The organism is Ruegeria sp. AA6 (assembly GCF_056542865.1).
Genome location: NZ_JBQGAN010000017.1, coordinates 1 through 56,743, shown reverse-complemented (window position 1 = coordinate 56,743; position 56,743 = coordinate 1). Strand labels below are relative to the sequence as shown.

Sequence of the window (56,743 nt, the reverse complement as noted above, 5' to 3'; positions counted from 1 at the left end):
GCTTCCGCCTCGCGCGTAGGTATCCTTCCGGTCATGTTCGCGGTCGTTCTGGGTCTGGGTATCATCACCCTGACTGGTCACGTACAGGCCGCGGCGCTGCACGACGCGGCCCATGACGTACGTCACGCGACCGGCTTCCCCTGCCACTAACCCCATGTTCAGTCGAATACTGACCAGCGCGTTGTTCGCTGGTGCTGCAGCGGGGCTGATTGCCGCCTTGCTGCAGTTGGTCTTTGTGCAGCCTGTTTTGCTGCATGCTGAATTGTATGAATCCGGTGAGTTGGTGCATTTCGGGGCCGAGGCCGTTTCGGCGCATCCCGAACTGCCGGGCATGTTCTCGGAACTGACCCGCGACGCGCTAAGCGTCATCTTCACCATGCTGACCTATACCGGCTATGCGCTGGTGATGGTTGCGCTGATGTCGGTGGCCGAAGGTAACGGTCACACAATTGACGGTCGCACAGGTGTTCTGTGGGGACTGGCAGGGTTCATCGCGTTCCATTTGGCACCCGGCTTCACGCTTGCGCCCGAGGTTCCGGGCGTGGCAGCGGCTGATGTCTATGCCCGTCAGGTCTGGTGGTTTGCCACAGTTGGCGCGGCTCTGGTTGCGATGTGGTTGATTGCCTTTGGCGGCACCTTGATCAGCTATGTGGTCGCAGCGGCCCTGCTGCTGACGCCGCATCTGATTGGCGCGCCTGAACCGGATGTATTCACTGGCCCGGTTCCAACCGAGATCGGCGCCCTGTTCGCTGCGCGTGCCTTTGGGATTGGTCTTGTCGCTTGGGTTCTGGTTGGAGCCTTCGCAGGCTATTTCTGGCAGAGCGAAGGCAGACGCGCCGAAGCAACCGCCTGATCGCCCGGCATCCACACGCGCCGGGGTTCGACCCGGCGCGTTTCTTTTTGTTTTCAAGGAAAGAAGATGGCTCGCTCACTTGCCCTTTTTGCAATCGGTCTGGTGTTCGGCGGTGGCGCAGGGTTTGTTCTGGCTGCAGCCAACGGCGTCACTTTTGACGGTCACGACCATGGCGACCCGGCCCATCATGGCGGTTCAACTGCCGAGGCAATGGCCCATGACCATTCGGCGGCCATTAACCTGCCTGCAGGCCCCAACGCACCCAGCGTTGCAATCGCGCTGACGCAAGACCCAATGGCTGGGTGGAACCTGCACGTCATGCCGCAGAACTTCCGGTTCTCGCATGAGAATGCCTCGGCCGCTGACAAGGATGGCGAAGGCCATGCACATGTCTACATCAACGGCGAAAAACTGGCTCGGCTCTACGGCACATGGATGCATATCCCCGATCTGCCAAAGGGAGAGGTTGAGGTTTCGGTCTCGTTAAACGCCAACAGCCACAGCCCTCTTATGGTCGAAGACGCGCCAGTTAGCGCCGCTGTGACGGTGCAGGTCGACTAAAGCGCCGGAACACGCGCGCGCAAACACATCCGAAGCCGCCCACACGGTCGGGCGTCTTCGATCCATCCCGCAGGGCTGTCCAGATAGGTTTTGCAGGTTGCGGCGATATCTTCAGCATCCGCAGCGATATTTACCCCCGAAAACACATAGGATGCCCGACCGGCAGATTGCAGCGCCAGCGCGGTCGGTTCACTGCACCCGCTGAAACAGGCATGTTCGCCGATCTCGACATGATCCACTAACCCGGCGCGGGTCAAGGCAGATTCCACAGCCAGCCCCTCGGCCTTTTGGTCGCGCGTACCAGCACAACTGCTGCAGATCAAAAGGCGTATCTGGTCCACGCGTGGCCTCATCAAATGTGGTTCGCGTGTTTCTGGAGTTTAATCGCAGTAAGCGCAATCCCGAATGCGCGCAGGATTGTGCGTGCGCTGTCACCGGAATTCTGGCATCACTCGAACAAACATGTCTAAGGAGACATCACCATGCGCGTGTTTTGGGCTGTGTTCTGCCTTCTGGCCCTGCCTGTTTTTGCGCAGGAGCCTTTGTCCGGTTGGGCCGTGTATCCGACCAACAAAAGTTATGATGCGCTGGTCGCGGACACCAAGGCCGCAGTGAAGGAAAACGGTTTGATCGTGGTCACTCAGGCTGGGCCGACTAAAGCCGCCGCCGCCCGAGGCATCACCATTCCCGGCAATCTGGTTATCGGAGCCTTCAACAACGACTACGCCGTGCGCGTTCTGGAAACCTCGGTCAGCGCCATGATCGAGGCGCCGATCCGTTTCTACGTGACCGAGAACGAGGACGGCACCGCCACCCTGTCCTACAAAACGCCCAGCTTCGTTTTTGCGCCTTATGTTTATGAGGGTGGCGAGCCCCTGCGCGATATTGCCCTAGAACTTGACACAAAGTTTCAGGCAGTGGCGGAATCCGCCTTCAAATAGTCACACTGACGTGAACCTGCTTGCGTCCGGGCGCGTCCTCCGCAATCTCCTGTGCAACAATAATTTCGGAGCATGACTGATGCAGGACCTCTCTCCCCGCGCGGCCGACCTGTTGGCACAAAGACTTTACGAGGCCGGGTGCCGTCACGCATTTGGTATGCCGGGCGGTGAGGTTCTGACACTGGTGGATGCACTGGAACAGGCTGGGATCACATTCCACCTGACCAAGCATGAGAACGCTGCAGGGTTCATGGCCGAAGCCGTGCATCACCGCGACGGAGCGCCTGCGATTCTGGTCGCGACGCTTGGCCCCGGCGCAATGAACGGCATCAACGTTGTTGCCAACGCGTTGCAGGACCGTGTGCCGATGATCGTGCTGACCGGCTGCGTCGACGCGGATGAGGCGCTGACCTACACCCATCAGGTCATGGATCATGCGCAGGTTTACCGTTCGATCACAAAGGGAACGTTTACTCTGACGGCGCAAGGGGCAGATATCGTCGCCGACAAGGCTGTGAACCTTGCTAACCAACCGCGCCCCGGTCCGGTTCATATCGACGTGCCGATCTCGGTCGCGGATACGCGCGTGTCTGGTGTCAAACGCCGCCGTCTGACCAAACCCGCCGCTGTCGCGCCCGAAGGGAATTGCGTCGAAAAGGCCCGCCGTTGGGTGGCCGCAGCCGAACGGCCCATCGCGATTGTGGGTCTGGACGTGCTCTACGACGACTCGCGGAACGTTGTGCAGGCGTTTCTGGAGCATTTCAATATCCCCTTCGTCACTACCTACAAGGCCAAGGGCGTGGTGCCCGAGGATCATCCCTTGTGTCTGGGCGGCGCGGGGCTGTCTCCGCTGGCCGACAAACATCTGGTGCCGCTGGTTGAACAAGCTGATCTGGTGCTGTGTCTGGGCTATGACCCGATCGAGATGCGCCCCGGCTGGCGCGAGATCTGGGACCCCGAAGAAAAGCGCGTCATCGACATCTCGGCTGTGGTCAATGACCACTATATGCATCAGGCGGGGCTGAATTTGGTTGCCCATACCGGCGCAACGCTGGAAGCCATCGCCAAGGGTAACCCTGCCCGTGCGACCTGGCCGGGCGGTGAACCCGCCAAGGTCAAAGCCACACTGGCCAAGGCTTTCCCGAACGACGACGAATGGGGGCCGGCAGCTATCATCGCCGAAACCCGCGCCGCCCTGCCCGCTGAAACGCTGGCGACTGCAGACAGCGGTGCGCATCGCATTCTGCTGAGCCAGATGTGGGATTGCCATGAAGAACGTGGGCTGATCCAGTCCTCGGCGCTCTGCACCATGGGATGCGCGGTGCCTATGGCCATCGGCTTGAAACTGGCCGAACCTGACCGACCTGTCATCAGCTTCTCGGGCGATGCCGGGTTCCTGATGGTCGCCGGAGAGCTGTCGACCGCCGCCGAAATGGGTGGCAACCCGATCTTCTTGGTCTTCGTCGATGCCAGCCTTGCCCTGATCGAGCTGAAACAGCGTCAGCGTCAGATGGGCAACAAGGGTGTCGACTTCGACCGTCACGACTTTGCCGCCATGGGGCAAGCCTTTGGAGGCTATGGACATACTGTTCGCAACCGCGCAGAACTGCGGTCGGCGCTGGAACAGGCGGTCAAGGCCGACCGCTTTACCGTCATCGCCGCAGAAATCGAGCGTGGAGGATATGATGGCCGCATCTGAGGGACCGCTGAAGGGCGTCAAAGTTCTGGACCTGTCGCGCATTCTGGCCGGACCTACCTGCACGCAGCTGTTGGGTGATCTGGGGGCTACCGTCATCAAGATCGAAAACCCCGCGACCGGCGGTGACGACACGCGCCAATGGGGTCCTCCTTACGTTGAAGACGCCGAAGGCAACCGATCAGATCTGAGCGCCTATTTCATGTCGGCCAACCGCAACAAGAAATCCGTGGCCATCGACATTGCCTCGCCCGAAGGACAGGCGCAGATCAAACGGTTGGCCGCACACGCCGATATCCTGATCGAGAACTTTAAACCCGGCGGGCTGGCAAAGTACGGGCTGGACTACGCGACCCTGTCGCAAGAGTTCCCCAGCCTCGTCTATTGCTCGATTTCAGGTTACGGCCAGACCGGGCCAAATTCGTCGAAACCCGGCTATGACCTGATGGCGCAGGGCTATGGCGGGATCATGTCGCTGATCGGCGAACCCGAGGGCCAACCGATGAAGGTGGCCGTGGGCATCTCGGATGTGATGTGCGGCATGTACGCCACCGTTGGCATTCTGGCCGCCCTGCGCCACCGCGATCAGACCGGTGAGGGGCAGCAGATTGATCTGGCGCTGGTTGACACACAGGTATCTTGGCTAATCAATGAGGGCGTAAACTATCTGACGTCGGGCGAAGTTCCGCAACGTCGCGGCAATGCGCACCCCAACATCGTGCCCTACGAAGTCTATGACACCGCCGATGGCCACGTCATTCTGGCGGTCGGCAACGATGGTCAGTTCCGCCGTTTTTGCGAGTTTATCGGCCACCCAGAGCTGGCGGACGACCCGCGATACACCACAAACCCGGCCCGTCTGGAGAACCGCGAAGCCCTGAACGCAATCCTGCGCCCAGCGCTGCAATCCTATGACACCGCCACCGTGATCGCCGAGCTTGAAGCCCGCAAAGTGCCCGTCGGTCCGGTGCGAACTCTGGATCAGGTTTTTGCCTCGGATCAGGTCGCCGCACGGCAGATGCAGGTATCCATGCAGGCCGGTCCGGGCGAGGTAAATCTGATCGGAAACCCGCTTAAATTGTCGCGCACGCCTGTCACCTACCGCAACGCTCCACCGGAATTCGGGGCGGACACTCAGGCCGTCCTGAACGCCAAAAACCCCTTCGAAGATTGAAACACAATGCCTAATTCGGCGGCATGTTGCTGAAACATGCCGTTGAATCGGCGGTTTTTTTCAAGTTTTCCACACACAGCCTTTCACCAATTCGAGAGCAGCGGCGATACTGATACGACGCCGATAAAGTCTCTGCTAAGTCAATTATTGTAGAAATTCATAATCGGATCGGACCAAACGCATGAAACAAGATGTTTTCGGACAGATGAACACCCTCAGCCATCCGGCAAGTGTCGAGGCGTGGAACGGTGTCCTGCTTGGGTTCATGGCGCATTCGGTCAGCACCCCGCAACATCTGGGCAAAGTGCTGGAGCTTGAGCCCGATTTTGCGCTGGGTCACGCGATCAAAGGTCTGTTCATGGTTCTGCTGGGTCGGCGTGAGATGACAGCCGTCGCGGTCGACGCTTTGGCCGCAGCCAACACGGCGATGGAACGCCAGCCGGTCTCGGCGCGCGAAAAGCTTTATGTGCAAGCGCTGGAAATGTATCTGGCCGACTTGCCCTCGCAGGCCATCCAAAAGTTCGAAGAGATTCTGCGCAGCCATCCCGAAGATACGCTCGCGATGAAACTCAGCCATGCGACGCGGTTCGTGCTGGGTGACGCCGCCGGTATGCGCCGGTCCATTGAACGCGTGATGCCCGCCTACGCTCCCGATCATGCCGGGCGCGGATATCTATTGGGCTGCCACTCGTTCGCGTTGGAGGAAACTGGTGCCTATGAAAAAGCCGAGATTGCCGGACGTCAGGCATTGTGGATGGTGTCGGACGACGCGTGGGGCTTGCATGCCGTTGCCCACGTGCATGAGATGACAGGCAATGCGCAACTGGGTCTGGACTGGCTGGCCGGGCGCGAAGCGGCTTGGACCCATTGTAACAATTTCCGCTATCACGTCTGGTGGCACAAGGCGCTGATGCATCTTGATCTGGGTCAGGTCGATCAGGTGATGGAGCTGTATGACAATTACATCCGCCAGGACAAAACCGATGATTATCGCGACATCTCGAACGCAACCTCGTTGCTGTCGCGGCTTGAGCTGGAAGGCATCGACGTCGGCAACCGCTGGGAAGAACTGGCTGATCTCAGCGCCGCCCGGACCGAGGATGGGTGCCTGATTTTCGCCGACCTTCACTATCTGCTGGCGCTGACAGGGGACAACCGCACCGAAGCGACGGCAACAATGTTGCAGCGCATCCAAAAGGACGCGCAACGCAATCAAGGCGATACCCCGATCCGCATGTCCGATCCGGGTGTTGCAGCGGCCAAGGGTCTTGAGGCCTTTGGCGAAGGCCTCTACGGTGCCGCATTCGACTTTTTGTCGAACGCGCGCAATGGGATGCAGCTTGCAGGTGGCAGCCACGCCCAACGTGATGTATTCGAGCGCATCACAATCGATTCCGGTCTGCGCGCGGGCCGTCTGGATGCAGTCGAGCGCATCCTGGATGATCGCCGCGCCAAACGTGCCGGGGGCGAGGACAATTATGCTCTGGCGCGCCGCGCATTGATCGACGCGGCCCGTGACAACGGAGACGCACAAAGCGTTCCGGCTGAATAACAAAACAAAAAAGACCAAAGAAGGACAGAACACGTATGGCGACAGCATCGCCCGCTTCTGATTTTGCGCCCGTGGCGGCCTCGGCAGCCGCCCCTGTGCGCGTGCGTGACCCGCGATTGGATTTCTATCGCGGCATTGCGATGTTTATCATCCTGATCGCCCACATCCCCAACGATCCCTGGGCCAAGTGGATTCCTGCGCGGTTTGGGTTCTCGGACGCAACTGAAATCTTCGTGTTCTGTTCGGGTATGGCTTCCGCCATCGCGTTTGGCGGGACCTTCCTGCGTAAGGGCTGGTGGATGGGTACGGCCCGCGTCGCCTTCCGCATCTGGCAGGTTTATTGGGCGCATATCGGTCTGTTCTTCTTTGTCGCTATGACGATGGCAGCGCTGGACCAAACAGGTTTGTTCGAGAAAACGTACATTTCCTCACTGAACCTGCAGCATTTCTTCAAGGATCCAGCCTCTCAGATCGTCGGGTTGTTCACCCTGACCTATGTACCGAACTACTTTGACATCCTTCCGATGTATCTGGTGGTACTGGCGATGATGCCTTTGTTCATAGGCCTGTCGCGGATCGGCTTCTGGGCGGTTGCTTTGACCTCGGTCCTGATCTGGCTTGTGGCCCAATTTGACTATCTGGACCTTCCGGCCGAGCCTTGGTCGGATCGTCAGTGGTTCTTCAACCCCTTCGGCTGGCAATTGCTTTTCTTCACTGGTTTTGCCTTCATGCGCGGCTGGATACCGGCTCCTCCGGTTTCGAAAACCCTAATCTGGGCTGCGGCGCTGTTCCTGATCTTTTCGATGCCGTTCGGGTCGTGGAAAGTGTTCACATGGATAAATGCTGTAGCCCCTGATCTGGCAGATGAAATCCGCAAAGTCTGGCCTGTCACCAAGGAACTCCGCGACAAAACCGATTTCGGCCTGTTCCGCTACTTGCACTTCCTGTCGCTGGCTTATCTAGGTTGGGTTGCTGCAGGTGAACATGGCCACCGCCTGATCGCAACGGGTCAAAGTGCGGCGGCCAAAGTCTGGCAGTTCCTGCTGACCGTGATCACCAAAGTCGGGCAGCAATCGTTGGCAGTGTTCGTATTTTCCATGGCAGCAGCGCGGCTTATCGGCGTCGGGCTGGACCTCAGTGGGCGAGATGTTGCCAGTGTTTTCGTCGCAAACATGATTGGCTTTGCGATGATCATCGGCGTGGCTTACATGGCCGCTTGGTTTAAGTTGCAACCCTGGAAGTCAAAGAAATGAATTTTACACGCCGCGCATTTCTGGCCTCGACCTCGGCGCTTGCTTTTGCGCCAGCCACCTTTGCCACCGGCGGGGAAACCCCGTTTGACCGCAACGACGTGATCGCTTTGGCCCGCGATCTGGCCAGCCGCCCCTATGCGGAACGCGAGATGGTGCCGCAGGAATGGCAGGACCTGACCTACCAACAGTACCGCTCGATCCGGTTCCGTCTGGACCGCGCGCTTTGGTTTGAGACCGAAACGCCATTCAACGTCGATTTCTTTACGCCGGGATTGTACTTCCCGCGCACTGTGAAAGTGGCCACCGTCGAGAATGGTATGGCCACGCCGGTCGCCTTTGATCTGTCTATGTTCGACAAATCCGAAGACGTACCACAACTGCCCATCGACGAGACTCTGGGCTTCTCGGGTCTGCGTCTGCGCACTGAAATGCACCGCCCCGGCAAAACCGACGAGTTTTGCGTTTGGCAAGGTGCCAGCTATTTCCGCGCCATCGGTCTGCACGAGGTCTACGGCTTGTCCGCACGTGGTCTGGCCCTGAAAACCGGCGACCCGGATGGGGAAGAATTCCCTGAATTCATCCGTTTCTGGCTGGAACGCCCCAAACCCGGCCAGCGCAACATGGTCGTCCACGCGCTGATGGACAGCCCCAGCGTGACCGGCGCCTATCGATTTAATGTCTCCGCTGGCGCGGACTGCGTGATGGATGTCGAAGCCACCCTGTTCCCGCGCGAAGAACTGCCGCACGTGGGCATCGCGCCCGGCACTTCGATGTTCCTGTTCGACCAGACCAACCACAGCCGGTTCGATGATTTCCGCCCCGCCGTGCACGACAGTGACGGGTTGCTGATCCGCAACGGGGCCGGAGAAGTGCTGTGGCGGCCTCTGGCGAACCCGACACGGTTGCAGATTTCGTCCTTCGTCGACATGAACCCGCGCGGGTTTGGCCTGATGCAGCGGAAACGCGAGTTCTCGGACTATGCCGATCTTGAGGCGAACTATCACAAACGCCCCGGTCTGTGGGTCGAACCGAATGGCGACTGGGGCAAAGGCACTGTCACTCTGGTCGAAATTCCCGCCGATCAGGAAATCTATGACAACATCGTCGCTTATTGGCGCCCGGCAGAGCCTTATGCCGCCGGCAGTCAGGTGGACCTGTCCTATCGCCTGATCTGGGGTGAGGAACCGCAACGAACACCGATGCCGCGCGTCATCAATACGGCGATGGGCGACAACACCTTCGGCGAAGGCCGTCTGGCCGTCATCGACTTTGAGGAGAGCGAGTTGTTCGACGACCCCGAGGCGCTGACGATCTTTGTAGATTCTCCCCATGCCGAAACGTCAGGGGGCGTGCTGCAACGCAACCCGGATACCGGCGGCCTGCGGCTGGCGTTCTCGTTCCAACCGGGCGAGCGCAACCACGTAGAACTGCGCGCGCAGTTGCTGAAAGACAAACAGCCGGCCTCTGAGGTCTGGCTCTACCGTTGGACCTCATGACCCAAGACCTGCATATCATGCCCCCCGAGGCGCCTCTGGCCATGCCCGCGCAGGATTTCACCGCGGGTTTCCGGGATGCGCAGGTACCGGATGGCCAGCGTCACTCGGTCGGATTCTGGCGCGCTTTGGCCTTCTCGCCCGCCATGGCGGCAACGCTTGGCCTGCTATGGGTCATGACCGATTGGTTCGGGTCCGAGGGGATCAACTTGATCGAGGCCATCCTACTGGCACTGATCTCGTTCAACTTCTTCTGGATTTCCTTCACGGTCTGCACGGTACTGCTGGGCATGATCTCGCTGTCGCGGCAGGAACAACCCAAACGTGAGGGCCGACCGCAACCCCTGCGCGTCGCGCTGCTGATGCCGGTTTACAACGAGGTGCCGTGGAATGTGCTGGGCAACGCCCGCACGATGCTCGAGGATTTGCAGGCGCGGGGTGGTCAGCACCACTATGCGATGTTCATCCTGTCCGACACCCGCGACCCTGAGATCGCGGCACAGGAACAGGCCAGTATTGAGGCACTGCGGACAACTCTCGCCCCCGGTCTGGAACTGTACTACCGCCGTCGTGAGGAAAACACGGATCGTAAGGTCGGGAATATCGCCGATTGGGTCAGCCGTTGGGGCGCAGATTGGGACGCGATGCTGGTGCTGGATGCCGACAGCCTGATGACTGGCCGTGCCATCACACGCCTGACGGATTCGTTGGCGCGTGATCCTGGTGCGGGTTTGATCCAAAGCTACCCGCAACTGATTGGCGCACAGTCAGTTTTTGCCCGGATGCAGCAGTTTGCCAACGGTGTCTACGGCATCGCATTTGCCGAAGGTCTGGCGCGCTGGTGTGGTCAGGAAGGCAACTATTGGGGGCATAACGCCATCATCCGCACACGGGCTTTTGCCTCAAGCGCTGGCCTGCCAAAGCTGCGCGCCTTCAACGGTCAGGAAAAGCTGATCATGAGCCACGATTTCGTTGAAGCTGGCCTGCTGCGCCGCGCCGGATGGGGCGTGCGGTTCCTGCCGCGTATTCGTGGCTCGTATGAGGAAACACCGCCTACACTGATCGACCACGCGCTGCGGGATCGCCGCTGGTGTCAAGGCAACCTGCAACACCTGAAGCTTCTGGGTTCTGCCGGGTTCCGCGCCGTGTCGCGCTTCCATATGTTCCATGGCGCGATCGGCTATTTGATGTCGCCGCTATGGTTCGCCCTGCTGGTGATGTGGGCGTTGATCGGTCAGGGCGAAGAAGCCTCGGTCCTGCATTATTTCAGCCCCGACAACCCACTATTCCCGCAATGGCCCGAGATGACGGAAACCCGCCACGTGCTGATCATTCTGGTGATGTATGCGATGCTGCTGGCTCCGAAAGTTCTGGGTGTTCTTGCTCTACCCCTCAGCGGCGTGCGCTATGCGGATTTCGGCGGTGGAACCAAGTTCCTGACTTCTTTCTTGGCCGAAGTTGTTTTGTCGATCCTCTATGCCCCGATCCTGATGGTGCAGCAGATGATCGCTGTGTTCCGCACCGCTTTGGGCTTGCAAAAAGGCTGGTCCCCACAAGCGCGGGATGGCGGCAGCTATAGCCTTCGCACGCTGATTCTGTGCCATACATTGGAAACCATCAGCGGCATCGCGCTGAGTGTTGGTATTCTGTCGGGGTTGGTGTCGATCTGGTTGGCTCCGATTGCCATCAGCCTTGCGCTGGCGATCCCCCTATCCGCGCTCAGCGGCGTTTCAGCCGGAGCCGCGCGACGCATGGTCGGAATGAAAGAAGACATCCACGAACCCGCGATCACCCGTTCTGCCCGCCGTCACCGGAACGAACTGAAGCGTTTGATCGAAGGCAAAGGTGTCATGACCCCTGCCGAGTGATTAGCCGCCCGGCAGGCCCTCGTACCAGTCCACCATCATATCCGCCCAGCCCTGCGGCACGTTGTGACCGCCGGGAAACAGCGCGAACTCTAGCATGCTGCCCTCGGCGCACCCGGTCCAATAGCGGCGCATGAATTGGCCTGTAGTGGAGAACCCGCTGGGCTTGGTGTCGGCACATTCATTGGCGACACGCCAGATTTCCAGACCGGCGAAAATATCCCCCTGATGGAAGCGGCCTCCGCCCAGAATGCGCCCTTCCAAAGGCACCACGTTGTCGGTCCATCCATGGGTATGGAACATACGCACCGGGCCTTCGCACGCCTCGGGGTGCGGACGCCAGAACCCGCCGGACACAGGCACATAGGCCGAGAAGGTATCGGGCGCAGCGCAGGCCAGATAGTAGACCATGAACGCACCGGCCGAGAACCCGCCCAGCACCACACGATCCGTATCTACGCCGAACCGATGCCGGGCATCCTGCACCACTTCGGTCAGAAAGGCCGTTTCGTCCCGTCCCTCCCATCCAGGAAAGAAGTTCCAGCTTTGGCGGCCGTTCCGCTCAGACCCTTCTGGCGCCATCACCGCATAGCCGCGCGCCAGTAGCGGCTCGACCATGCTGCGGTTTTTCAACGTGCCGGTCGCCGATCCGCCATAGCCATGCAGGAAAACCACCAACGGCGGGTTTTCGGCCTGTGGCAACTCGATGTGATAACCACCCGACGCGGTTTCGCACACGCCTTCCTGATCAGCGCAAGCGGCCAGCCCGGCCTGCCCCACCAACGCCAGTCCGGTTGCCAAAGTGAATGCCCGGATCATCCTGTCTCTCCTGTATTTTGTTGAACCGGCAACCCGGCACGCACCCAACCTGGCCCCGCGGCCGAGCCCAGCATGCCCTCGGGCACGTCGATTACATTTGTGAAGCCGGCCTCGGTCAACCGGTTGCTCAGGCGGGCCGATCGAACCCCGCGCGCGCAGATCAGCGCGACCGGAGTTGTGTGATCTCCGCCAGCTAGTTGAGAAAGCGCCTGCACGAAATCCTCGCGGCGCATGTCCAGCGGGTGCGCGCCTTGGCCAATCCCAGTAGTCTGCCATTCGCGCGGCGTACGAATATCCACCAGCAAAATATCGCCAGACAACGCCTGCCGATGTGCGTCAGCGACGCTTAGTTTACCGCCAGTATAGTTTGGAGGGATCAGGCGATATTCGCGAATGACGAAACCGCCAAGAATAGCGGCACCGCCACCCAGCAAAACCCATCTTCGGGTCCTGTTCATCCTGTCCGCCATCCGACAATCTCCACGATCTGACAGGACGGTTTTATCATAACGCGATGGCCGGCGCTGTGCGGAAATCCGTCCCCGAGATCAAGTTCGCGTCAATATTACGCATCTAATATGCACCCAATATGTAGGTTTATTGACGCAGGGGAACCTTGCATTTTCTGAACAGTCATTAAATTATCCCTACTAAATCTGTCAAATTGACCGCTCAGACCGGAGTATCGCACTTGTCCCTATTCCTCATCGCGGCCCTTCCCTTCCTCGGAGCTGTCTTTCCAGCCCTCCTGATACGGGCAGGACGAAACGCAGCAGCCTCGGCCGCGGGGCTGACCACCTTTCTGGCCTTGATGGGGCTGCTGATCCACATCCCCTCGGTCATGCGCGGAGACGTCGTGACCGCACGGTTCGAGTGGATACCGGCACTTGGGCTGAACGCGAACTTCATGCTGGACGGTCTTGGGTTCCTGTTTGCGCTGCTGATCCTTGGGATCGGACTGCTGATCATACTCTACGCACGTTTCTACCTGAAGCGTGAGGACCCGATGGGGCAGTTTTATACCTATCTGCTGCTGTTTCAAGGCGCGATGGTCGGGATTGTCCTGTCGGACAACATCCTTCTTTTGCTTATTTTCTGGGAACTTACGTCGCTAAGCTCATTCCTTCTGATCGGCTATTGGAAACACCTGCCGGAAGGGCGGCAAGGCGCACGGATGGCGCTGGCAGTGACCGGCGGCGGCGGTTTGGCAATGATCGCTGGCATGCTGATCCTTGGCAATATCGTGGGCTCCTATGACCTGAGCGTCATCCTGCAAAACAAAGAGCTGATCCAGGCTTCGCCCTATTACTTGCCTGCCCTGATCCTGATTTTGCTGGGCGCTTTCACCAAATCGGCGCAGTTCCCGTTCCATTTCTGGTTGCCGCATGCGATGGCCGCGCCGACGCCCGTTTCGGCCTATTTGCACTCGGCGACGATGGTGAAGGCCGGTCTGTTCCTGATGGCACGCATGTGGCCGGTTTTGGCAGGAACCGATGCGTGGTTTTATATCGTGGCAACCACCGGACTGGTGACAATGCTGATCGGCGCGTGCATTGCGCTGTTCAAGGATGACCTCAAGGCGCTGCTGGCGTTTTCGACCGTGTCGCATCTGGGTCTGGTGACGATGCTGCTTGGCTTTGGCACCAAATTCGCCGCCGTTGCCGCCGTGTTCCACATCATCAACCACGCAACCTTCAAGGCCGCGCTGTTCATGACCGCCGGGATCGTAGATCACGAGACCGGAACCCGCGACATCAAACGCCTGGGCGGGTTGCGCCACCTGATGCCGATCACCTTTACCATCGGTATCATTGCCGCCCTGTCCATGGCTGGCCTGCCTCCGCTGAACGGTTTCCTGTCCAAGGAAATGATGCTGGAAGAAACCGTCCACACCACTTGGCTGAACTCGCACTATCTGGTGCCCGGTTTGGCCCTGCTGGCTGCGCTGTTCTCGGCTGCCTATTCCTTCCGCTTTGTCAGCCATGTCTTTCTTGGTCCGCAGCGCGACGATTATCCGCACCATCCGCATGACCCACCTGTGGGTCTGTGGCTGGCCCCGGCATTCCTTGTGGTGCTGGTCGTCTTGATCGGGCTGTATTCTGCGGCAATCGTTGGACCATTGGTCGCGGTCGTCTCAAGCGCTGTGATTGGCAGCGAGAAACTGCCCTACTATTCGCTGAAACTGTGGCACGGCTTCGCCCCCGCGCTTTACATGTCTGTTGTGGCCACGCTGGGCGGTCTGGTCCTGCTGGCCCTGCACCGCCGGGGTGAACAGCTTTGGAACGCCCTGCCCCGCCCAGAGGCCAAGGTGATCTTCGAGGCCGTCATCGGTGCGCTGACCGCGCTGAGCCGCTGGATCACCGACACGCTGCATAACGGAGTGATCAGCCGCTATGCGATCATCCTTGTCGCGTTTACCGTGGGGCTTGGCTACTACGCCTTCACGACCGGCTCGATTGGTCCTGTAACGCGTGAACCTCTGCCCATTCAAATCATCCCGTTCATCGGCTGGATTTGTTTGGTTGGTGCGACGCTGGCGATCATGTGGTTCCACCGCAACCGTTTGTTGTCGCTGGTGTTGATCGGCGTGGTCGGGTTGATCGTCTCGATGGCGTTTAACTATCTGTCGGCTCCGGATCTGGCGCTGACGCAGATCTCGGTCGAGGTGGTGACGATGATCCTGTTGCTGCTGTCGCTGAACTTCCTGCCCACCGATACCCCGTGGGACAGCAGCGCCGCGCGGCGCTGGCGCGATGCGGCGATCTCGGTCGTGGCGGGAATTGGTAGTGGTGCGTTGATTTATGCGCTGATGCTGCGGGACTTTGCTTTCCCGACGATTTCCGAGTTCCATCTGGCGAACTCGTATAAAGGCGGTGGCGGCACCAACGTCGTAAACGTGATCCTCGTTGACTTCAGGGGTTTTGATACCTTTGGTGAGATCATTGTTTTGGGCATCGCCGCCCTGATCATCTTTGCCCTGACCGAGTCCGTTCTGGGCACCAACGTTCGCGCCTATTTGCTGAACCGCAAGCCGCATTGGCCACAATCGGGGGATTCGCATCCTCTGATGATGGTCGTTGCCACCCGAGTGATGATGCCGATTGCGCTGATGGTCGGCGCCTACATCTTCTTCCGCGGTCACAACCAACCGGGCGGTGGCTTTATCGCGGGTCTGGTCGTCGCGATTGCGTTCCTGATGCAATATATGGCCAGCGGTTATACTTGGGCCATCGAACGGCAAAGGTTCTACTACCACGGCACGATCGGTTGGGGTGTTCTGATCGCAGCCGCCACAGGGATCGGTGCCTGGTTCAACGAGCGCCCGTTCCTGACAAGCGATTTCGGCTATATCAACTGGCCTCCACTCGAAGAGTTCGAATGGGCCACGGCCATCCTGTTTGACACCGGCGTGTTCCTGGCGGTCTTGGGCGCTGTGATGCTGGCGCTGGACAGCCTGTCACGCTTTGCATGGCAACCGGGCATGGCACAGGAATTCCCAATGGATATCAACCCGCTGCGGGACAATCCGCCGGAAGAAGAACAAGAGAAGGAGCAGGCCTGATGGAAGCGCTCGTAGCCTCAGCCGTAGGCATTATGACCGCCGCCGGGATTTTCCTGATCCTGCGTCGCCGGACATTCCCCGTTATTCTGGGTCTGTCGCTTATCACCTATGCGGTGAACGTATTCCTGTTCGCCACCGGACGGCTAGCGCTGGATGCGCCCGCCGTTCTGAACAAGTATGAAGAGGTTCCCTATACCGATCCGCTGCCGCAGGCGCTGGTGCTGACGGCCATTGTTATCTCGTTCGGGATGACGGCGGTGATCGTGATGATTGCGCTCTCTGCCTATCTGTCCTCGAAAGATGACCATATCGACATGACCGCTCAGGACAGCGTGGACGCGCAGGGAGAAGACGCATGAACCACTGGATCGTTGCGCCGATCGTCCTTCCCGCGATCCTGGCTCCGTTCATCATCATGGTCCTGCGATACCATCTGGACCTGCAGCGTATCTTCTCGGTCGCCGGAGTCGTGGCCCTGCTGGGGATCGCCCTGACCATCACCGCGCAGGCTGCGGGCGGAGATATTCAGGTCTATGAGCTGGGCAACTGGCCCGCGCCCTTTGGTATCGTCATGGTGCTGGACCGTTTGTCAGCCATGATGGTGTTGCTGACGGCCCTGATTGCTTTGCCCATTGTGCTTTACGCCATCGCATCTGGATGGGACGAACGGGGCAAACACTTTCATGCGCTGTTCCACTTTCAACTCATGGGCGTTTGCGGTGCCTTCCTGACCGGTGACGCCTTCAACCTGTTCGTGTTTTTCGAGGTGTTGCTGATCGCCTCTTACGGTCTGATGACGCATGGGGGTGGGTCGGTGCGGCTCAAGGCCGGGGTGCAGTATGTGGCCTATAACCTGATAGGCTCGACCCTGTTCCTTTTTGCCTTAGGGACGCTTTACGCGGTGACCGGGACGCTGAACATGGCGGATATGGCGGTTCGAGTGGCGGAATTGCCCGCCGACGATACGGCCCTGCTGCGCGTCGGTACGGTGCTGCTGCTTTTGGTGTTCTGTATCAAAGCTGCCGTCCTGCCACTGCATTTCTGGCTACCCGCCAGCTATGCAAATGCGCCACTTCCCGTGGCCGCTTTGTTTGCGATCATGACCAAGGTGGGCGCGTATTCGATCCTGCGGATGTATACGCTGGGCTTCGGTCCCGAGGTTGAGGCGACACAAGGTTTGGTCGGTGCGTGGCTGCAACCCGCCGCGTTGGTGACGCTGGCTGTCGGTGCCATCGGCATCCTTGGCACGCAGCACATCGCGCGGATGGTTGCCTTCTGCGCCATAGCGTCGATGGGCACCTTGCTGATCGCGATTTCTCTGTTCACCGAAACCGCTACTGCCGCTGCTCTATATTACATCTACCACTCGACCCTGGCGACTGCGCTGCTGTTCCTTGTAGCCGATCTGGTGATGGAACGTCGGGGCGGCACGATTGCCCCCACGGCCCCGATGCCGCAAAGTGGGTTGATCTCAGCCCTGTTCTTTGTCGGAGCAATCGCTCTGGCGGGGATGCCACCGCTTTCAGGGTTTATCGGCAAGCTGCTGGTGCTGGACGCCGCACGGGACGCGCCGGATGCAAACGCGATCTGGGCTGTGATCCTGATCGGCTCTTTCGTCACCATTGTGGGATTGGCACGTGCCGGCACGCTGATCTTCTGGAAAAGCCACGATGCCGAGCATAACCCGCTGCCTGACGACAGCGAGGAAGGAGCCCCCGCCCTGCCCGCGCCCGAGCCCAATCCCGGCCTTGCATTCACAGCGATCTTCGGCGCGGTTCTTGGCCTTGTCATGCTGACCTTGTTCGCGGGTCCCGCGCTGAACTACGCTGGCAAAACGGCTGAGCAGTTGTTCAACCCGGAAGATTACATTTCGGCCGTACTGGGAGGAGAAGAATGATCAAGCTTCTGCACCGGATTTTCCCGCACCCTCATCTGACCTTCCTGCTGACCTTCGTGTGGGTTCTGCTGGCCAATAACGGGTCGCTTAACTCGCTGGTTTTTGGCCTGATACTGGGGATTATCATTCCCTTCATCACTCAGCCCTACTGGCCGGATCGCCCCAAGCTGCGCAACTGGCCTATGGTGGCAGAGTACATGCTGGTAGTGTTGTGGGATATCGTAATCGCCAACATAACGGTTGCCCGCATCATCCTGTTCAAACGCGATGCGGACCGCCAACCCGGTTTCGTCTGCATCCCCCTTGAACTGCGAACGCCCGAGGCAATTACGGTGCTGGCGGGGACCATCACTATGACCCCGGGCACGGTCAGCTGCGACCTGTCTGCACAAGGGCATAACCTTTTAGTCCACTGCTTGGATGCGCCCGACAAGGACGCCGTGCGCGACCAGATCAAACAACGCTATGAGCGCCGCCTGAAGGAGATTTTCGAATGATCGATTTTGCGATCTTGTTTGCCTTCGCCTGTTTCGGGGCGGCCATCATGCTGTGCCTGTATCGGATCATCTCGGCCGAGGGTGTCGGTACCCGCGTTCTGGCGCTGGATACGATGGTGATCAACACTATCGCTCTGATGATCCTTTATGGATTGTCTTTGGGGACCGAGATCTTTTTCGAGGCAGCGATGATTATCGCCATGCTCGGCTTTGTCTCAACCGTGGCCTATGCGCGCTTTATGCTGCGCGGCAATATCATCGAGTGAGGGCGACATGACATTCCTAGTAGAATTGCTGATTGCCTTCTTCCTGATCGTCTCGGGCATCTTCGGCTTTGTCGGGTCGTTCGGCATGATCAAGCTGAAGGACCCAATGTCCCGCCTGCACGCGCCTACAAAGGCGACCACGCTGGGTGTAGGCGGCGTATTGTTGGCGTCTATCGCGCATTCGGTTCTGTTGGAGGGCAAACTGTCCCTGCATGAGTTGCTGATCACTCTGTTCCTGTTCCTGACCGCCCCGATCACGGCTCTGTTCATTGCCAAGTGGCACATTCACCGCCATGAAAAGCCCAGCGACCTTCCTGACGCGGGCGAGGATGAGCTTTGGGCCACCCACGCGGTCGAACAGGTCGAAGACGTCCCAGACCACAGCAAGACCTGAGTTCCATGCATCAACTTCCGCTGCCCATGACCCGTGATCTGGTTCTGATTGGCGGAGGACATACCCACGCGCTGGTGCTGCGAAAATGGGGGGTGAACCCCTTGCCCGGGGCGCGGGTGACGGTGATCAACCCCGACCCTACCGCGCCTTATTCCGGGATGCTGCCCGGCTTTGTCGCTGGTCACTACAAGCGGTCAGAGCTGGACATTGATCTGGTTCGGCTTGCCCGGTTCGCAGGCGCGCGCGTGATCCTCGGCCCTGTTGAAAGCATCAATCCAGACAAGCGTCAAGTACACGTGCCTGGCCGCCCTCCGGTGGCGTTTGATGTGGCTTCAATCAATGTAGGCATTACTTCGGACATGCCCGCTTTGCCCGGTTTTGCCGAGCATGCGGTTCCGGCCAAACCGCTGGGGCCGTTTGCGTCGCGGTGGGCCGAGTATCTGGCCGGAACCGGCCCCGCCTCGGTCGCGGTGATCGGCGGTGGCGTCGCCGGAGTCGAACTTGTGATGGCGATGGCGCATGCACTGCGCGTCGAAGGGCGCGACGCGAAGGTGACACTGATCGACAATGCCTCGGCCCTGACCGCAACCGTTGACAAGGCCGCTGCCACTATTCGACAAGCCATAGGTGATCTGGGTGTCGAGCTAATTGAAAACGCCACCATCTCATGCATTGAAAACGATCACATCACCCTCAGCGACGGGCGCGAATTTTCGGCTGAATTCGTAACGGGTGCCGCCGGTGCCCGCCCGTATGACTGGATCGCCAAGACAGGGCTGGACCTGCATGACGGTTTCATCCGCGTGAATGGTTTTCTGCAATCCAACGATCCTGTGATCTTCGCTGCCGGGGACTGCGCGCACCTGTCCGACAATCCACGCCCCAAGGCCGGGGTTTATGCGGTGCGCGAGGCGCCGGTCTTGTTCAATAATCTGCGCGCCGCGTTGGGTGCAGGGAAGATGAGGCGCTATCAACCTCAGAAAGACTACCTGAAGCTGGTCTCGCTGGGTGGAAAATCCGCGCTGGCCGAGCGGCTGGGCACCTCCTTCAGCGGGTCGTTGATGTGGAATTGGAAGAACCACATCGACCAAAAATTTATGAACAAATTCCGCGATCTGCCTGAAATGGCGCGCCCAGCCCTGCCCCGACGACACGCGGCCGGATTACACGAGGCACTGGGCGAAAAACCTTTGTGCGGCGGATGCGGCGCCAAAGTCGGTCGCAATGCCTTGCAAGCTGCGCTGAACGATCTACCCGCTCCAAAGCGCACCGATATCATCCCCTTGCCCGGAGATGACGCCGCGTTGCTGACAACTGGCGGTGCACGGCAAGTGATGACTTCGGATCATCTGCGTGGCCTCACCAATGACCCGGTTCTGATGACACGCATCGCCGCAGTACACGCACTGGGGGATATCTGGGCAATGGGTGCCAGCCCACAGGCCGCAACCGCGACGATCATCCTGCCGCGCATGTCCCCCGCGCTGCAGCACCGCACGATGGTCGAGATCATGGCGACAGCCACGGAAGTCATCCGCAATGCGGGGGGCGAAATCGTCGGCGGCCACAGTTCGATGGGCGATGAAATGACGATCGGATTCACCCTGACGGGCCTGTGCGAGAAAGACCCGATTACTCTGTCAGGCGCCCGGTCGGGGGATGCGCTGATCCTGACCAAACCACTGGGTAGCGGCGTTCTGATGGCCGCTGAAATGGCCGGTCGGGCCGAGGGCGACTGGGTTGACGAGGCTTGCCAGCAGATGGTTCACCCACAAGGCGAAGCGTCCCGTATTCTGGCCGCCGCCCACGCGATGACCGACGTGACGGGCTTTGGTCTGGCAGGACATTTGCTGGGTATGTGCGAAGCGTCGGATTGCGGTGCAACGCTGGATCTGGACGCAATCCCACTGATGGCTGGCGCGCAGGAACTGAGCGCACAAGGTACCCGGTCCACGATATTCAATGAAAATCGGAGCCTCGTCCCTGAACTACCCTCCGGCGACAAGGTCGACCTGTTATTCGACCCTCAAACCGCAGGAGGGTTGTTGGCGGCAGTCTCCGCAAAACAGGCGCAAGGGTTATGCGAACACTTACGGCACGCAGGGTACCCGGCGGTCATCATCGGGTGTGTGACTGACACCCCAGGATTGCGCCTTCAAAGCTGATCCAGAATGTGTTCGATGCGCGCGGCCGCATCGTTCAAACCAGCCTCATCCAGCGAGGGTGTATTGACCTGAGCGATAATCTCCACCTCACGTGCACGGCGGGATTTCGTATAGGCCGGGTCATAGTGTTGCTCCATCAATGCCCGCGTCAGCGCCGCTTTGTCTTCGGCTTCAATCAAAGAAAACCAACCATCAACTACGTCATGCCCCCTGTGCGCCCGAAGCGGATCAAGGCGATCCCGCAACCGGTCCGCATCGGACAGGATATCATCATAGGCACGAACCAGATATTCGGTGCGCGCCTCAATTGGCACAAGCACCTGAATACGCGGCGCGGTGGACAACGCAGCCCAAAGGCTGGGCGGCACGATCAAAGAGCCGATCTTGGAAGATTCCGCTTCGACCACCACCGGGTGTGCCGGATTCAGCCTGCACAAAGCGGTTGCCAGAGCGGATTCGAAAGCTTTCTGACTAGGCTGCCCGCCCGGCATTTCGCCCAATAAGGATCCGCGGTGATTTGCCAACCCTTCAAGGTCCAGAACCTGCACGCCGCGCGATTTCAGATGCGCCAGAAGTTCCGTCTTGGCCGTCCCTGTATACCCGTCCAAAGCCACCAGACGGTGCGGCAGCGGGTCATCGTAGAGGTATTTTTTCACTAAGCGGCGATAGGTTCGGTAACCGCCTTCGACAACCTCAGCCCGCCAACCGATCTGCTGCAGCATCCAGGTAAAAGACCCGGACCGTTGCCCGCCGCGCCAGCAATAGACCAGCGGCCTCCAACCGCCTTCATGATGCGACAGGTGGTGTTCAATGTGGTTGGCTGCATTGCGAAACACCAGCGCCGCGCAAAGTTTTCGGGCGAGAAAAGGGCTTTGCTGGACATAGATGGTGCCGACCCGCGCACGCTCTTCGTTATTCAGAACCGGTAGATTGATGGCCCCGGGCAAGTGGTCCTCAGCAAATTCCGCAGGGCTGCGCACGTCGATCACCGTGTCGAACTCATGCGCATAAAGGCCCGGCAGATCGCTGAAATTTAAAGCCATGTCGCATGGTCTAACTTGCGATCCTGAAAATGAAAAGGAGCGTTTCAGACAGGTATCGGCTCAATCAGGTCCGGACCGCTCGCCCTGTTCGAGTTCACGACCGGGTCAACACGGTAGTACTCTAACACGTCTTCGGCACCGGGCTGCATCAGCCGCGCAGCCCCCTTGCCCGCCTCACCCAGCCAGAGTGGCCAGTCATCAGGTTCCAGAACAAGCGGCATCCGATGGTGAATGGCGCTGAGGTGTTTGTTGGCAGACGTAGTGACGATCGCACAGGTCCCCTGTCGGGCTTCGTCTGCGCCCCAATTTTGCCAGACCCCAGCAAAGGCAATTGGCGCGCGGTCTCTGCGGTGGATATACCAGGGCAAACGGGTGCCCTGTTCGGTTTTGGTCCATTCGTAGAACCCGGTCGCCACGATCAGGCAGCGCCGTTCGCGGCATGCTGCGCGAAACGCAGGTTTCTCGGCCAAAGTCTCAGCCCGCGCATTGATCAGCAGCGGCCCGGCGGTCTCTGACTTGTACCAATGCGGCAGAAACCCCCAGCGCAGTGGGTCCAGCTTGCGTCCGGTCTCATCCGCCCGCACCACATGTACCTGATTTGTCGGGCATACGTTGAAATTCGGCACCGGCGGCAGCGTGTTCGCTGGCCGTGCAGAAAACAGCTGCGCCATTGCGTCGTTGGGAAGGGTTATTGCAAACCGTCCGCACATGGGTAATGAACCATCATTAATCGTTTCATACAGGCACAGGGTGTCACGGGGTCACATGCAAAATCAAACAGCGAAAACCCTCAAAGGCAAGGCGGTGGCAGCGCTGGACGCAGGCAAGCTGCAACAGGCGCTGAAAAAAGCACAGCTTGGTGCCAAGAAATTCCCCAATGATTCAGATTTTCACGCGATCTCGGGCTTTGTGCTGACAGAACTGCAGCAGTACAAAAAATCCATCCCGCATTTCGTCGAAGCATCGCGGATGAAACCCGACGATCCGCAATTTGTGGAAAACCTCGCGAATGCCCTGATGCAGACCGGGCAGATTCCCAAGGCGTTGGATTACACCGAACAAAAGCTGGAACAGTTCCCCAACAACAAAGAGCTGAACCGAGTCTTGGATGAGATCCACCTAAAGGGGAAAAACTGGCGCATGATTGTCGAGCATGCGACCAAAAAGCTGGCAAGCGAACCCGACGATGTGAGCCTCTTGTCAAAGCGGGCTGAGGCCTATTCGAAGATCGGGTTCGTCGATGACCATTCCCGCGACCTCGCTCGTGCCTATGAGTTGGCTCCAGACAACCTGAAGGTCGCTTTCCAGAAATCCGTGAACCTGCATCAGAGCGGAGACAAGAAGGGATCAAAGGAAATACTGCAGCGCATTTTGGGCGAAATCCCTGAACATCCGCAGGCCCTGCTGCAAATGTCGACAATGGTTTCCAAGGAGGATGCGCCGCAACTGCTGGAGGCAGTTGAAGCCACTATCTCAAAGAGAGGCGAGAACTTGGTGGAACTGGAATTCGCCAAGGCGCATCTGATCGCGAAAATGGATGGTTTGGCCGCAGCTATGCCGCAATTTAAGCAGGCCAATACTCTACAGCATGAAAGTAACCCCTATAATGCCGCCAAGGAAGAAGAAAAGCTGAACCAGATCAAAGGCCTGTTCCCTGTGGGGGCGGAAACACCCGAGTCCGGGGTCAGTGAGTCTCCCGTTCCGATTTTTGTTCTGGGTCAGCCCCGTTCAGGCACCACGTTGATGGAGATGATGCTGAGTTCCTCCTCTGACATCGCCGGATGCGGAGAACTGATGTTAGGGTCCGATCTGTCGCGGGAATACGAAAAGAATGGTCTGGGATTTAACGCAGAAAAAGCCGCCGAATTCGCGCAGGATTTCCGAAGACTGATGCCGCCGATTCCTGAAGGATCCGTCGCTTTTGTCGACAAGATGCCACACAATTACCAGCGCGTCGGTTTCCTGTTGGCCGCGTTCCCCAACGCAAAGATCATCAATATGCTGCGTGATCCACGCGATGTCGGGCTATCCAAGTGGATCAGGCGGTTCCCGGCAGGTGGTATGCGGTATGCATCAAACCTCAACTCTATTGCCCACTCGGCCAATATGTACCGACGCTACATGGCCCATTGGGACGCCGTTTTTGGGGACCGCATTCTGACCGTTCCTTACGAAAAACTGGTGGCCGATCCCAAAACCTATAGTCAGCAGGTAGCTAAGTTTTGTGAAATCGAATGGCACGAGGCGATGATGCACCCCGAGGAAAACACCAGACAGGTTAGAACTGCCAGCATAGATCAGGTGCGTAACAAAATCTCGACCAAATCCATTGGCGGATGGCAAAGCGTCTCCGAGCATCTGCGCCCTATGCTGGACGGTTTCGACCCCGCGCTTTGGCCCGAATACGACTTGGGGTAGCTCACAATAAAGGCCGCATCTGATGATGCGGCCTTTTTCATTGCTCATCAGCAGATTTACTTCTGCTTGATGCGACCATCCAAATAAGGTTGGTACGGCGCATTTTCAGCTAGGTATTCCGCGGTCACGTCGGCCAGATCAGGACCATAATCGTAGGCATTCTTGTCGTCGCCTTCGAACATGCTGTAGCCGTCACCACCATTGCGGACATAGTTATTTGTAACCACCAAATACGTGGCCGCCGGATCAATCGGGACGAACCCATCACCTTCCGCAACCATAACTTCGGATATGCGCCCTTCGTTCGGCGCTACAGATGGGTCCCATGTAAAGGTCAATCCCGCGACCTGCGGGAAGCGGCCTTTGACCTCTTCCACCTGGCTGACGCCGTTTTCCAAGGCATCGATGACAGTCTGACCACTGATCTCAAAGGTCGAAAGCGTATTCTGGAAGGGCAGAACGGTCAGAACCTCTCCCATTGTAACCTCGCCCGGATCAATCGAAGCGCGCAGCCCGCCCGAATTGGCAATTGCGATCTGAGCGCCCTGATCCGCAACCCGTGCCAACATGGCGTCGGCAACCAGATTACCCATCTCACATTCCTGCACACGACAGACTGACCGGTCGCCTTGGATGGCAGCGGCAGAGTTAGCAACCACGCGCTTTTTCATCTCTTCAATCGGCGCGCCCATTTCGGCCACGCGAGCAGCAATGTCCGCATTTGGTTCAACCGACGCGTCCAGCAGAATGGGCTCACCTTCCGCAGAGATCAGATTGCCATCGTCGTCGAAGGTCAAAGTGACCTCGCCCAGATATTTGGAATAGGCATAGGCCTGCACCACCGGCACATCGCCGACCATCAAGGGATATGAGCCAGCCGCGCCGTCCTGCGTGTTCGAAAGCAGCGTGTGGGAATGCCCACCAATCACAAGATCCAGACCGGGCACGTTCTCGGCAATCTCAATGTCCTTGGCCAGCCCGACGTGGTTTAACGCGATGATGATATCGACACCTTCAGCCTGCAGCGCCTCGACATCCGCTTGCAGGCTTTCGATTTCATCCTGAAACACCACGTCTTTGCCGGGGCTGGACGTATCAACGGTATCCGTCGCCAGTGCGGAAACGATGCCGATCTTTTGGCCTCCGACCTCTAACACCAAGTGGTTGTCGACCTTCCCCTTCAGTTCGGTTGAGGAGGAAAGATCCAGGTTGCCCGAGATCACCGGAAAGCTCACCGCGTCGATGAAAGCGGCCAGACCTTCGGGACCGTCATCGAATTCGTGGTTGCCGACAGCCATGGCGTCATAGCCGATGGCCTCCATAAACTCAGCCTCGGCTGCGCCTTTGTATGTCGTGTAGAACAATGAACCCTGGAACGGGTCACCCGCGTCCAGCAACAGAACATTCTGATCCGCCAACTCATCCCGCTTGGCATCAACCATCGTTTTCAACCGCGCAACGCCGCCAAAGCACTTACCTTCGGCTTCATCCTCAGCGTCGCAGGTCGAGTCATATTTGTTGATGGATTCGATGCGGCTGTGAATATCGTTCGTGTGCAAAATCGTAAGCTTAAATTCGGCAGCGGCCATGCCTGCGGTCAGGCCCAGAACCGCCACTGACGCCAGAAAACGGGTGAACATCTTCATACTCCTTGTTTTTGATTGGCGCGATGGTGCGCCGCCGTGCTGGAAGAGTCAAAGGGGGAAATCCGGCTTGATTCTACCCTCCGCGCGGGGCATCAGAGCCTTATGCTGATTTACAAGATTTTCCGGGCCAATGAATGGGCCACGTTGCAGGAACAAGGGGCCTCGGACGGCGCGCCGATTGATGTATCCGATGGCTATGTCCATTTCTCGACCGCCGAACAAGCAGCCGAGACCGCAGCCAAGCATTTCGCCGGGGTTGAGGGGTTAACACTACTGGCATGCGATGCTGATGCCATGGGCGACGATCTGAAATGGGAGGTCTCGCGCGGCGGGGCGTTGTTCCCCCATCTCTATCGTCAGATCCGAATGGCGGATGTGGTCTGGTCCCGCCCCCTGCCATTTGATGGGCAAGCGCACCAGTTCCCAGAGGAGATGGCATGACCACGTTCATCGACCCTGACCGCGCCCAGTTCGAGGCATTCAAAGTCTTGGATCGCGATCATCCGATCGAAATGTTGAATCTGGTGAAGTTCCGCGCCAAGGCCGAATATCCAGAAGGTCACGACCTTGCAGGTAACGGTCTGACCGGCGCGCAGGCATATCGCAATTACGGAACTGAAACCGCACCAATCATCGCGCGTCTGGGCGCCTCGATCCTGTGGCGTGGCACTTATCAAACCACATTGATCGGCCCGCAGGATGAAGCATGGGATGAGGTTTTCATCGCCCGCTATCCGACGGCTCATGCGTTTCTGGAGATGGTGACAGACCCGGTCTATCAAGCTGCCGTCATTCACCGTCAGGCAGCGGTTGAAACCTCGCGCCTGATCCGCTGCGCACCTACCAAAAGCGGAGAGGCTTTCGGATGAAACTGACCGAGAAACTGGGGCTTGCCGTCCTGCACAAGTTGGACCCCGAGACTGCCCACGGCATGTCGATCAAGGCGCTGAAGGCCGGTCTGGCCCCAATGCCGGGACCGGTGACGTCACCCCGTCTGAAGACCCAAGTGGCTGGTTTGGACCTGCCTAATCCCATTGGTCTGGCCGCAGGGTTCGACAAGAACGGCGAAGTACTGACCCCTCTATCCCGCACCGGGTTTGGGTTTATCGAAGTCGGCGCCATCACCCCGCGCCCGCAGCCCGGCAACCCCAAACCCCGCCTGTTCCGCCTGACCGAGGACAAAGCCGCGATCAACCGCTTTGGCTTTAACAATGAGGGCATGGAGGTCATGGCACGCCGTTTGGCCGACCGCCCCAAGAACGCGGTAATCGGCCTGAACCTTGGCGCGAACAAGGACAGCGACGACCGCCCCGGCGATTTTGCCAAGGTGCTGGCCCATTGCGCAGCGCATCTGGATTTCGCCACAGTCAATGTCTCATCCCCCAACACCGAGAAGCTGAGGGACTTGCAGGGCAAAGCCGCGCTTGGCGCGCTGCTGGGCGGTGTCATCGAAACCCGTAACGGGCTGCCCCGCCGCATCCCGATCTTCCTAAAAATAGCCCCTGACCTGACCGAAGCAGAGTTGCAGGACATCGCCGAGGTTGCCGCTGAGACTGGCGTAGATGCGGTGATCGCCACCAACACCACCTTATCGCGCGACGGTCTGCGTAGCGCCCACCAAGGCGAAGCCGGTGGGCTTTCCGGCGCGCCCTTGTTCGAAAAGTCGACGCGCGTTCTGGCCCATCTTAGCCAACTGACCGGGGGAAAAATCCCTCTGATCGGCGTTGGGGGAGTAAGCAACGCTGAACAAGCCTATGCCAAAATCTGCGCCGGGGCGTCCGCTGTGCAGTTTTATACCGCACTGGTCTATGGCGGCATTTCTCTGGCGGCCGAAATCGCTCAAGGGCTGGATGAGTTGTTGGCGCGGGACGGCTTCAACACCGTGGCGCAAGCCGTTGGAAGTAAACGAGAGGACTGGCTGTGATTGCGTATTGGCACAACCCACGTTGTTCGAAATCCCGCACCGGGCTGGCATTGCTGGAGGAAAACGGCGCGCAGGTCGATATTCGCAAATACCTTGAGGCTGCGCCCTCGGCCGAGGAAATCCGCGCGGTTCTCGCCAAACTTGGCGTCGAACCCATAGACATGATGCGAACCGGGGAAAAGCGGTTCAAGGAACTGGGGCTGACCAAAGCCTCAGCTGCTGATGAATTGATCGCCGCGATGGCCGAGAACCCGATATTGATCGAGCGCCCTCTGGCGATTGCGGGCGAGAAGGCAGCCATCGGGCGACCGCCCGAAAACCTGTTGGCGCTGCTTTAAGCCACCTGCGCTTCCAGTTTTGGGTATCTCCAGCCCATTGTGACGCCGCGTGCGATGTTCAGGACCATCAGCGCGGCCCACAGCCCGTGATTGCCCAGCGTTGGCACCAGAACGAACAGTGCCACCACATAGATTGCAACCGATTGGATCATCGCATTACGCATGGCGCGGGTCCATGTTGCTCCGATATAGATGCCATCGAACATCCAACTGGCGACACCAATGGCCGGGGCCAGCGCAGCCCAGATCAAGTATTCTCGTGCCGCAAGCCGCACCTCCGGCGAGGTGGACATTAAGTCGATTAACGCTGGTCCCGCCAAGTAGAACACAGCCCCAAGGGCAAGCGCCCCACCCACGCCCCACTGGGACGCCATGATTGACGCGCGCCGAACCTGATGGCGATTCTTTGCCCCAACGGCACCGCCAACCAGTGCCTCGGCGGAAAAGGCGAATCCGTCCAGCGCAAATGCGGTGATTTCCAGGAATTGCAGCAGTACCTGATTGGCCGCAAGGTTCACGTCGCCAAGATCAGACCCTACGAACAGGAAGGTCGTGAAGGCACCGGTCAGCAGGACCGAGCGGATCATGATGTCTCCGTTCACCTGCATCATCCGGCGCAGACGCGCGCTGTCGAATATCCGGGGCCAGTCGCGCCATTGATTGCCCCCAAACGCATCACGGCATAGCCAGAGGCCCAGCACCAGACCAGTCCATTCGGCGATAAGGGTGGCAATAGCCACGCCCTCGACGCCCCAGCCGAGACCCAGAACGAACCAGAGGTCCAGAACGATGTTCAGCCCGTTCATCCACACCTGCAGGACAAACACCCCTCGGGTCCGCTCGACCGCGATCAACCAGCCCGTCACGGCATAAAGCGCGATCGTAGCAGGTGCGCCCCAAATACGGATTTGCAGGTAATCCCGCGTCAGCGCTTCGACCTCGGGGCTGGCGGGCGATAGGGCAAAGGCTCCCCAGAACACCCACACCTGCGTCAGGACAAAGAATAGGCCCGCCGTGCCACCTATTAGCAGTCCCCGCATCAACAGCGCGCCTGTTTCAGCTGTATCCCCGGCGCCGCGTGCCTGCGCCGCCAGACCAGTGGTGCCCATGCGAAGGAAGCCGAAAATCCAATATATGCTGGCCAGAATAACCGCGCCCATGCCCACAGCCCCAATGGGTGCCGCTTGGCCCATCTGCCCGACCACACCAGTATCGACCGCCCCCAGAATGGGCACTGTGGCGTTGGATAACACGATCGGAACCGCGATCTTCAACACCCGTTTATGCGTGAGAGGAGCCGAAGCGTCCTGCATCGCGTGCTACTCTTTTTCCAACTTGTGTTGCGGCATCAGGAAGTGCCCGGTGGCCTGCGCAATCGGTCGCAAGTGATTGTCCTGCCAGGCCTCGACCCGCACGGACGCGTAGCGCCGACCAGACCGGCTGACGAAGGCGCGGGCATAGGCGTCGCGCGGCAAACCCGAGCGCAAGTAATCCACTGTAAAATCAACAGTTTTTGGAAACCGTATCGCTTCGGCCCTGAAAATCTCATCCGCGTCGATCTCACCGCTTTCGATGCGAGGAAAGAAATACTCCCAGCTCAGTGTGATGACAGCGGTGACCTCAAGAAACGCTGCCGTGACCCCACCGTGCAGCGCGGGCAGCAAAGGGTTTCCGATCAACTTGTCTTCAAAGTTCAGCACTCCGGTCAGTTCGTCGCCCCGCCGGTCGAAAGTGATGTTTAGAAACCTGATATAAGGAACCCCTTCGACAATCGCATTCAGGGCCGCGTCGCGGCGTTGCTTTACCACTTGCATAGGTTCGGGTTTCGAGCGCGGCATCACAGACCCTCCACAGTAAATGTACCGGCAGCGGTCGCGACCAGGCGGTATTCATCCTCATCCATCGCAGTCGCACGGACGAAAGCCACATTACGAGTGATGTGATAGCACGTCGCATGAGCCGTAATTGTCTGCCCCGGCGTTGCGGCGCGCATATAGTCGATACGCAAGTTGATTGTGGCGGTTCCACCGGGTGCCGAAGGGTGGGTCATGACGGCAGCGCCACAACACGTGTCCAGCGCGGTGAACACAGCCCCGCCATGAATGACGCCTGTTCTGGGGTCTCCAACCAGATCGGTGTTGTATGGCATCGCGATTGCGGCCTCACCATCGCCGATTTTGGTCAGTTCCAGACCCAACGCCCCAGCATGCGGTATCGCCTCGATGAACCGGCGCGCGATCGCTACTTTGTCGACCATGTCGAAGTGTCCTTTTGATTTGGCCCTTTATGAGCCTGTGCCCGGCAAAAGAGCAAGACCGCCTGTTGCGCTTGCCGCCACGACGCCCTAGTTTGCTGGCGAGGAGACTGAAATTGACCGACAACCGTTTGTCATTAAACGAGATGTGCGAAGAGTTCGACGTAACCAAGCGCACCTTACGATATTACGAATACATCGAATTGCTGCAGCCCGAACGCGAAGGCCGCACTCGGTATTACGGCCCACGTGAATGTGCACGCATGAAATTGATCATGCGCGGTCGGCTATTCGGCTTCTCGTTGGAAGAGATTCGCCAATGGCTGCTGATCTACGAAAATCAGGGAAACCAGGCGCAGTTGGCCGAATTCCTAAGAATGGCTGACCGTCAATTGCCGGAATTGCAAAAGCAGCGCCAACAACTGGATGAGGCGATGGAAGAACTCCAGCGCTTGCGCGACCAGACCGCCAAGTCTCTGAGCTGATTCCAGTCAGGGTCGATTCAAACTGACCGGATTCAAGTGAGCAGGGCGTTCGCGCCCTGCCCTCGCTTTGTTGCTTGTCCGTAAGACTCCGCCCCATTTTCACCGAAATTCCGTTACGTCACGTCCAAAATTGCGGGCACAGCACACCTTGACGTTAAGGGATGCTACGTCAACTTTCTATGTGACGTAGCGTTTGCATTACGTGAACGTCACCTACGTGTTGTAACGTGCGCATCGACTGCGCAACTGACCTAATAGACGCCAGTGACGAAAGTGCTGAAACCATGACCGAAGATCTGATGACCATCCGTGAAATGTGCGAGACATACGATGTCACGCCACGTACATTGCGATTTTACGAGGCCAAGGAACTTTTGTTTCCGATCCGCGAGGGTCAGAAACGCCTGTTCACCAAACGGGACCGAGCGCGCCTGAAACTGATCCTGCGCGGCAAGCGTTTCGGCTTTAGCTTGGAAGAGATCCGGCAATTGCTGGACCTCTACCATGTGGGCGACCAGCAGATGACCCAGATGACCCGAACAATTGAAATCGCTCGGGAACGTTTGGGTGATATGGAGGCTCGCCGCGAGGAACTGACGCAAGCCATTGACGATCTGAAAGAGCAGCTGCGCTGGGGCGAGAAAGTCATCGCCTCGATGAAAAACGAGAAAAAGGCCGCCGAATAACCCAGGCAGCCCAATCCCCGGACATCTGAATTTAAGGGAGCTTCAAATGCCCGTTTACAACGCGCCTACCAAAGACACTCAGTTCATTCTGCATGATGTTCTGAAAGTCTCGGAATCCGACATTCCTGGGTATAGCGAACTGGAAGCCGAGTTTACCGGCGCTGTACTGGAAGAAGCCGGCAAAGTTGCCACCAACGTGCTGCATCCGTTGAACGTGGTAGGTGACACCGAAGGATGCCGCTTAGAAAACGGCATCGTCTACACACCTACAGGTTTCAAAGACGCCTTCGAGCAGATGAAGGAAGGTGGCTGGCCTGGACTGGACATGCCGGAAGAGTATGGCGGCCAGAACATGCCATATGTCATTGGCACCGCAGTGGGCGAGATGTTCTCGAGCGCGAACCAAGCTTTCACTATGTATCAGGGCCTGACCCACGGTGCGGCCTCGGCCATTCTGGCGCATGGCTCGGACGAGCAGAAAAACAAATACCTGCCGAACATGGTCAGCTGTGAATGGACCGGCACCATGAACCTGACCGAACCGCATTGCGGCACCGATCTGGGTCTGATGCGCACCAAGGCAGAACCGCAGGGCGACGGCAGCTATAAGATTTCGGGCCAAAAGATATTCATCTCAGCCGGCGATCACGACATGGCCGACAACATCATTCATCTGGTGCTGGCCAAGATTCCCGGCGGCCCCGAGGGCATCAAGGGTGTATCGCTGTTCATCGTACCAAAGTTCATTGTGAACGAAGATGGTTCGCTGGGCGAACGCAACGGCGTCTCGGTCGGCAAGATCGAAGAAAAGATGGGCATTCACGGCAACTCGACCTGCGTCATGAACTATGACGAGGCGACCGGCTGGCTGCTGGGCGAGGAACACAAAGGCATGCGCGCCATGTTCACCATGATGAACGAAGCGCGTTTGGGTGTGGGCATGCAGGGCGTGTCCCAGGCCGAAGCTGCATTCCAAAATGCTTTGGAATATGCCAAGGACCGCTTGCAGGGCCGTGACGTGACCGGCGTGAAGAACCCGGGCGGTCCAGCCGACCCGCTGATCGTTCACCCCGACATCCGCCGCAACCTGATGGATCAGAAAAGCTTCACCGAAGGCGCACGTGCGTTCCTGCTGTGGGGCGCGACCATGATCGACAAGGCGCACCGTTCAGGAGACAAGGACGCGGACGGGCTGATCTCGCTGCTGACCCCTGTCATCAAGGGCTTCCTGACCGATGAAGGCTATGACATGACCGTGCAGGCGCAACAGGTCTATGGCGGCCACGGCTACATCGAAGAATGGGGCATGTCGCAATACACCCGCGACGCCCGCATCGCGATGATCTACGAAGGAGCCAACGGCGTTCAGGCGCTGGACCTCGTGGGCCGTAAACTGGCGCAGGATGGCGGCAAGCACGTCATAGCGTTCTTCGACATGGTCAAATCCTTTTGCAAGGAAAACGGTGGAAAGGACGAAGCCTATGACAAAGCCTTCATCGAACCGCTGAAAGCCGCGTCCAAGGATCTGCAGGCCGCAGGTATGTACTTCATGCAGGAAGGCATGAAGAACCCCAACAACGCGCTGTCTGGGTCGTATGACTTCATGCACATGTTCGGCCATGTCTGCCTGGGCCTGATGTGGGCGCAAATGGCCAAGGCCGCGCAAGAGGCGCTGGATGGCGGTGCCTCGGACAAAAAGTTCTATGAGACCAAGATCAACACCGGTCGCTACTATATGGCCCGTCGCCTGCCCGCCACGGCGATGCATCTGGCCCGCATTCAAACCGGCGCAGACACGGTCATGGCATTGGAGGCTGCGAATTTTTGATCTCAACCCGGTTCCGAGGCGTCACCTCGGAACCGGATATTCGGAGAAGACTAAATGCCCAAACGCTTTCGCCTGACCCGCCGCTTTCCGGTCGCCATGACCGAAGACGGCTATCGCAAGCTCCGCAGCTTTGCGCATGAGGCCGGTCTGGATGAGGGCGAGGCACTGTCTTTCCTGTTCGAAAACTTCAACAGCGTCATGGATGAGGAAAAATTGACCCGAAAGCTACGCGTTTTCAATTCCGAGCTGGAAGCGCGCAAACGCTGACGGCTCCCTTCACACCTGCTTTGGGTGTGCGTGTTTTCAGCAAGGCGAACCCCTACCCCTGAATGGGTCGGCTTTCTCGAAATACGCAGATTACAACACTGCACCATGCGCCTAGGGAGGGGCAATCGCATGACCATCAAACTTCATTGCTTCGGTGAAAGCGGGAACTCATACAAAGCGGCCCTAGCGCTGGAAATGTCCGGTCTGGAGTGGGAGCCGGTCTTTGTCGACTTCTTCAACGGTGAAACCCGCACACCTGAGTACCGCGCAGATGTCAATGAGATGGGCGAAGCGCCCGTCATGATTGATGGCGATTTTCGCACCACGCAGTCCGGGGCAATCCAGGCCTATGTGACCGAGAAATCCGGCAAGTTCGGCGGCAAGGATCGGGACGAGAATTACGATATTTTCCGTTGGGTTCTGTGGGACAACCACAAGCTAAGCTCGATGGCGGGGTTGACCCGGTTCCTGATAAACTTCCTTCCAGAAAAGCACCGCAACCCGGATGTGATTGCCTTTAACCAAGGCCGTCTAAAAGCGGCCTATGATGTTCTGAACACCCATCTTGAGGGCCGAGACTGGATTGTTGGGGACGGCGTGACCAACGCTGACCTCAGCTGCTGCGGCTACCTCTATTACCCAGAACCGTTCGGCTTTGATCGTGCCGACTGGCCCAATATCGACGCCTGGCTGACCCGTTTGTCGGAACAACCCGGCTGGAAACACCCCTATGACCTGATGCCCGGCAACCCGTCGGATCGAGCTTGAGGAGAAGACCCATGACCGAAGCTTATATTTATGACGCCATACGCACCCCGCGCGGCAAGGGCCGCAAGGATGGCAGCCTGCACGAGGTGACCTCGGTGCGCCTGTCCGCCCTGACCCTGAACGCGATGAAAGAGCGCAACAATCTGGAAGGTCACGCCGTTGAGGACGTGATCTGGGGCAACGTCACGCAGGTGATGGAGCAAGGCGGCTGTCTGGCACGTTCGGCGGTTCTTGCCTCTGACCTAGACCAGTCGATCCCCGGTCTGGCAATTAACCGCTTCTGTGCCTCGGGCATGGAGGCTGTGAACCTGGCCGCGAACCAAGTCAAAGGCGGCGCGGGCGAAGCCTATATCGCGGGCGGCGTCGAGATGATGGGCCGCGTGGCCATGGGCAGCGATGGCGCGGCAATTGCCGTCGATCCGACGCTGGCAATGGACACATATTTCGTACCGCAGGGTATCTCGGCAGATATTATCGCCACCGAGTATGGCTTCAGCCGTGACGATGCTGACGCGCTGGCGGTTGAATCGCAGCGGCGTGCGGCGGAGGCTTGGGAAGACAACCGGTTCGAAAAGTCGGTCATCACCGTCAAGGATCAAAACGGCCTGGCTATTCTGGACCGCGACGAATACATGCGTCCCGGCACCGATATGCAGAGCCTTGGCGCGCTGAACCCTTCGTTCGCAATGATGGGCGAGCAGATGCCCGGCTTCGACAAGGTCGCGATACTGAAATACCCGCATCTTGAGCGGATCAACCATATCCACCACGCGGGCAACAGCTCGGGCATTGTGGACGGCTCGGCGGCTGTTCTGATCGGCAACAAGGAGTTTGGTGAGAAATACGGCCTCAAGCCGCGCGCCCGTATCAAGGCAACCGCTAAGATCGGCACCGACCCGACCATCATGCTGACCGGCCCGGTTCCGGTGACCGAGAAGATCCTTGCTGACAACGGCATGAAGATTAGTGATCTGGACCTGTTCGAAGTGAACGAAGCCTTCGCCTCGGTCGTATTGCGGTTCCAGCAGGCCTTCGACGTCGATCCTGCGCTGGTAAACGTCAACGGCGGCTCGATAGCGATGGGGCACCCGCTGGGTGCAACCGGTGCGATGATCATCGGCACGCTGCTGGATGAGTTGGAGCGTCAGGACAAGGAGACCGGTCTCGCCACGCTCTGCATTGCGTCGGGCATGGGTGCGGCAACTATTATCGAGCGGGTCTGATGCCCAAGCTGGATCTCTCTCAGATCCCGTTCAAGGGTGGTTCGTCCTATCCCGGAAAACTGGCCGAAGCGACCGCCGGTCGTTTCGTGCAGCGCATCGGCGATGTAGGCGGGCTGACCCAGTACGGCGTCAACATCGTGCGGTTGGAGCCGCAGGGCATGTCCTCGCTGCGTCATTACCACATGGAGCAGGACGAGTTTGCCATCATGCTCAGCGGCGAATGCGTGCTTATTGACGATGATGGAGAGCACCAGATGCTGCCCGGTGACTGCGCCGCTTGGCCTGCAGGTGACGCCAACGGCCATCACCTTGTGAACAAGACCGATGCGCCCGCGAGTTTTCTGGTGGTGGGCACACGGACCCCGACCGAGACCTGTTTTTACAGCGACTTAGACATGATGGTGAAGGACGACGGGAATACCTTCACCCGGAAAGACGGCAGCCCGCTGACGGCTGACCAAATTGGAGATGACAATGACTGATTTCACTCTGAGCAAAGACGCGGACGGCGTCGCCTTTGTGACCTGGGATGCCCAGGGCAAATCCATGAACGTGCTGACCCGCGAGGCCTTTCAGGAGGTCAGCGAACTGATCGACCAAGCCCTGAACGATGACGAGATCAAAGGCATCGTCATCACCTCGGGCAAAGAAGGCTCATTCGCCGGTGGTATGGACCTGAACACGCTGGCCACCATCCGTCAGGAAGCGGGCGACGAACCGGCACAGGCCCTGTTCGACTTCGTCATGGGTGGCCACCACATCCTGCGTAAGATGGAATTGGCGGGCATGGACCCCAAGACCAAGAAAGGCGGCAAGCCGATCGCCTGTGCCATCAACGGCACCTGCGCCGGGATCGGAACCGAGATCGCGCTGGCCTGTCACCACCGCGTCATGACCTCGAACCCCAAGGCCAAGATCGGCCTGCCCGAGATCATGCTGGGTATCTTCCCCGGCGGCGGCGGTACAATGCGGTTCAGCCGTATGGTGGGCGCGATGGCAGCGGCCCCTGTCCTGCTGGAAGGCAAGATGATGGACCCGAAGAAAGCCAAAGGCGCACAGCTGATCGACGATGTTTCGGACGATCCGGTGGCTGCAGCCAAGGAATGGGTTCTGAACGCCAAGGATGCCGATCTGGTGAAACCTTGGGATGCAAAGGGCTACAAGATGCCCGGCGGCGCTCCCTACCACCCTGCTGGCTTCATGACCTTCGTCGGCGCCAACGCGATGGTGAACGGCAAGACCCAAGGCGCCTTCCCGGCTGCCAAGGCTCTGCTGAGCTCGATCTACGAAGGTGCGCTGGTTGATTTCGACACCGCCCTGAAGATCGAAGCGCGTTGGTTCACCAATGTCCTGATGAACCCGTCCTCGTCGGCCATGATCCGGTCGCTGTTCCTGAACAAGGAAGCGCTGGAGAAAGGTGCTGTGCGACCCAAGGATGTGCCCGATCAGCGCGTCAAAAAGGTTGGCGTTCTGGGCGCTGGCATGATGGGTGCCGGTATCGCTCTGGTGTCGGCGCAGGCCGGGATGGAGGTTGTTCTGGTTGACCGTGATCAGGCTGCCGCCGACAAGGGCAAGGCCTATAGCGAAAGCTACATGGACAAGGGCATCAAGCGCGGCAAAGCCACGGCTGAAAAGAAAGAGGCCCTGCTGGCCCGCATCACCGCCACCCCTGATCTGGATCACCTAAAAGGCTGCGACCTGATCATCGAAGCCGTGTTCGAAGACCCGGGCGTCAAGGCTGATATGACCAAAAAGGTCGAGGCGATCATCCCCGAGGATTGCATCTTTGCGTCGAACACTTCGACCCTGCCGATCAGCGATCTGGCCAAGGCGTCGGTCCGCCCGGATCAGTTCATCGGCATCCACTTCTTCTCACCCGTTGAAAAGATGTTCCTGGTCGAGATCATCAAGGGCAAGGAAACCGGGGATCGAGCGGTGGCCAAGGCGCTGGACTATGTGCGCCAGATCCGCAAAACGCCGATCGTGGTCAACGATGCGCGCTTTTTCTACGCCAACCGCTGCATCATTCCATATATCAACGAAGGTCTGCGGATGATAACCGAGGGCGTCAGCCCCGTGTTGATCGACAATGCCGCGCGTCAGTTGGGCTTCCCTGTTGGTCCGATCCAGCTGAACGATGAGACCTCAATTGATCTGGGTGCCAAGATCGCCCGCGCCACCAAGGCGGCGATGGGTGACGCCTATCCTGAAAGCCCCGCGGATGATCTGATCTTCTGGATGGAAGCCGAGGGCCGTTTGGGCCGCAAGGCCAATGCGGGCTTCTTCGATTATGACGAAAAGGGCAAGCGCACCAAATACTGGAAGGGTCTGCAGGAGAAATACCCGCATGCCGAAAACCAGCCGGATCTGATCGAAGTTCAGGAACGTCTGATGTTCGCGCAGGTTCTGGAAGCGGTGCGTGCGCTGGAAGAAGGTGTGCTGGAAGACATCCGCGAAGGCGATGTTGGCGCAATCCTGGGCTGGGGTTTTGCGCCGTGGTCGGGCGGCCCTCTTAGCTGGCTGGACATCATTGGCACGCCTTACGCGGCCGAACGCTGTGACCAACTGGCCGAGGCTTATGGTGAACGCTTCACCTGTCCCCCGCTGCTGCGCGAGATGGCCGAAAAAGGTCAGAGTTTCTACGGCCGCTTCAATCCCAAAGCTAAAGCCGCTTAAAAAACATAACGCTGGCGCATAAGACCATGCGCCAGCGCTGTTACTTGTACTACAGTAATTGTCTGAGTCAGATCATCATCACAGGACGTCCTGGCCGACCCGGTCGACGCGCGCCTCTGACCGGTCTCACCGGAACGATGGGATGATCAAACACTGGGGCAGGCAAGGACCCCAGTGAATTCGCCAACACGGCAACATCCCCACGCCTGGCTGCTAGATTTACCAACTCTGCAGCCGCTTCCGACCCTGCCACCTGGTAAGATGCACCGCTTGCCGTGTTGCCCGCCCCGAAACGCCCCGAGGGGCAAAAGGCCCGAAAACCGCCTTCGATATAGATGACCTCATCCTGATCGAAAAACAGGGTGCTGATGTCAAAACAAGTTGCCGGCACATCCGAGAAGATCTGGAATGCTCCGCACAAAAGCCTTGCAGAGATAACAGGTAAGTCGATCATTTGTGTGTTGGAATATCGGCCTAAACTTGTGACATCCAAAACCACCCCTTGCTCTGGCATCAGCCAGACGGGACGCCCATTATACACTGCTTGTGCCGGGACACGGACCGGGAGGTTTTCCGACTTGGTTTCACCCTTTGGGACCGTGATGCGATCCGTCGCGATACGGCTTACCGATTTGAAACTATTGTCCAACGTACGCACCAAGTCACCAACCTGAAGCTGTTCCACCAGCTTCCAGCCGCCTTTAGTGGCGACCTTGGTTCCGTGAACCAGTCCGCCCCTGCGCGCGCTGAGGGCAACCTGAAGCTCGGTGGTATCCTGATATTCAGGAGATTCAGAAAACTCGAAAACACGCTCTACACTCAACACGAACCAAACCCACTCTTCACACTTTGCAACTGGAGATGAGAATTAACACAGAGTTAACGATGGCGTCTAAATTTCGCCTTATTTGGGCAGAAAACGCGAATTATTGGAGACAACGGCGCCTAAAATCACCAATTTGAACTTACCTGAGAAACTATCCATAACGCCCTGAATCAAAGACGTAACCGAATCTATGGATATCCTCAGCACATGCTTCGCCGACCGCCTGGGCGGCCTGATCCGAATAGTAACTGCGAAAATCTTCAATACGTTCGGATCTGTTGAGGCACGGCAACGTCATGCTGAACCCAAGATAGTCAAACAAGAGCTCTGCGTCCCGATGGAAATGCTCTAGCCGAATATAGAATTGGCACTGTTCAGCCCCATCTGCCCGCGTCATATAGTGGCGCGCCGGACTGTTACGAAAAGACCCTGTTGTGTTCGGATGTAGAACAAACTCCTCGAAGCTCAGGGATTTGGCCAATGACACTGCAGAATGATCAAATCCCTGAACACGCAGCCAGTGGTAATAGCTGACGACCCGGTCCCAGGGATTGCGGACCAGTGTAAAGGTGGTCAGCGCCTGCAATTCTTCAATCGAGAGAACTCCGTCAATATCCGCCAGCGTAGAGTGCTTCCATAGCCGCCCCCTGCCAGTCAGGGCCTTGACCCGCTTGCGGCGCTTTTTGGCCTTGGGCGTGTCACCGATCAGGATGTCGTCTTTCATCGCCCGCGCCTCCAACGCCTGCGCCAGCGACGTGCCGCCCGTCTTCGGAATGTGGACGAACACATAGCGCCGCCCGCGAGAGATGATCACGCCACCTCTCCCATCGCGGCAGCCCGTCGGGATCGCCAGCCCAGCAGTGCGCCGGCGGTTGCGATTAACCCTATCCCAGCGATCTGCATAACGCCTATCGTCTGGCCCAGCGCCACCCAGGCAAACAGCGGGCCGAAGATCATCACCGAATACTCGAACACCGCCACATAAGAGGTTTCACCGATCTGATAGGATTTGATCAGCATGAACACCGCGACAGTGGACCCGACCGCCTGTACGACAATCCATATCAACGCAGGCTGCATGCCCCAGATCATGCCTCGCGTGACAAAACCATCGTGCATGGAATGCGGTACGAACGTGAACACGACAAGCCCGATTGCGCCAGCCAACCCAAGTGTCACAATGTTCGCCGCCAGCAGCGCCACCGTACTTTCTTGCGCGCAATGGCTGCGGGTTATGATGGCGCTCAGCGCATAGAAGAACCCTCCGGCCACTGGCAGTAAGGTTTGGGTGTCGAACTCATAGGGATTGGGTTGCAGCACAAACAGGATACCGGCGAACCCGATAAGCACGGCCAAAATGCGCCACGGTCCAATCCTTTGCCGCATAGCTAGTGCCGAAATCAGCAACACGAAAATTGGCGACGTGAACAGCCCGGCCAATGCTTGCGCGATTGGCATCAGGGCAAGCGAGGCGAAATAGAAAAGCATCGCCACCGTTATCAACACGCTGCGCAGTATGACCGGCCCCAACCGTCGGGGACGCAAACTGCCCATGCCCAACAATGATAAGCCCACAATCAGCGGCAACATCAGCAGCGCGCGGCTTAGATGGAACTGCCAAAGACCAATCGTTTCAGCCAGCAGGATCACCACGTTGTCGATCACGCCGATGATCGCCATAGCGCTGACCATCAGCACCGAAGCCAGTATCGGTGAGGTCTGAGTATCCGCCTGCATTCTGCGCCCCGGTTGCTAAGTGGCGCGCCGGACAGAATTCCAGCGCGTCGTGTTATCCAGCACATTTTTGAAACGGCGCGCAACAGGTTTGCGCCTTTGGATTTTACCATGCTAAGCTGCGGAAAAATAATTACGAGCAACCCTCATCTTGAAGACGGCATTTAAACAGTTCCAGCGGATCGAAGCCACCGGTCTGTGGCGCCCCTCGCCCGATGTGCAACGGCGCGAGGTGGTCGTGTCGATTGGTGAGGCCACGCTGACGATTTCGGATTTCAATGAGCAGGCGTTGACGCATTGGTCTTTGGCCGCGTTGGAACGTCAGAACCCAGGCGCCTTTCCGGCCATTTTCAACCCGGATGGCGACCCGGACGAAACGCTGGAGCTGCAAGAATCTGAAACCATGATGATTGAGGCCATCGACCGCCTGCAACGCGCCATTGACCGGGCGCGCCCTCATCCCGGTCGGTTGCGTTGGTTCAGTGTCGCAGGGGTTATAGCCGCCGTGGCAGCGCTGTTGCTTCTGTGGTTGCCAGTCGCATTGCAGAGCCACGTTGTGTCTGTCGTACCCGATATCAAACGCAAAGACATCGGGAATACCATCCTACAGCGGATTGAGCGGGTTTCAGGCCGGGCTTGTTCATCCGAGGGGGCGCAAGCTGCTTTGGACCAACTGGCCGCGCGCACAGGCGTTCAGAAGATTGTCATCTTGCCTGCGGGTGTCCAAACCAGCCTCAGCCTGCCGGGCGGAATCGTTCTGCTGAATCGCGCGTTGGTCGAAGATCACGAAGACCCTTCGGTCGCGGCTGGCTACATCATTGCCGAGCGGGCGCGGGCTGAGGCACAAGACCCGCTGGACGATCTGCTGGATCGCACCGGCCCCACAACCGCTTTCCGTCTGTTGACGACCGGGGAACTGACGCCCGGGAACATCGACACCTATACCGAGCAGGTTCTGTCAGAGCCGCGCCCTTCCCTGCCCGAAGATGATCTGCTGGAAGTCTTTGCGCAGGCCGCCCTGCCCTCGACCCCCTATGCTTATGCGATGGATGTCACAGGTGAAACTGTTCTGGGTCTGATCGAAGCGGACCCGATGGCGGGTCGCCCCCTGCAGCAGGTGCTTCCGGACCGCGATTGGGTCCTGCTGCAAAACATCTGCGGCGAATAGCTTACTTGGTGCCGAACATCCGGTCGCCAGCATCCCCCAACCCGGGCATGATGTAGCCTTTAGAGTTCAGCTCCCGGTCCAGCGACGCAGTGACGATTTTCACATCGGGATGCGCCTCTTTCATGCGCTCCACACCCTCGGGCGCGGCCAACAGGCAGAGGAAACGGATATCGGTTGCCCCGGCCTCTTTCAGTAGATCAATCGCTGCGGCCGAACTGTTGCCGGTGGCCAGCATAGGATCAACGGCGATGACCAGACGGTCTTTCAATCCTTCCGGGGCTTTAAAATAGTACTGCACCGGCTTGAGCGTTTCCTCGTCTCGGTAAAGGCCGACAAAGCCAACACGGGCCGAGGGGATCAGTTCCAACACCCCGTCCAGCATTCCATTCCCGGCCCGCAGGATCGAGACCAGCGCCAGTTTCTTGCCAGCCAGAATGGGGGCGTCCATCTCCTCCATCGGGGTTTCGATATGGCGGGTGGTCAGTTTCAACTCGCGCGTGACCTCATAGGCCAGCAACAAGGTGATCTCGCGCAGCAGCTGTCGGAAACCAGCGGTCGAGGTGCCCTTATCCCGCATGAGCGTCAGTTTGTGCTGCACCAGCGGGTGGTCAACGACGGTCAGGTGTTCGCTCATGGTCTCTCCAGTCTTTTCTTGACCCGCGCGCGGGTGTCTTCATCACAAAAAGCGGCCGCAAGGGCCGTGTCATTCAGGGCCACGAAGTCTTCGGCGTCCCAGCCGAAAGCTTGGCCCAACATCTCATATTCACGCCGCATGGTGGTATGGAAAAACGGCGGGTCATCGGTGGAAACGGTGACTTTGACGCCCGCGTCACGCAGTTTTGCAATCGGGTGGGCGTCGAAATCGGGGAACAGGCCCAGAACCACGTTGGAGCCAGGGCAGACCTCAAGCGTGATCTCGCGGTCGATCAGCTCATGAACCAGATCGGGGTCTTCAATCGCGCGCACGCCGTGGCCGATCCGTTCGACGCCTAGGCTACGCACGGCATCGCGCACACTTTCCGGGCCGCCGAATTCTCCGGCATGAGTGGTCAGCCGCAACCCAGCCTCGCGTGCGCAATCAAAGGCCCATTTGTAATCGCCCTGCGCGCCCATAGATTCGTTGCCGCCCATGCCGAAGCCCGTGATCCAATCTCCGGCGGTTTCCGCCGCACAATGGGCGCTTATCTTGGCCTGTTCCGGCCCGAAATGGCGGACGCAGGTCACAACCCCGCGCAGAGTGATATCGAACTTGCGCTCGGCCTCGTCGGCTGCGTCCTGAATGGCGTTCAGGTAGTCGCGCCAGGCGTGCAGGTCTCCGCCACCGCAGAAATCGGGGCTGAGGAAGGTTTCCGAATACACCACCCCGTTCTCAGCGCTTTCTTCAAGGATCGCCAAGGTCAGTCGGCGGAAATCCTCGGGCGTCTTCAGCACTTCGCAGGCGGCCTCATAAACGCTGAGGAAATGCGCGAAATCGCGGAAGTCGTAGCTGCCGTCTGGCTTGAAGATGCTGCTCAGGTCGATGCGCTTTTCATGGGCCAATTGGCGGATGAATGCAGGCGGCGCGGCACCTTCGTGGTGCAGGTGCAATTCAATCTTGGGCAGGTCTGCGACGGTCATAGGAAACTCTTTCCCGGCCCATGTGCCGGAATGTTCAGGTGGTGTGCGATGCTGGCGGCGACGTCCGCGAAACTGACGGCGCCAACTTCTCCTGCGCCCTGTCCAGCGATCAGAACAGGCACTTGTTCGCGCGTGTGGTCAGTGCCGATCCAGCTTGGGTCATTGCCGTGATCGGCAGTCAGCAGCATCAGGTCGCCGGGGCGCAAACGCGACAGGATCACGCCGATCTCACGATCGAACCACTCCAACGCGTGGGCGTAGCCGCTGATGTCGCGACGGTGGCCGTAAAGGCTGTCGAACTCGACGAAATTGGCGAAGGTCAGGCTGCCTTCTTCGGCCTCATCGACCAGATCGGACAGGTGGCCCATCAGATCGGCATCAGAACCCTTGCGCAGTGTGTCGATCCCCTGCATCGAAAAGATGTCGCCGATCTTACCCACTGCATGCACGCGGCGACCGGCATTCTGTACCCAATTGGTCAATACTGGCGCGGGCGGCAGTATGGCGAAATCCTTGCGGTTGGTGGTGCGGGTGAACCCCTCTTCGGGCGAGCCTACGAAGGGCCGCGCGATAACGCGCCCAACCTTCATCCCATGCAGACGCGGCGCAAGCGCCTGGCACATGTCCAGCAGGCGGTCGAGGCCAAAGCTCTCTTCATGCGCGGCGATCTGAAAGACGCTGTCAGCGGAGGTGTAGCAGATCGGCCAGCCAGTCTGCATATGCTCGGCCCCAAGTTCCGCGATGATGGCCGTGCCCGAGGCATGGCAATCGCCCAAAATGCCGTCGGTTCCGGCGGCCTCGGCAGCGGCGCGGCTTAGGTCAGGCGGAAAGGACGGTGTCGTATCCGGGAAATAATGCCAATCCCACGGCACCGGCAGCCCAGCCAACTCCCAATGACCCGAGGGCGTATCCTTGCCCGGCGAATGCTCTTGCGCACACCCCCACAGACCTGATGGCGTGGCCTGCAATCCCGGTGTTTCCGCGCCCGAGGCCAGACGCGTAGCAGCGCCTAAGCCAAGCGCATCCAGATTGGGCAGATGCAATGGTCCCGAGCGCCCCTCTTCGGCACGCCCTTCGGCGCAAGCCTGAGCGATATGGGCCAATGTGTTGGCGCCGGTGTCAGGTGTTTCGCCATTGAAGAAGCGGTCCGCATCCGGCGCACCGCCAATGCCGACTGAATCCATCACCACCAGAAATGCACGGGTCACGGTGTGATCCTTTCATGCACAAGCGTCGGTTCCACAGGAGCGTCTGCTGCGACGGCAATGGATCGCACAATCGTCTCGGCAGCCTGCCGCGCCGCGTCCTCGCGCGCCGCGTGAACCACGGCCAACGGCGCGCCTTTGTCGACCTTGTCTCCCAGTCGGACAATGTCAGAAATTCCGACGGCAGGGTCGATCACGTCATCTTCTACCTGCCGCCCGCCGCCCAGCGCGACGACGGCCAGGCCCAGCGCTTCGCCGTCGATGGCAGAGATATAGCCGCTGGTCGGGGCCGGAACCTCAAGGATTACGCTGGCTTCGGGCAAGTAGCGCGACCAGTTGTCAACGAACTGCAATGGTCCACCGACAGCCGCCATCATGCGACCAAAACGTTCAGCCGCGCGGCCGTCGCGGATCAAGTCTGTAATCTTGTCGCGACCCTCATCTGCCGTTGCGAACATTCCGGCGTCGGCCAGCAACACCCCGCCAAGTTCAGCCGAAATCTCGGCCAGCGGCGCGTAATGCTCCTGAGTCAGAACCTTCATCACCTCGGCGACCTCAAGCGCGTTGCCCAGCGCCGGGGCCAACGGCTGATGCATATCGGTGATCACTGCCGAGGTCCGGCATCCCGCCGCGTTTGCCGTCTCGGTCAACGCTTGCGCCAGCTTTCGTGCATCTTCCAGCGTTTTCATGAAGGCACCAGAACCGACCTTGACGTCCAGCACCAACGCCTGTGGGCTGGCGGCCAGTTTCTTTGATAGGATTGAGGCCGTGATCAGGTCCAGACTTTCAACGGTCGCCGTCACGTCCCGGATCGCATAAAGCCGCTTGTCCGCCGGTGCGATCTGACCGGTCGCACCAACAATGGCAGCGCCTGTATCGCGCAGAATCTGGGTCAAGCGCTCCTGACCGATCTGCGTCGTGACGCCTGGAATGGAGTCCAGCTTGTCCAAAGTGCCGCCGGTATGCCCCAACCCACGGCCCGAGATCATAGGCACATAAGCACCCAACTCGGCCAGCGCAGGGGCCAGCACGAGGCTGACACTGTCCCCAACCCCCCCGGTCGAGTGTTTGTCGATCACCGGGCCATCGAAATCCCAGCTGAGCACATCTCCACTGTCGCGCATCGCCACAGTCAGGTCGGCGCGCCCCTGCGCACCAAGCCCGCCCATGCAGACGGCCATGGCGAAAGCACCGGCCTGCGCGTCGCTTACGCCGCCATCAGCGAGCCCTTGCGCGAACCACGTCAGTTCGTCAGCACTGGGAACCTGTTCACGACGCAACTTGGCAATGATCGAACGGGCGTCCATCGGCTTATATGTCCTCCATATGTGAGGCGTCGAACGCTCCGGGCAGCAGGTCCCCGATGGTGGTTACGAATTCGGACCCGTCGACTGTGGCAAGCGTCACCTTGACGTCGCGTTTCCCGAATTCGGCCAGTTTTTGGCGGCACCCACCGCAGGGCGGAACCGGTTGCGGAGAGGATGCAACCACATAGACCTCGGTCAGCGCTTGCTCGCCTGCCGCGACCATTGCGGCAATGGCTCCGGCCTCGGCGCAAGTGCCTTCGGGATAGGCCACGTTTTCGACGTTACAGCCGGAGAACACTTCACCTGACGCTGACCGGATCGCCGCCCCTACTTTGAAGTTGGAATAGGGCGCATAAGCCTTTTCCCGGACAGACAGTGCTGCGTCTTTCAAAGTCATAGCGATTCCCCAATTTTTGATCATCTGGTCAGAAAGTCATACCCTAAATGAAATCGCCCGGAGAGTTGAAGCCCTGGACGTGAAATTCCTCAGCCCAACGTCGTGTTGAACGTACCCGGCAGGGTGACCTCGAGCAGTTCAACATCGTCCGAAGGGTCAGACAAACGGGTGCGCATGCCCGGCGGAATCACGAAGGCATCGCCCTGTTCTAACCGATAAGGATCGCGACCTTCACCTTCCAATGTAACTTCTCCGGTCATCACGAAAGTGAAGTGGATGTCGGTATCATGAGTCGCCCAAACCGGGTCACCCTGCCCCTTTCGTACGACCTGCACCCCGGCGACGCCCTTGGTATTCTCAGCAATGGTAGTATCGCGACAAATATAGCCCGGCAGGCGAAACGGACCCCAAGCGGCACCCTCTGCCTGATTGAAGACGAACCGCTGGCCTTGCCACTCTCGTTCGGGACGATAGTGCGGTGTGGGCAGGGCCATGTCGTGATCAATCTCGGTGACATGTTCGGCTGGAACGCCGATCTCGATCACCTGCACATTTTCCGAGGCTTCAAGCACCCGATGGCGGATTTCCGGCGGCTGGATAAAGCAATCACCCGCCGTCAGGCGCATCTTGTCGCCTTGGTCTTCATAGACCACATCAACCCAACCGTGGATGCAGAAGATCAGCTGAAACCCAACTTTATGGAAATGCACCATGTCCGGCACCGGACCACCGTCGGGAATACGGATATGGCTTGCAATGATCGAGCCGCCCAGCCGATCCGGCACCAGATCGCGATAGTGCATCCCGGCGCGACCTATGATCCAAGGGGCCTGATCCTTGAGCCTGCGCACCACGTACGAATGCACCGTATCGGGCATGACCAAAGGTGGGTTTAGCTCGTCAATTTCGACACGTGTACCGTTGGGGGCCACGAGGCTGCGTTGACCGTCTGCAAAGTCACTTGGGTTGTCCGTCAAGATGCGCAGAGTTCCGGGGGTTTCGGGCGCGCCTTTTTCAATCCGTATTCGCAACCCGTGGCCCGAAAACACCGCAACGCGCGGATCATCTGCGGGATAGATCATGTCCATCCGCATGCCCAGAACCTTTGTATAAAACGGGATATCGTCGCGCAGTTCCTGCGTTGGCAGGCGGATTTCAGCGCATGTCCGGGCTTGGGTTTGGCTCATCTCTTGTCTCATCGGTCTTGGTTTTCGGCCATCCGATCAGAACAGCGGCCAAAATGCCAATCGAAAAGAACATCTCAAGCGTTTCTTCCAGCACAAACAGGCGCGTCACCATAATCTCCGAAAGCTGGGAACCAAACGCACTGCTGACCTCTTCCAGGCCCTGCGCAACAACCGCCGACATTCCGGCCAGAAAGAACACCAGCAGGAACGGCGCGCGCAGTTTCAAAGCGCGCCACCCATTCGGCACCCCATGCCAGGCGACGCCGCCCAGCACCACAACCGCCAGCACCACACGCACGATGGTCATATCCAGCAGACCATCCAACCCGCTCAGAACTTCGTATGGCAAGCTTTCTACGGCGTAGATATCAGCCTCGAGTTCCCTCTCGGCCAGCAACAGCAGAACAACACCGATGTATAGCCGGCTGATCCCGCGATACCGATAAAGCGCTGCCACCCCTGCAACCAACAGGGCCGCGGCTGATCCGGTTTCGATCAGACCACCTTCCTGGTTGAAAGCGGCTGCCTGCATTGGCCAGATCGAAATGGCACACAAAATCAGCAGGGCCAGAACGATCGCCAGGCGAAACGCGAAGTGGTCTGTCCCAAATCTGCTGCTGGTCACCGAACGGCCAGCAGCCGACCCGATGTTCTGTTTTGCGTTCATGCCAAATGCTCTCAATGCGACGGTCGGCGGAACTTAAATGTTTTGTGACAGAAATCAACCACAGCGACAAAATGGCCATATTTTACTTATCAATTGACGTAGCGTAGCCAAGCCAAAAAAAATAGTTTAAGGTTAAATCAAATTTCAGAGAGGAGCTGAAACACCGATGTCAGACACACCCAGCCTGCGACAGGCCGCCCTTGACTACCACGCCCATCCCAAGCCCGGTAAGCTTGAGATCAAGGCGACAAAGCCGATGGCGAATGGCCGTGATCTGGCCCGCGCATACTCTCCGGGCGTTGCAGAGGCCAGTCTTGAGATCAAAGCAGATGCTGCAAATGCCGAGCTGTATACAGCTCGGGGTAATCTGGTTGCGGTTGTCTCCAATGGGACGGCGGTTCTGGGCCTTGGCAATATCGGCGCGCTGGCCTCAAAGCCGGTGATGGAGGGCAAGGCGGTTCTGTTCAAGAAATTCGCCGGGATCGACTGTTTTGACATCGAAGTCGATCAGCCTGACCCTGAAAAACTGGCCGATATTGTCTGCGCGCTGGAACCGACCTTTGGGGCCATCAACCTGGAAGACATCAAAGCCCCAGATTGCTTTACCGTTGAGAAAATCTGCCGTGAACGGATGAATATTCCGGTATTCCACGACGATCAGCACGGTACGGCCATCGTGGTGGGCGCAGCAGCAAAGAACGCATTGCACGTGGCGGGCAAAAATTTCGAGGACATCAAAGTCGTCTCAACCGGCGGCGGCGCAGCGGGAATTGCCTGCCTGATGATGCTGGTCAAACTGGGCGTCAAACGCGAGAATATCTGGCTGTGCGATATTCACGGGCTGGTCTACGAGGGCCGTGCCGAGGATATGAACCCACACAAGGATCAGTTTGCGCAAAAATCCGACCTTCGTACGCTGGATGATGTGATTGGCGATGCTGATCTTTTCCTCGGCCTCAGCGGTCCCAATGTGCTCAAGCCCGAGATGGTCAAGAAAATGGCCAAAAAGCCAATCATCTTTGCGCTGGCCAATCCGACCCCAGAAATCCTGCCGCAAGCCGCGCGCGAAGTCGCTCCGGATGCAATCATCGCAACAGGCCGCAGTGATTTCCCAAATCAGGTCAACAATGTTCTGTGTTTCCCGTTCATATTCCGCGGCGCGCTGGACGTGGGCGCGACCGAGATCAACGACGAAATGCAGATCGCCTGCGTGGACGGCATCGCCGAAATGGCCCGCGCCACCACCAGCGCCGAGGCTGCCGCGGCCTATAAAGGAGAGCAACTGACGTTTGGACCGGATTACCTGATCCCAAAACCTTTTGACCCGCGCCTCGTGGGTGTGGTTTCGTCGTCTGTTGCAAAGGCAGCGATGGACAGCGGCGTCGCCAAGCGCCCGATCGCCGACATTGAGGCCTATAAAGAACGCCTGAACCAGACCGTGTTCAAATCCGCCCTGCTCATGCGCCCAGTCTTCGAGGCTGCCGCAGCCGCCTCGCGCCGGATCGTGTTTGCCGAAGGTGAAGATGAGAGGGTACTGCGTGCTGCGCAGGCGGTTTTGGAAGAGACCACGGAAACCCCCATTCTGATCGGTCGCCCGGATGTTATCGAATCCCGCTGTGAACGATTGGGGCTGACAGTCCGACCAGGCCAGGATTTCCAGATCGTGAACCCGCAAAACGACCCTCGGTACTATGATTACTGGAATTCGTATCACGAGATCATGCAGCGCCGGGGTGTGACCCCTGACCTGGCCAAGGCGATCATGCGCACGAACAACACGGCCATTGGTGCCATCATGGTGCAGCGGGGTGAAGCCGACAGCCTGATCTGCGGTACATTCGGCGAATACCGCTGGCATCTGAATTACGTGCAGCAGGTACTGGCCGATGGTGATCTGCGTCCACACGGCGCGCTGTCGCTGATGATCCTTGAGGACGGCCCCCTATTCATCGCCGACACACATGTGCGGCAATTGCCAACGCCCGAGGAGTTGGCCGAATCCACGCTCGGTGCCGCCCGCCACGTGCGGCGGTTCGGGATCGAACCCAAGATCGCGTTCTGCTCGCAATCTCAGTTCGGCAATCAGGCTGAGGGGTCCGGGAAACGCCTGCGAGCCGCGTTGGAGATTCTCGATTCTGAACCGAGGGACTTTACCTATGAAGGTGAAATGAACCTCGATCTGGCGCTTGATCCCGAGCTGCGGTCGCGCATCTTCCCGAATTCCCGCATGGAAGGTTCAGCCAATGTGCTGATCTTCGCCCATGCGGATGCAGCCAGCGGCGTGCGCAACATTCTGAAGATGAAGGCCGACGGGCTGGAGGTCGGACCGATCCTGATGGGCATGGGCAACAAGGCCCATATCGTGACGCCTTCGATCACGGCGCGCGGTTTGCTGAATATGGCTGCCATTGCCGGCACTCCGGTCGCGCATTACGGCTGACCCAAAACCAGCGTTCGGGTGCCTTAGTGGCACCTGAGCAGATCACAGATGTGATTCTTTGCACGCAGCAGTTTGCTGATTTGCAAATCTCAAAGATAGATACCCGCAACTTTGCTCAAAGAAACCAGTTTGCAAAAATTTGCAGGTAATTTTGGATCATTCTGCAAAGATTTTGCGATAAAGTGACGCTCCGTCATTTCCATTGCTTGTTTGCTGCCCGCCGGCGGCCTTACACACTGCAGTGGGAGTTATAGGAGGAGACCATCGTGGCTTATCGCGACGTTTACGAGAGCTGGAAATCCGACCCTGAGGCATTCTGGATGGAGGCCGCAAAGGGCATTGATTGGGTTCAGCCCCCAACCAAAGCGCTGTTTGACGATAACGCGCCGCTCTATGAATGGTTCTGCGATGCCAAGGTCAACACGTGCTGGAACGCGGTGGACCGCCATGTCGAAAATGGCCGAGGTGAGCAAACGGCCATCATTTACGACAGCCCGATCACGCACACCAAGCGCGAGATCTCGTATGTCGAACTGCGCAACCGCGTGGCCACGCTGGCCGGAGCGTTGCGGGCTAAGGGTGTCGAAAAAGGCGACCGGGTCATCATCTACATGCCGATGATCCCCGAAGCGCTTGAGGCGATGCTGGCCTGCGCCCGTCTTGGCGCCGTGCATTCGGTGGTTTTTGGCGGTTTTGCCAGCAATGAATTGGCCGTGCGTATTGACGACGCCAAGCCCAAGGCGATCATCGCGGCGTCCTGCGGGATGGAGCCGGGCCGCGTGGTTCACTACAAACCGCTGCTGGACGGGGCCATCGACATGGCCGACCACAAGCCTAACTTCTGTGTGATCTTCCAACGCGAACAGGAAGTGGCGCAGTTGATCGAAGGCCGAGATTATAACTGGCATGGGTTCCAATACGGGGTCGAACCGGCGGAATGCGTGCCAGTGGACGGCAATGACCCGGCATATATCCTCTATACCTCGGGCACCACCGGGGCACCCAAAGGTGTTGTGCGTCCCACTGCGGGCCATCTGGTCGCTCTGAACTGGACGATGAAGAACATCTATGACGTCGATCCCGGTGATGTGTTTTGGGCCGCGTCTGATGTGGGTTGGGTCGTAGGGCATTCCTATATCTGCTACGCTCCGCTGATCCACGGAAACACGACCATCGTGTTCGAGGGCAAACCCGTCGGCACCCCCGATGCAGGCACCTTCTGGCGCGTGATCTCCGAGCATAAGGTCAAAAGCTTTTTCACCGCCCCGACTGCCATCCGCGCCGTGAAGCGTGAGGACCCAACGGGTGAAATGATCGCAAAATACGACCTGTCCAGCCTGCGCGCTTTGTTCTTGGCGGGCGAACGCGCCGACCCCGACACCATCGAATGGGCACAGGACGCATTGAAGGTTCCGGTTATCGACCACTGGTGGCAGACCGAAACCGGCTGGACCATTGCAGGCAACCCGCTGGGGATTGAAGAACTGCCGGTCAAACTGGGTTCTCCGGCCAAGCCGATGCCGGGCTACGATGTGCAAATTCTGGACGAAGGCGGCCACCCGATGAAGCCCGGTGAACTGGGTGCAATCGCGGTGAAACTGCCATTGCCCCCCGGCACATTGCCGACGTTGTGGAATGCCGAGGATCGGTTCAAAAGCTCATACCTCAACCAGTTCCCCGGCTACTATGAAACCGGCGACGCGGGCATGATTGACGAGGACGGATACCTTTACATCATGGCGCGCACAGATGACGTGATCAACGTCGCGGGCCACCGCCTGTCCACTGGCGGGATGGAGGAGGTACTGGCCGCCCACCCCGACGTTGCCGAATGCGCCGTGATCGGTGTGTCCGATCAACTCAAGGGCCAAATGCCCGTGGGTTTCCTGTGCCTGAACGCCGGTTGTGACCGCGACCATGGCGACGTCGTGCAGGATGTAGTCAAGCTGGTGCGTGAAAAGATCGGGCCGGTGGCAGCCTTTAAACAGGCCGTTGTGGTGGATCGCCTGCCCAAAACGCGGTCGGGCAAAATCCTGCGTGGAACGATGGTGTCGATTGCAGACAGCAAAGACTACAAGATGCCCGCGACCATCGATGACCCGGCCATTCTGGACGAAATCACTGACGCGCTGAAATCTCTCGGATTCGCGCAATAAAGGGGCCGAGGGCGGCCATCGGTCGCCCGCCCCCAAGGCTTTCGCTTGCAACCGGTCTCAAGGCCCCTACTGTCTGACCAAGACAGTGAGGCATCATGACACAATCCGATTTCTGGCGTCTAAGCGCCACCGACCTGACCGCCCTGACCCGCATCGGAGACCTCAGCGCCGAAGACGCTGTTCAAAGCTCTATCGACCGGATGCAACAGGTTAATCCTGACCTAAATGCGGTGGTCGAGGACCTTAGCGCCGAGGCGCTGGAGCGCGCCCGCTCTCTTGATCAGGCACGGATGAAAGGGGCGTCAACAGGACCGCTGCACGGGGTCCCCGTAACGATCAAGATCAACGTAGATCAAAAGGGGCATGCCACCTCAAACGGTGTCGTGGCTCTGAAGGACGTAATCGCCCCCGACGACGCACCGATTGTCCGCAATCTGCAAAACGCCGGGGCCGTCGTGATCGGACGCACCAACACGCCTGAATTCTCCTTTCGTGCCGACACCGACAACCCTCTGCACGGGCGCACGCATAATCCGTGGGGGCGGCATATCTCACCCGGAGGGTCTTCGGGCGGTGCAGGTGCCGCTGTGATGGCCGGGATCGGCGCGCTGGCGCATGGCAATGACATCGGCGGCAGCCTGCGCTTTCCGGCGGCCGCAAACGGAGCGGTCACGGTGAAACCCGGCCTCGGCCGCGTGCCCGCTTGGAACCCGAGCCAACAAACCGAGCGCGGGCTGCTGGCACAATCCATGTCGGTGCAGGGGCTGATCACACGCTCAGCCGCCGATCTGCACCTGTCGATGCCCAGCCTGATAGCTGCGGACCCACGCGATCCGTTCCATGTTCCAATGCCATGGCGCGGCGAACCCCTGGAAGGTCCCGTCAAGGTCGCCTTTACCAAAAACACGTTTGGCTACGCCCTGCATCCCGAAGTGGAAAAGGCGCTGGATACGGCGCGCGATGCGTTGATTGATGCGGGCTATCATGTGGTAGAAGTCTCTCCCCCGGATGTGTTCGACTGCGGTCGGACAGGATACCGCACACTGATGGGCGAGGTCTTGACCCTGTTGAAAAGCGATATCGAAGTTGCCGGCTCTGAAACCATCCGGGAAATCTTTGATGTCTACTTTCAGGAGTTTCCTCCCATCACCGGCACCGAGTTGGTGCAGATGCTGGCCAAGCGCACGCACTATGCGCGGGAATGGTCGCTGTTCTTGCAGGACTATCCCCTGGTTTTATCCCCCTTTTTGCCGCAGCCCTTTTTCAAACCTGACAGAGATACCGAAGGCGCCGAAGGAGTACACGAAGTTTTAGGCTGCGCGGTCTATTCCTATGCAATGAACTTTCTGGGCCTGCCCGCTGCCAGTGTTCCGGCACGGCTTGCTGATCTGCCGCACGGGCCGCAACCGATTAACATCCAGATTGCAGCTCAGCGCTGGCGCGAGGACATGGCCGTGGACGCAGCCGCTGCAATAGAAGCGCGCGTGGGGCAGATGTGTCTCCCGCTGTGGGACAGAATGGACGCTGCCGAATAGAATCATCACAAAAATAGACCCCGGGGTTTTGTGCCCGGGGTCCGCTTGCTTAAATAAACCCGGAAATCGGTCAACGAGCGTAGCACCACCTACCCTCGCCGGCGCGAAAACTGCGCAATCATTCGAAAACGCCGTCTGGTGGCCACTCACTCCCACCGCTGGCGTGTTCTCCGGGCAAGTTCAGGTTAACAAAAGACAAACGGTTGTCCTGTGAACTGGATCACACAAGGCGAAAAAAGTTCGGAGTTCAGCAGCGTCAAGTAAACTGCTCTGAGATCAGACGCTCTTCCAGCCCGTGTCCGGGGTCAAACAAAATCCGATGCTGGATGGATGGCTCGGATCGAATTTCAACCCAGTCGATATCCGGAAAAGAAACCGAATCCGCATCGGCCATAACGGGGCGCTTGTCAGCGTCCAGCACATCGAACCGAACCTTGGCGATCTTGGGCAACAACGCACCGCGCCAACGACGAGGGCGGAAAGCGGCGATTGCTGTCAGGGCCAGAACGTCCGATCCGATTGGCAGAATCGGCCCATGCGCCGAATAGTTATACGCGGTCGATCCCGCGGGGGTGGACAATAAGGCTCCGTCACAGACCAGTTCGGCCATGCGTACACGTCCATCAACGCTGATTTTCAACCGCGCAGCTTGTGGGCCTGCCCGTAGCAGCGACACCTCGTTAATCGCCAGCGCTTCGTGAAGCTTCCCGGCCTGGTCCATCGCTTGCATGGCCAGTGGGTTGATTACCTCTTCTTCTGCGGCATCCAAACGCTCCATCAGGTCGGCTTCATGAAACTCATTCATCAGGAAGCCGATGGTGCCACGGTTCATACCGTAGACCGGCGTGTCGAGGTGCTTCATGCTGTGCAGCGTGTGCAACATGAAGCCGTCTCCACCAAGCGCGACGACGACATCTGCATCCCGAGGCGCCGCGTGGCCATACCGTTTCACAAGGCTGTCCCGCGCTGTCTGAGCCACTTTGACGTCGCTTGCGAGAAAGGCGATTCTCTTTGTCATCTTTTCCGGTTTCCGGTGCTGCACATTTGGTTCCGAAACAAACATACCTTTCCCCGATAGGCCAGACTTGACGCCACAGCGGGCCAAATCGTCGCTTTACAGCTTTTGCCGACAGACCGTTTCCGATAGGAAATCCGCAAGATTTACCCCAGCACTCTGGAGCCAACATGAACGCCAATCTCCGTGATACCGGATTTTTCACCCAGTCCCTTGCCGACCGTGATCCCGAGTTGTTTGGCTCGATCACATCCGAGCTGGGCCGTCAGCGCGACGAGATCGAGCTGATCGCGTCCGAGAACATCGTCTCTGCTGCCGTGATGGAGGCGCAGGGCTCGGTGATGACCAACAAATACGCCGAGGGTTACCCCGGTCGTCGCTACTATGGTGGCTGCCAGTTCGTTGATATCGCTGAGAATCTGGCCATCGACCGCGCCAAAGAGCTGTTCGGCTGTGGCTTTGCCAATGTCCAGCCGAACTCGGGTTCGCAGGCCAACCAGGGCGTGTTCCAGGCGCTGATCCAGCCCGGCGACACCATTCTGGGCATGAGCCTGGACGCAGGCGGTCACCTGACCCACGGCGCGCGTCCGAACCAGTCGGGCAAGTGGTTCAACGCCGTGCAATATGGCGTCCGCAAGGAAGACAACATGCTGGACTATGATCAGGTCGAGGCGCTGGCGACAGAGCATCAGCCCAAGCTGATCATCGCAGGCGGCTCGGCCATTCCGCGCCAGATCGACTTTGCCCGCATGCGTGAGATCGCCGACATGGTTGGCGCTTATCTGCACGTGGACATGGCGCATTTTGCCGGTCTGGTGGCCGCAGGTGAGCACCCCAGCCCCTTCCCGCACGCACATGTGGCGACCACGACGACTCACAAGACCCTGCGCGGCCCGCGCGGCGGCATGATCCTGACCAATGATGAAGATATCGCTAAGAAAGTGA

General features: G+C 58.7%; 55 protein-coding genes (1 of these 55 cut by a window edge). 35 read left to right on the top strand and 20 right to left on the bottom strand.

Going from position 1 to position 56,743, the window contains the following annotated elements; all coding sequences use genetic code 11:
* The 3 genes from ACR0LN_RS17745 to ACR0LN_RS17735 form a co-directional block, all read left to right on the top strand.
* On the top strand, positions 1-150 hold the 3' portion of the coding sequence (locus ACR0LN_RS17745; protein WP_480431542.1) for a CbtB domain-containing protein. 15 nt of this gene lie to the left of the window's left edge; the window shows 150 of its 165 coding nt (coding positions 16-165); its start codon lies off the left edge, out of view; it ends in the stop codon at positions 148-150.
* A 4-nt stretch (positions 151-154) separates the two neighbouring features.
* The gene (locus tag ACR0LN_RS17740; RefSeq protein WP_480431541.1) at positions 155-853 is read left to right on the top strand and encodes a CbtA family protein; all 699 of its coding nucleotides are present in this window, start codon (positions 155-157) and stop codon (positions 851-853) included.
* Positions 854-919: 66 nt separating this feature from the next.
* Positions 920-1,414 carry a hypothetical protein gene (locus ACR0LN_RS17735; protein WP_480431540.1) on the top strand — a complete coding sequence of 165 codons (495 nt, stop codon included), beginning with the start codon at positions 920-922 and terminating at the stop codon, positions 1,412-1,414.
* On the opposite strand, the gene ACR0LN_RS17730 is transcribed toward ACR0LN_RS17735, so the two are convergent.
* Positions 1,411-1,755 carry a DUF1636 family protein gene (locus ACR0LN_RS17730; protein WP_480431539.1) on the bottom strand — a complete coding sequence of 115 codons (345 nt, stop codon included), beginning with the start codon at positions 1,753-1,755 and terminating at the stop codon, positions 1,411-1,413. The two genes, ACR0LN_RS17735 and ACR0LN_RS17730, sit on opposite strands and share 4 nt — an antisense overlap.
* Positions 1,756-1,896: 141 nt before the next feature.
* On the opposite strand from ACR0LN_RS17730, the gene ACR0LN_RS17725 reads away from it, so the two are divergent.
* The 7 genes from ACR0LN_RS17725 to mdoH all read left to right on the top strand — a co-directional run bounded on the left by ACR0LN_RS17725 (position 1,897) and on the right by mdoH (position 11,391).
* Entirely contained in the window at positions 1,897-2,355 is a 459-nt protein-coding gene (locus ACR0LN_RS17725; protein WP_480431537.1) for a DUF302 domain-containing protein, read from the top strand.
* Between the two features lie 79 nt (positions 2,356-2,434).
* On the top strand, positions 2,435-4,054 hold the full coding sequence (locus ACR0LN_RS17720) for a thiamine pyrophosphate-binding protein (protein ID WP_480431536.1): 1,620 nt from the start codon (positions 2,435-2,437) through the stop codon (positions 4,052-4,054).
* Complete coding sequence (locus ACR0LN_RS17715; RefSeq protein ID WP_480431535.1) at positions 4,041-5,225, top strand: CaiB/BaiF CoA transferase family protein; 1,185 nt, start codon at positions 4,041-4,043, stop codon at positions 5,223-5,225. Before ACR0LN_RS17720 ends, ACR0LN_RS17715 begins: the two co-directional genes overlap by 14 nt.
* Positions 5,226-5,406: 181 nt before the next feature.
* The gene (locus tag ACR0LN_RS17710; protein ID WP_480431533.1) at positions 5,407-6,777 is read left to right on the top strand and encodes a tetratricopeptide repeat protein; all 1,371 of its coding nucleotides are present in this window, start codon (positions 5,407-5,409) and stop codon (positions 6,775-6,777) included.
* 35 nt (positions 6,778-6,812) lie between these two features.
* A complete protein-coding gene (locus ACR0LN_RS17705; RefSeq protein WP_480431531.1) occupies positions 6,813-8,030 on the top strand; it encodes an OpgC family protein in 1,218 nt (405 codons plus the stop codon).
* The gene (locus ACR0LN_RS17700; protein ID WP_480431530.1) at positions 8,027-9,526 is read left to right on the top strand and encodes an OpgD/OpgG family glucan biosynthesis protein; all 1,500 of its coding nucleotides are present in this window, start codon (positions 8,027-8,029) and stop codon (positions 9,524-9,526) included. The genes ACR0LN_RS17705 and ACR0LN_RS17700 overlap by 4 nt, the downstream gene beginning before the upstream one ends.
* Complete coding sequence (mdoH, locus tag ACR0LN_RS17695) at positions 9,523-11,391, top strand: glucans biosynthesis glucosyltransferase MdoH (protein WP_480431529.1); 1,869 nt, start codon at positions 9,523-9,525, stop codon at positions 11,389-11,391. The genes ACR0LN_RS17700 and mdoH overlap by 4 nt, the downstream gene beginning before the upstream one ends.
* Here mdoH and ACR0LN_RS17690 read toward each other — a convergent pair whose 3' ends face one another.
* Together ACR0LN_RS17690 and ACR0LN_RS17685 are read right to left on the bottom strand one after the other, a co-directional pair.
* Positions 11,392-12,207, bottom strand: coding sequence for a CE1 family esterase (locus tag ACR0LN_RS17690; protein ID WP_480431527.1), 816 nt, complete (start codon positions 12,205-12,207; stop codon positions 11,392-11,394).
* On the bottom strand, positions 12,204-12,665 hold the full coding sequence (locus ACR0LN_RS17685) for a rhodanese-like domain-containing protein (RefSeq protein WP_480431526.1): 462 nt from the start codon (positions 12,663-12,665) through the stop codon (positions 12,204-12,206). The genes ACR0LN_RS17690 and ACR0LN_RS17685 overlap by 4 nt, the downstream gene beginning before the upstream one ends.
* 233 nt (positions 12,666-12,898) lie before the next feature.
* On the opposite strand from ACR0LN_RS17685, the gene ACR0LN_RS17680 reads away from it, so the two are divergent.
* The 7 genes from ACR0LN_RS17680 to selD are packed head-to-tail and all read left to right on the top strand — an operon-like array spanning position 12,899 to position 20,988.
* Entirely contained in the window at positions 12,899-15,769 is a 2,871-nt protein-coding gene (locus ACR0LN_RS17680) for a monovalent cation/H+ antiporter subunit A (protein WP_480431524.1), read from the top strand.
* A complete protein-coding gene (locus tag ACR0LN_RS17675; RefSeq protein WP_480431523.1) occupies positions 15,769-16,128 on the top strand; it encodes a Na+/H+ antiporter subunit C in 360 nt (119 codons plus the stop codon). The genes ACR0LN_RS17680 and ACR0LN_RS17675 overlap by 1 nt, the downstream gene beginning before the upstream one ends.
* Complete coding sequence (locus tag ACR0LN_RS17670) at positions 16,125-17,666, top strand: monovalent cation/H+ antiporter subunit D (RefSeq protein WP_480431521.1); 1,542 nt, start codon at positions 16,125-16,127, stop codon at positions 17,664-17,666. The genes ACR0LN_RS17675 and ACR0LN_RS17670 overlap by 4 nt, the downstream gene beginning before the upstream one ends.
* Positions 17,666-18,163: a Na+/H+ antiporter subunit E gene (locus ACR0LN_RS17665; RefSeq protein WP_480431578.1), complete on the top strand. Its 498-nt coding sequence runs from the start codon at positions 17,666-17,668 to the stop codon at positions 18,161-18,163. Before ACR0LN_RS17670 ends, ACR0LN_RS17665 begins: the two co-directional genes overlap by 1 nt.
* Complete coding sequence (locus ACR0LN_RS17660; RefSeq protein ID WP_480431519.1) at positions 18,160-18,429, top strand: K+/H+ antiporter subunit F; 270 nt, start codon at positions 18,160-18,162, stop codon at positions 18,427-18,429. Before ACR0LN_RS17665 ends, ACR0LN_RS17660 begins: the two co-directional genes overlap by 4 nt.
* A gap of 7 nt (positions 18,430-18,436) precedes the next feature.
* Complete coding sequence (locus ACR0LN_RS17655; protein WP_480431518.1) at positions 18,437-18,823, top strand: Na+/H+ antiporter subunit G; 387 nt, start codon at positions 18,437-18,439, stop codon at positions 18,821-18,823.
* Between the two features lie 5 nt (positions 18,824-18,828).
* Positions 18,829-20,988: a selenide, water dikinase SelD gene (selD, locus tag ACR0LN_RS17650; RefSeq protein ID WP_480431516.1), complete on the top strand. Its 2,160-nt coding sequence runs from the start codon at positions 18,829-18,831 to the stop codon at positions 20,986-20,988.
* Here selD and mnmH read toward each other — a convergent pair.
* Positions 20,979-22,031 carry a tRNA 2-selenouridine(34) synthase MnmH gene (gene mnmH / locus ACR0LN_RS17645; protein WP_480431514.1) on the bottom strand — a complete coding sequence of 351 codons (1,053 nt, stop codon included), beginning with the start codon at positions 22,029-22,031 and terminating at the stop codon, positions 20,979-20,981. The genes selD and mnmH overlap by 10 nt on opposite strands.
* Before the next feature lie 44 nt (positions 22,032-22,075).
* On the bottom strand, positions 22,076-22,741 hold the full coding sequence (locus ACR0LN_RS17640; protein ID WP_480431513.1) for an SOS response-associated peptidase: 666 nt from the start codon (positions 22,739-22,741) through the stop codon (positions 22,076-22,078).
* 55 nt (positions 22,742-22,796) lie between these two features.
* Between ACR0LN_RS17640 and ACR0LN_RS17635 the strand changes: the two genes are divergently transcribed.
* Positions 22,797-24,449, top strand: coding sequence for a tetratricopeptide repeat-containing sulfotransferase family protein (locus ACR0LN_RS17635; RefSeq protein WP_480431511.1), 1,653 nt, complete (start codon positions 22,797-22,799; stop codon positions 24,447-24,449).
* Positions 24,450-24,505: 56 nt separating this feature from the next.
* On the opposite strand, the gene ACR0LN_RS17630 is transcribed toward ACR0LN_RS17635, so the two are convergent.
* Positions 24,506-26,089 carry a bifunctional metallophosphatase/5'-nucleotidase gene (locus tag ACR0LN_RS17630; protein WP_480431510.1) on the bottom strand — a complete coding sequence of 528 codons (1,584 nt, stop codon included), beginning with the start codon at positions 26,087-26,089 and terminating at the stop codon, positions 24,506-24,508.
* A 108-nt stretch (positions 26,090-26,197) separates the two neighbouring features.
* Between ACR0LN_RS17630 and ACR0LN_RS17625 the strand changes: the two genes are divergently transcribed.
* Genes ACR0LN_RS17625 through arsC form a run of 4 tightly spaced genes read left to right on the top strand, consistent with a single transcriptional unit; the run spans position 26,198 to position 28,357 of the window.
* The gene (locus ACR0LN_RS17625; RefSeq protein WP_480431509.1) at positions 26,198-26,536 is read left to right on the top strand and encodes a DUF952 domain-containing protein; all 339 of its coding nucleotides are present in this window, start codon (positions 26,198-26,200) and stop codon (positions 26,534-26,536) included.
* Positions 26,533-26,964: a DUF1330 domain-containing protein gene (locus ACR0LN_RS17620; protein WP_480431507.1), complete on the top strand. Its 432-nt coding sequence runs from the start codon at positions 26,533-26,535 to the stop codon at positions 26,962-26,964. The genes ACR0LN_RS17625 and ACR0LN_RS17620 overlap by 4 nt, the downstream gene beginning before the upstream one ends.
* Positions 26,961-28,019 (top strand): quinone-dependent dihydroorotate dehydrogenase, encoded by a 1,059-nt coding sequence (locus ACR0LN_RS17615; protein WP_480431506.1) that lies wholly within the window; start codon positions 26,961-26,963, stop codon positions 28,017-28,019. Before ACR0LN_RS17620 ends, ACR0LN_RS17615 begins: the two co-directional genes overlap by 4 nt.
* Positions 28,016-28,357, top strand: a complete 342-nt coding sequence (gene arsC, locus ACR0LN_RS17610; RefSeq protein ID WP_480431504.1) for an arsenate reductase (glutaredoxin) — start codon at positions 28,016-28,018, stop codon at positions 28,355-28,357. The genes ACR0LN_RS17615 and arsC overlap by 4 nt, the downstream gene beginning before the upstream one ends.
* Here arsC and ACR0LN_RS17605 read toward each other — a convergent pair.
* The 3 genes from ACR0LN_RS17605 to ACR0LN_RS17595 are packed head-to-tail and all read right to left on the bottom strand — an operon-like array spanning position 28,354 to position 30,614.
* Positions 28,354-29,670 (bottom strand): MATE family efflux transporter, encoded by a 1,317-nt coding sequence (locus tag ACR0LN_RS17605; protein WP_480431502.1) that lies wholly within the window; start codon positions 29,668-29,670, stop codon positions 28,354-28,356. The two genes, arsC and ACR0LN_RS17605, sit on opposite strands and share 4 nt — an antisense overlap.
* Before the next feature lie 6 nt (positions 29,671-29,676).
* The gene (locus tag ACR0LN_RS17600) at positions 29,677-30,195 is read right to left on the bottom strand and encodes a PaaI family thioesterase (protein ID WP_480431501.1); all 519 of its coding nucleotides are present in this window, start codon (positions 30,193-30,195) and stop codon (positions 29,677-29,679) included.
* Positions 30,195-30,614: a PaaI family thioesterase gene (locus ACR0LN_RS17595; RefSeq protein WP_480431500.1), complete on the bottom strand. Its 420-nt coding sequence runs from the start codon at positions 30,612-30,614 to the stop codon at positions 30,195-30,197. Before ACR0LN_RS17595 ends, ACR0LN_RS17600 begins: the two co-directional genes overlap by 1 nt.
* 113 nt (positions 30,615-30,727) lie before the next feature.
* Between ACR0LN_RS17595 and ACR0LN_RS17590 the strand changes: the two genes are divergently transcribed.
* From ACR0LN_RS17590 to ACR0LN_RS17555, 8 genes are all read left to right on the top strand, one after another.
* Positions 30,728-31,096 (top strand): MerR family transcriptional regulator, encoded by a 369-nt coding sequence (locus ACR0LN_RS17590; protein ID WP_480431498.1) that lies wholly within the window; start codon positions 30,728-30,730, stop codon positions 31,094-31,096.
* Positions 31,097-31,380: 284 nt separating this feature from the next.
* Complete coding sequence (locus ACR0LN_RS17585; protein ID WP_170490436.1) at positions 31,381-31,782, top strand: MerR family transcriptional regulator; 402 nt, start codon at positions 31,381-31,383, stop codon at positions 31,780-31,782.
* Between the two features lie 46 nt (positions 31,783-31,828).
* Positions 31,829-33,610 (top strand): acyl-CoA dehydrogenase C-terminal domain-containing protein, encoded by a 1,782-nt coding sequence (locus ACR0LN_RS17580; protein ID WP_480431496.1) that lies wholly within the window; start codon positions 31,829-31,831, stop codon positions 33,608-33,610.
* Between the two features lie 54 nt (positions 33,611-33,664).
* The gene (locus tag ACR0LN_RS17575) at positions 33,665-33,877 is read left to right on the top strand and encodes a hypothetical protein (RefSeq protein WP_480431494.1); all 213 of its coding nucleotides are present in this window, start codon (positions 33,665-33,667) and stop codon (positions 33,875-33,877) included.
* A 129-nt stretch (positions 33,878-34,006) separates the two neighbouring features.
* On the top strand, positions 34,007-34,645 hold the full coding sequence (locus ACR0LN_RS17570) for a glutathione S-transferase family protein (protein ID WP_480431492.1): 639 nt from the start codon (positions 34,007-34,009) through the stop codon (positions 34,643-34,645).
* A gap of 11 nt (positions 34,646-34,656) precedes the next feature.
* Positions 34,657-35,868 carry an acetyl-CoA C-acetyltransferase gene (locus ACR0LN_RS17565; RefSeq protein WP_480431491.1) on the top strand — a complete coding sequence of 404 codons (1,212 nt, stop codon included), beginning with the start codon at positions 34,657-34,659 and terminating at the stop codon, positions 35,866-35,868.
* The gene (locus ACR0LN_RS17560) at positions 35,868-36,350 is read left to right on the top strand and encodes a cupin domain-containing protein (protein ID WP_480431490.1); all 483 of its coding nucleotides are present in this window, start codon (positions 35,868-35,870) and stop codon (positions 36,348-36,350) included. Before ACR0LN_RS17565 ends, ACR0LN_RS17560 begins: the two co-directional genes overlap by 1 nt.
* A complete protein-coding gene (locus ACR0LN_RS17555; protein WP_480431488.1) occupies positions 36,343-38,544 on the top strand; it encodes a 3-hydroxyacyl-CoA dehydrogenase NAD-binding domain-containing protein in 2,202 nt (733 codons plus the stop codon). The genes ACR0LN_RS17560 and ACR0LN_RS17555 overlap by 8 nt, the downstream gene beginning before the upstream one ends.
* 67 nt (positions 38,545-38,611) lie before the next feature.
* Here ACR0LN_RS17555 and ACR0LN_RS17550 read toward each other — a convergent pair whose 3' ends face one another.
* The 3 genes from ACR0LN_RS17550 to ACR0LN_RS17540 form a co-directional block, all read right to left on the bottom strand.
* The gene (locus ACR0LN_RS17550) at positions 38,612-39,370 is read right to left on the bottom strand and encodes a Hint domain-containing protein (protein WP_480431486.1); all 759 of its coding nucleotides are present in this window, start codon (positions 39,368-39,370) and stop codon (positions 38,612-38,614) included.
* Positions 39,371-39,521: 151 nt separating this feature from the next.
* The gene (locus tag ACR0LN_RS17545; RefSeq protein ID WP_480431484.1) at positions 39,522-40,184 is read right to left on the bottom strand and encodes a sulfotransferase family 2 domain-containing protein; all 663 of its coding nucleotides are present in this window, start codon (positions 40,182-40,184) and stop codon (positions 39,522-39,524) included.
* Positions 40,181-41,107 (bottom strand): DMT family transporter, encoded by a 927-nt coding sequence (locus tag ACR0LN_RS17540; RefSeq protein ID WP_480431482.1) that lies wholly within the window; start codon positions 41,105-41,107, stop codon positions 40,181-40,183. The genes ACR0LN_RS17545 and ACR0LN_RS17540 overlap by 4 nt, the downstream gene beginning before the upstream one ends.
* Positions 41,108-41,255: 148 nt before the next feature.
* Between ACR0LN_RS17540 and ACR0LN_RS17535 the strand changes: the two genes are divergently transcribed.
* Positions 41,256-42,272, top strand: a complete 1,017-nt coding sequence (locus ACR0LN_RS17535; RefSeq protein WP_480431480.1) for a hypothetical protein — start codon at positions 41,256-41,258, stop codon at positions 42,270-42,272.
* 1 nt (position 42,273) lies between these two features.
* On the opposite strand, the gene upp is transcribed toward ACR0LN_RS17535, so the two are convergent.
* The 7 genes from upp to ACR0LN_RS17500 all read right to left on the bottom strand — a co-directional run bounded on the left by upp (position 42,274) and on the right by ACR0LN_RS17500 (position 48,652).
* Positions 42,274-42,906 carry a uracil phosphoribosyltransferase gene (upp, locus tag ACR0LN_RS17530; RefSeq protein ID WP_480431478.1) on the bottom strand — a complete coding sequence of 211 codons (633 nt, stop codon included), beginning with the start codon at positions 42,904-42,906 and terminating at the stop codon, positions 42,274-42,276.
* Positions 42,903-43,889 (bottom strand): adenosine deaminase, encoded by a 987-nt coding sequence (locus ACR0LN_RS17525; RefSeq protein WP_480431476.1) that lies wholly within the window; start codon positions 43,887-43,889, stop codon positions 42,903-42,905. Before ACR0LN_RS17525 ends, upp begins: the two co-directional genes overlap by 4 nt.
* Positions 43,886-45,097, bottom strand: coding sequence for a phosphopentomutase (locus tag ACR0LN_RS17520; RefSeq protein WP_480431475.1), 1,212 nt, complete (start codon positions 45,095-45,097; stop codon positions 43,886-43,888). The genes ACR0LN_RS17525 and ACR0LN_RS17520 overlap by 4 nt, the downstream gene beginning before the upstream one ends.
* Positions 45,094-46,401, bottom strand: coding sequence for a thymidine phosphorylase (locus ACR0LN_RS17515; protein WP_480431473.1), 1,308 nt, complete (start codon positions 46,399-46,401; stop codon positions 45,094-45,096). The genes ACR0LN_RS17520 and ACR0LN_RS17515 overlap by 4 nt, the downstream gene beginning before the upstream one ends.
* Positions 46,402-46,405: 4 nt before the next feature.
* Positions 46,406-46,798, bottom strand: coding sequence for a cytidine deaminase (locus ACR0LN_RS17510; RefSeq protein ID WP_480431472.1), 393 nt, complete (start codon positions 46,796-46,798; stop codon positions 46,406-46,408).
* 89 nt (positions 46,799-46,887) lie between these two features.
* On the bottom strand, positions 46,888-47,985 hold the full coding sequence (locus tag ACR0LN_RS17505) for a cupin domain-containing protein (protein WP_480431470.1): 1,098 nt from the start codon (positions 47,983-47,985) through the stop codon (positions 46,888-46,890).
* A complete protein-coding gene (locus ACR0LN_RS17500) occupies positions 47,954-48,652 on the bottom strand; it encodes a hypothetical protein (protein ID WP_480431469.1) in 699 nt (232 codons plus the stop codon). The genes ACR0LN_RS17505 and ACR0LN_RS17500 overlap by 32 nt, the downstream gene beginning before the upstream one ends.
* A 166-nt stretch (positions 48,653-48,818) precedes the next feature.
* Between ACR0LN_RS17500 and ACR0LN_RS17495 the strand changes: the two genes are divergently transcribed.
* The 3 genes from ACR0LN_RS17495 to ACR0LN_RS17485 all read left to right on the top strand — a co-directional run bounded on the left by ACR0LN_RS17495 (position 48,819) and on the right by ACR0LN_RS17485 (position 54,783).
* Positions 48,819-51,092, top strand: coding sequence for an NADP-dependent malic enzyme (locus ACR0LN_RS17495; protein WP_480431467.1), 2,274 nt, complete (start codon positions 48,819-48,821; stop codon positions 51,090-51,092).
* Between the two features lie 266 nt (positions 51,093-51,358).
* Positions 51,359-53,248 carry a propionate-CoA ligase PrpE gene (gene prpE / locus ACR0LN_RS17490; protein ID WP_480431464.1) on the top strand — a complete coding sequence of 630 codons (1,890 nt, stop codon included), beginning with the start codon at positions 51,359-51,361 and terminating at the stop codon, positions 53,246-53,248.
* Positions 53,249-53,343: 95 nt separating this feature from the next.
* Positions 53,344-54,783 carry an amidase family protein gene (locus ACR0LN_RS17485; protein ID WP_480431463.1) on the top strand — a complete coding sequence of 480 codons (1,440 nt, stop codon included), beginning with the start codon at positions 53,344-53,346 and terminating at the stop codon, positions 54,781-54,783.
* 256 nt (positions 54,784-55,039) lie between these two features.
* On the opposite strand, the gene ACR0LN_RS17480 is transcribed toward ACR0LN_RS17485, so the two are convergent.
* Positions 55,040-55,801, bottom strand: coding sequence for an NAD kinase (locus tag ACR0LN_RS17480; protein WP_480431461.1), 762 nt, complete (start codon positions 55,799-55,801; stop codon positions 55,040-55,042).
* 167 nt (positions 55,802-55,968) lie between these two features.
* Here ACR0LN_RS17480 and glyA point away from each other — a divergent pair.
* A partial coding sequence (gene glyA / locus ACR0LN_RS17475; RefSeq protein ID WP_480431460.1) for a serine hydroxymethyltransferase occupies positions 55,969-56,743 on the top strand: 775 nt, incomplete at its 3' end.

Bases quoted from the DNA above. Each gene is read 5' to 3' on its own strand.
- ACR0LN_RS17570 (WP_480431492.1), top strand. From the start codon at position 34,007: ATGACCATCAAACTTCATTGCTTCGGTGAAAGCGGGAACTCATACAAA.
- ACR0LN_RS17575 (WP_480431494.1), top strand. From the start codon at position 33,665: ATGCCCAAACGCTTTCGCCTGACCCGCCGCTTTCCGGTCGCCATGACC.
- ACR0LN_RS17580 (WP_480431496.1), top strand. From the start codon at position 31,829: ATGCCCGTTTACAACGCGCCTACCAAAGACACTCAGTTCATTCTGCAT.
- ACR0LN_RS17540 (WP_480431482.1), bottom strand. From the start codon at position 41,107: ATGCAGGCGGATACTCAGACCTCACCGATACTGGCTTCGGTGCTGATG.
- mnmH (WP_480431514.1), bottom strand. From the start codon at position 22,031: ATGGCTTTAAATTTCAGCGATCTGCCGGGCCTTTATGCGCATGAGTTC.
- ACR0LN_RS17500 (WP_480431469.1), bottom strand. From the start codon at position 48,652: ATGAACGCAAAACAGAACATCGGGTCGGCTGCTGGCCGTTCGGTGACC.
- ACR0LN_RS17615 (WP_480431506.1), top strand. From the start codon at position 26,961: ATGAAACTGACCGAGAAACTGGGGCTTGCCGTCCTGCACAAGTTGGAC.
- ACR0LN_RS17640 (WP_480431513.1), bottom strand. From the start codon at position 22,741: ATGTGCGGACGGTTTGCAATAACCCTTCCCAACGACGCAATGGCGCAG.
- ACR0LN_RS17735 (WP_480431540.1), top strand. From the start codon at position 920: ATGGCTCGCTCACTTGCCCTTTTTGCAATCGGTCTGGTGTTCGGCGGT.
- ACR0LN_RS17635 (WP_480431511.1), top strand. From the start codon at position 22,797: ATGCAAAATCAAACAGCGAAAACCCTCAAAGGCAAGGCGGTGGCAGCG.
- ACR0LN_RS17675 (WP_480431523.1), top strand. From the start codon at position 15,769: ATGGAAGCGCTCGTAGCCTCAGCCGTAGGCATTATGACCGCCGCCGGG.
- ACR0LN_RS17485 (WP_480431463.1), top strand. From the start codon at position 53,344: ATGACACAATCCGATTTCTGGCGTCTAAGCGCCACCGACCTGACCGCC.
- upp (WP_480431478.1), bottom strand. From the start codon at position 42,906: ATGAGCGAACACCTGACCGTCGTTGACCACCCGCTGGTGCAGCACAAA.
- ACR0LN_RS17690 (WP_480431527.1), bottom strand. From the start codon at position 12,207: ATGATCCGGGCATTCACTTTGGCAACCGGACTGGCGTTGGTGGGGCAG.
- ACR0LN_RS17710 (WP_480431533.1), top strand. From the start codon at position 5,407: ATGAAACAAGATGTTTTCGGACAGATGAACACCCTCAGCCATCCGGCA.
- ACR0LN_RS17620 (WP_480431507.1), top strand. From the start codon at position 26,533: ATGACCACGTTCATCGACCCTGACCGCGCCCAGTTCGAGGCATTCAAA.
- ACR0LN_RS17655 (WP_480431518.1), top strand. From the start codon at position 18,437: ATGACATTCCTAGTAGAATTGCTGATTGCCTTCTTCCTGATCGTCTCG.
- ACR0LN_RS17505 (WP_480431470.1), bottom strand. From the start codon at position 47,985: ATGAGCCAAACCCAAGCCCGGACATGCGCTGAAATCCGCCTGCCAACG.
- ACR0LN_RS17495 (WP_480431467.1), top strand. From the start codon at position 48,819: ATGTCAGACACACCCAGCCTGCGACAGGCCGCCCTTGACTACCACGCC.
- ACR0LN_RS17705 (WP_480431531.1), top strand. From the start codon at position 6,813: ATGGCGACAGCATCGCCCGCTTCTGATTTTGCGCCCGTGGCGGCCTCG.
- ACR0LN_RS17525 (WP_480431476.1), bottom strand. From the start codon at position 43,889: ATGACCGTCGCAGACCTGCCCAAGATTGAATTGCACCTGCACCACGAA.
- ACR0LN_RS17595 (WP_480431500.1), bottom strand. From the start codon at position 30,614: ATGGTCGACAAAGTAGCGATCGCGCGCCGGTTCATCGAGGCGATACCG.
- ACR0LN_RS17630 (WP_480431510.1), bottom strand. From the start codon at position 26,089: ATGTTCACCCGTTTTCTGGCGTCAGTGGCGGTTCTGGGCCTGACCGCA.
- mdoH (WP_480431529.1), top strand. From the start codon at position 9,523: ATGACCCAAGACCTGCATATCATGCCCCCCGAGGCGCCTCTGGCCATG.
- ACR0LN_RS17510 (WP_480431472.1), bottom strand. From the start codon at position 46,798: ATGACTTTGAAAGACGCAGCACTGTCTGTCCGGGAAAAGGCTTATGCG.
- ACR0LN_RS17625 (WP_480431509.1), top strand. From the start codon at position 26,198: ATGCTGATTTACAAGATTTTCCGGGCCAATGAATGGGCCACGTTGCAG.
- ACR0LN_RS17560 (WP_480431490.1), top strand. From the start codon at position 35,868: ATGCCCAAGCTGGATCTCTCTCAGATCCCGTTCAAGGGTGGTTCGTCC.
- selD (WP_480431516.1), top strand. From the start codon at position 18,829: ATGCATCAACTTCCGCTGCCCATGACCCGTGATCTGGTTCTGATTGGC.
- ACR0LN_RS17725 (WP_480431537.1), top strand. From the start codon at position 1,897: ATGCGCGTGTTTTGGGCTGTGTTCTGCCTTCTGGCCCTGCCTGTTTTT.
- ACR0LN_RS17480 (WP_480431461.1), bottom strand. From the start codon at position 55,801: ATGACAAAGAGAATCGCCTTTCTCGCAAGCGACGTCAAAGTGGCTCAG.
- ACR0LN_RS17585 (WP_170490436.1), top strand. From the start codon at position 31,381: ATGACCGAAGATCTGATGACCATCCGTGAAATGTGCGAGACATACGAT.
- ACR0LN_RS17670 (WP_480431521.1), top strand. From the start codon at position 16,125: ATGAACCACTGGATCGTTGCGCCGATCGTCCTTCCCGCGATCCTGGCT.
- ACR0LN_RS17715 (WP_480431535.1), top strand. From the start codon at position 4,041: ATGGCCGCATCTGAGGGACCGCTGAAGGGCGTCAAAGTTCTGGACCTG.
- ACR0LN_RS17740 (WP_480431541.1), top strand. From the start codon at position 155: ATGTTCAGTCGAATACTGACCAGCGCGTTGTTCGCTGGTGCTGCAGCG.
- ACR0LN_RS17565 (WP_480431491.1), top strand. From the start codon at position 34,657: ATGACCGAAGCTTATATTTATGACGCCATACGCACCCCGCGCGGCAAG.
- ACR0LN_RS17605 (WP_480431502.1), bottom strand. From the start codon at position 29,670: ATGCAGGACGCTTCGGCTCCTCTCACGCATAAACGGGTGTTGAAGATC.
- ACR0LN_RS17515 (WP_480431473.1), bottom strand. From the start codon at position 46,401: ATGGACGCCCGTTCGATCATTGCCAAGTTGCGTCGTGAACAGGTTCCC.
- ACR0LN_RS17700 (WP_480431530.1), top strand. From the start codon at position 8,027: ATGAATTTTACACGCCGCGCATTTCTGGCCTCGACCTCGGCGCTTGCT.
- ACR0LN_RS17600 (WP_480431501.1), bottom strand. From the start codon at position 30,195: ATGCCGCGCTCGAAACCCGAACCTATGCAAGTGGTAAAGCAACGCCGC.
- ACR0LN_RS17555 (WP_480431488.1), top strand. From the start codon at position 36,343: ATGACTGATTTCACTCTGAGCAAAGACGCGGACGGCGTCGCCTTTGTG.
- ACR0LN_RS17720 (WP_480431536.1), top strand. From the start codon at position 2,435: ATGCAGGACCTCTCTCCCCGCGCGGCCGACCTGTTGGCACAAAGACTT.
- ACR0LN_RS17660 (WP_480431519.1), top strand. From the start codon at position 18,160: ATGATCGATTTTGCGATCTTGTTTGCCTTCGCCTGTTTCGGGGCGGCC.
- ACR0LN_RS17685 (WP_480431526.1), bottom strand. From the start codon at position 12,665: ATGAACAGGACCCGAAGATGGGTTTTGCTGGGTGGCGGTGCCGCTATT.